Source organism: Bradyrhizobium sp. INPA03-11B, assembly GCF_040446015.1.
Lineage (GTDB): Bacteria > Pseudomonadota > Alphaproteobacteria > Rhizobiales > Xanthobacteraceae > Bradyrhizobium > Bradyrhizobium macuxiense_A.
In genome coordinates this window covers 1-56,375 of sequence record NZ_JASGSR010000048.1, presented here as the reverse complement: position 1 = coordinate 56,375, position 56,375 = coordinate 1, and the positions used below count along the sequence as shown (strand labels likewise).

Here is a 56,375-nt window from a genome sequence, read left to right as displayed (position 1 = left end):
ATCAGGCCGGCATAGACCACCGTACGTGCACGAACGGGCTTGAAGATTTCTTCCTTGCCCGCGGCGCGGTGCTGGACATTGATGTTGTTGTCGTAACCAATCAGACCGGTCTTGCGGCTGATCTTGGTCATGACAGCGTTGCAGGCATCTATGCACAGGCCGCACTGGATGCAGCCGAGCTGTGCGCCATCGCGGATGTCGATCCCGGTCGGACAAACGGCGACGCACTGGTTGCAATCGATGCAGTCGCCGGCCCTCTCGCCGAGCGCACGGATGTCAAACCCCTTCTTCACCGAGCAGCGCGGCTCGCCGCGATCATATTTGTAGGTGACGTTCAGCGCCCATTCGTCGGTCAGCGCCGCCTGGATCCGCGGCCACGGGCACATGTAGACGCAGACCTGCTCGCGCATGTAGCCAGCCAGCAAATAGGTCGACGCGGTCAGGATCCCGATCCAGACATAGGCGATCGCTGGCGCCTGAGAGGTCGCGAGGTCGCGCACCAACGTTGGCGCATCGTCGAAATAGAGCACCCAGGCGCCGCCGGTCCACCAAGCGATCATCAGCCAGATCACGTGCTTCAACACCCGGCGACCGGCAAGCTTTGCCGTCAGCGGTCCGGCATCAGCTTTCATCTGAGCGCGGCGGTCGCCTTCAACCAGGCGCTCGACCGCGTAGAACAGATCGGTCCAGACCGTCTGGGGGCAGAGATAGCCGCACCAGATCCGGCCACCAAGCGCATTCATCAGGAACAAGGAAAGCGCCGCAAGCACCAGAAGGCCAGTGAAGTAGTAGATCTCCTGCGGCCACAGCTCGATGAAGAAGAAGTAGAAGCGACTGTTGGGAAAATCGATCAGGACGGCCTGATCCGGCGCGCCAAGGCCGCGATTCCAGCGCACGAAAGGCAGCAAGTAGTAGACGCCGAGGCACAGGACCATCAGCCGCCATTTGATCGAGCGGAACCGGCCGGAGATGCTCTGCGGGTATAACTTCCTGCGGGGCGCATAGAGCGGCCCGTCTTCGTCGGTTATGAGGTCATCAGGTGACACGGGCTTGTTCATGGGTTGCTCGAATGAGGCTCTTGCAAGAGCCTACAATCCCGCGCCGGGCACGGGATTGACCTTGATCAACGATCCCGGACCAGACCCGCGGCGGCAGTTACCTGCCACCGCCTAACGAGTGCACGTAGACCGCCAACGCCTTGACGGTGAGCGGGTCCAGACGGCCGACCCAGGCTGGCATGACGCCGGCGCGGCCGTTCGTGATGGTCTCGACCAGCGTCTCCTCGTCGGAGCCATAGAGCCAGATCCTGTCGGTCAGGTTCGGCGCACCGAGTTCCGGGTTGCCCTTGCCGGTGTCACCGTGGCAGCTCGTGCAGTTCTCGGTGAAGATCTTCTTTCCTGCGGCGGCGTCGAACTTCGGCGCGGTGGAGAGGCCGGAGAGCGACCGCACATAATTGGCGACGGTCACGATCTCGTCCTTCTTGAGAATCCCGTCACGACCGAACGCGAGCATCTGCCCTTCGTGCGTCTTTGCGTGTCCCGAGCGTGCGCCGAACTGGATCGTCTGCATGATCTGGTCAAGCGAGCCGCCCCACAGCCAGTCGTCGTCATTCAGGTTCGGATAGCCCTTCGCGCCGGCGCCGCCACTGCCATGGCAGGGTGCGCAATTGTCGGCGAACACGGTCTTGCCGCGCGCACGGGCCAGCGCCAGCAGGGCCGGTTCCTTTTCGATATCGGCAAGCGAAGCGCTGCCGAGCACCGCCATCTTTCCGCCGCGCAGCCTCTCCAGATCGGCGAGGTCGGTGACGACGCTCGCACGGGTCGAATAGTGCAATAGGCCGCTGGTGTAGCTCGAGACCAGCGGCCAGGTCGGGTAGACGACCCAGTAGCCGATCGCCCAGATAATCGTGGCATAGAACGTGAGGATCCACCACCTCGGCAGCGGCGTGTTCAGCTCCTTGATGCCGTCCCACTCATGACCGGTCGTGCTGCGGCCGGATACACCGTCAATCTCGTTGTGCTCCCTCATGTTGGTCAGTCCTCACGCAGCGGCATTCGGGCTGCGGCATCAAACAGGGATTTATTGCGGGGCCAGAGCGCGTAGACGACGATGGCGATGAATATCCCGACGAACACTGGGGTCCAGAACGTGCTGACCAGGCTCGACGCCAGGCTCTCGATTTGAATGATCGCTTTCATCCGCATAACCTCAGCGCAGATTGGCTTTTTCGTTGTAGAGCTTGAAGTCGACGAGCGTGCCGAGCATCTGCAGATAGGCGATCAGCGCGTCGAGCTCGGTCGGATTGCCAGCCTTGCCGTCGAAGTTGCGGACCAAGGCCTTCGGGTAGCGCTTCTGGAACGCATCGGAGCCGGGGTTGTCGGGATCGGTCTGCGCCTTCAGATCGGCGGCCGCGTTGGCGATCTGTTCGTCCGTATAGGGCACGCCGACCGCGCGGCTGGTCCGCAGATGAGCCGCGATGTCGGACGGGTCGATCTCGGTTTTCGCGAGTTCCGGATATCCGGGCATCACCGATTGCGGGACAATCGAGCGCGGATTGATCAGGTGGGTGACGTGCCAGTCATCAGAATACTTGCCGCCGACACGCGCGAGATCGGGTCCGGTGCGTTTGGAGCCCCACTGGAACGGATGGTCATACATGCTCTCCGCAGCGAGCGAATAATGACCGTACCGTTCAACCTCGTCGCGAAGCGGCCGGATCATCTGCGAGTGGCAGAGATAGCAGCCCTCGCGGACATAGATGTTGCGGCCGGCAAGTTCGAGCGGCGTATAGGGCCGCACGCCATCGACCGCCTCGATCGTGCTCTTCAGATAGAACAGCGGCATGATCTCGACGAGCCCGCCAATCGCAATGACGACGAGAATGCCTGCGATCAGGATGATCGAATTCTTCTCAAAGATCTTGTGTCGGTTCCAGAGAGACATTGCGCGACCTATTCGGCAGGCTGGACGGCGCCGGCGCCCTTGGTTTCGCTGGCTTTGCCGGCATTGACCGTCATCCAGAGATTGACGGCCATGATCAGGGCGCCGATCAGGAACAATGCGCCACCGGCCGCACGGATGATGTAGAAAGGGTGCATGGCCTCGACAGACTCGATGAAGGCGTATTCGAGGAAGCCGAGCGAGGTGTAGGCCCGCCACATCAGGCCTTGCAGGATTCCCGACACCCACATCGCGGAAATGTACAGCACGATGCCGATGGTCGAGATCCAGAAGTGCCAGTTGACGAGCTTCAGACTGTAAAGCTGACAATTCCACAGCCAGGGGATCAGGCAGTAGAGCGCGCCGAAGGAGACGAAGCCGACCCAGCCCAGCGCTCCGGAATGCACATGGCCGATGGTCCAGTCAGTGTAGTGGCTCAGCGAATTGACCACCTTGATCGCCATCAACGGGCCTTCGAAGGTTGACATGCCGTAGAAGGCGACCGACACCACCATCATGCGCAGCACAGGGTCGGTACGCAGCTTGTCCCAGGCTCCCGACAGCGTCATCAGGCCGTTGATCATGCCGCCCCAGGACGGCATCCAGAGCATGATCGAGAACGTCATACCGAGCGTCTGCGCCCAATCCGGCAGTGCCGTGTAGTGCAGATGATGCGGGCCGGCCCAAATGTAGAGGAAGATCAGCGCCCAGAAATGGATGATCGAAAGCCGGTAGGAATATACCGGGCGCTCCGCCCGCTTCGGGATGAAGTAGTACATGATCGCCAGGAAGCCTGCGGTCAGGAAGAAGCCGACCGCATTATGCCCGTACCACCACTGGAACATCGCGTCCTGCACGCCGCCCCAGGCGATGTAAGACTTCGAGCCGAGGAAGGAGACCGGCAGCGCGGGGTTGTTGCCGAGATGGAGCACCGCGATCGTGATGATGAACGCCAGATAGAACCAGTTGGCGACGAAGATGTGCGGCTCCTTGCGCTTCACCAGCGTCATCAGGAACACGAGCAGATACGTCACCCAGACGATCGTTAGCCAAAGGTCGGCGTACCACTCCGGTTCGGCGTATTCCTTCGATTGGGTGACGCCCAGCAGATAGCCGGTGCCCGCAATCAGAATGAAGAAGTTGTAACCAACCACCACGAACCAGGGCGCGAGGTCTCCGGCTAGGCGCGTGCGGCAGGTCTTCTGCACGACGTAGAACGAACTTGCGATCAGGACATTGCCGCCGAACGCGAAGATCACGGCAGACGTATGCAGCGGCCGCAACCGGCCGAATGTCGTCCAGGGCAGATCGAAGTTAAGCGCCGGCCACGCCAGCTGCATCGCGATGATCAGACCCACGGTGAAGCCCGCAATACCCCAGAACATCGCCATGGCGGAAGCGAACTTGATCGGTCCAAGATAGTAATTGGGGCGACCACCAATTTCCGCTGCTGGCAATGCGGCCGGGCGGTCCAGGTAACGATTGCCAATCATGACCACGGCACTCAGGCTCGCAGAGCATGCAAGCGCCGCGTGAAACGAGAACGCCGAATCGTGCCCCATCGCCACGCCAAGAAAGCAAACGAAGGCAAGGACCGCGAAAGCCGACATTAAGCCGGCTTCGCCCATCGTCATTGACTTTGAAACGGCAGATGGACTTGTCATGTGGAGGCCTTCTTTGGCTGCGTTGACGTTATGAAAACCACAATTTCGCGGTCAGCCGCTTGATCGGCATCAATTCCTGCGCCATGCCGCTTGGCACCGGCGCCGTGGCCCAGCGCGGTCAGGGTCAATTCGTTCGGACAGTACCTGGCCGGACTGGCTCGCCTTTCCCGCGCCCGGTCAGCGGCACAGCGCCTCTTCTCGCGACAGAGGCGATACACCCTCTGCAGATCGCGCGGCACATCGCTATTGGACGAAGCGAGCGCTTTTTCTGACAAGCTTGCATGCTCAAGGCGCTTGTTCAGCAATTCAGGCGAGCCCCGCCCGCGGGCCAGCGCTCGAAGATCCGACGTGGGAAGATTGAGCTCGTCAGCGATCGTATCGACTTCCCGAGCGGTCAGTAGATCGAATTCGTCTCGGCGAGCGAGAAATGCTCGCAAGCGTGCGACGAGACTCACGAATTGCGCTGAGCTATTGCTATCTTATCGATTTGTCATTTCGCATCCCTTGGGTTTTTCGTAAACCGTGTCGCGGATGCCGTTTGATCTTCGTGAAGGCATGTTGGCGACCACGCCAGGGGGAGCGACACCTAGCACGCCAAGGCTCTATAGCGGGACTTGCGAGCCAGCTTGCAAAATGCCGGTCCGCAACCAGCGACGTAAGCCCTCCGGCTTCGGAGATGGTCGTCCATCCGGGTACGTTCAGCCCGCGCGGCGGCGAGCAGTGCTGCTCACGATACCTGCCTAGCCGCCCCAGGCCGGCGGCAGAGCTGGAGGCATCCGAAGCTCCATCGAATCGGCAAAGATCGTCCAGTCCCGCACGCCTTTTTGCCTGCAGAAGTCGGCCTCCGCCAGTTGCGCGGCCGTTGTGAGCGAGCTGGCATCGACCTTGAACGCCGCCTGACAAGCGCGATGTTCGTGGCCGGTATCGTCGCAAACCGTCTTGATGAAACGGACGTCAAATGATGGCATGGCACCCTCTGGTGGGCTAGTTCGTTGCTTGCGCATATTGTCCAATCCTGGGGCGCCCACTTTGATCTGACGCAACATAGCGCGGTAAATGAGTTACGCTCACGCGGTGTCGCGGCCGATGGTCCAGCCCGCCACCGCGACAGCAAAGCCGACAATCACACAGATTGTGACCAGCGTTGCGATCAAACCAATGTCCGGAGCTTCTGTGGTGATCGCGGCTGCCGCAATGAGCAACGACAGACCGAGCAGCAGCTGCCCGACGCGCGCGATCATTCTGCCCTCTGCTTCGTAGCTTCGGCGGAGGCCAATTTCTCATCTTCGGCAGATTGGATATAGAAGCCGGAATACGTATCGACATAGCAAAGATGGTCGTGCACGCCCTTGACGCCGAAGACGTTCTCCGCGGCGGCGATGGCCGCCTGTCTTGCACGCTCGTCGGTGATGATACCCCGCAAATGTACGATGCCGTTGCGCACCGATACCTGCAGGCCGAGCGGACGCCAGTCCGGAGCCTCGAGCGAACGCACAATACGATCATGGATATGCTGATCGTCCGCCGTAGGATCCGGGATTTCGTGAGCGATTGCAGCGACCGCGCGCAATAGATCCGCATGCGTGACGATACCAACAAGGTGGCCGTCGCGCATCACCGGCACGCGCTTGATCCGCTTCTTTTCCATCAACTCCACCAGGTCCTGCAATGGCGTTTGTTCCGTCACTGTGACCGGGTCGACCGACATGACAGCGCCGACCCTGCGGCCTCTTTCGTGCAGGAACTCTTCAGCCGCCCAGCCCGGACCCATAAGGAATTGCAGCCAACGGGGACGCCGACGTTGGGTGCCGATCTCGGTTCGCCGTAGAAAATCGCTTTCCGAGACAATGCCAAGCAGCTTGCCGCGGCTATCGACCACCGGAAGCCCGCTGATATGATGGTTCATCATGAGCGTCGCTGCGTCGAGAATCGAGGTATCAGTCCCCACGGTGATGACATTTCTCGTCATGATCTGATGCGCGCGCATTTGCCATTTCTCCCTTCGGCTTTTGCAGATTCGCACCACACGACGTCAGCTACCTTGATTTGCCTCAACCTCGGAACCACGTATCGGTTTGACCTGCATCAAGGTACTGCAACCGATTGCAGGCGAGACCGAGACCGATACTTAAGCGCAACGAGATCGGATCGGACATCATTGCGCTCTGCACCTAGCGCCTGCTTCCGCCACGAATCGAGGCCGACGATACTTGGGAGCGGATTGAGCCCGCCCCTTTGATCGCGGCCTGGAGTTGGCCGTCTTCGAGGGTAACGCCATCCACAAACCCCTGCCGTCGTGTTGTCGGCGGCTGGGCGAAGGCGGGAGACCCCAGAGCGCATCCGCGATGCAGCCGACCCATTGGCACGTCTGGGTCAGGTAACGCGGCCTGGCATGCCTTCGCTGAAGTGAGCCGGCACATGCGCAGCGACCGGTGGCTCGGTGCGCCCGAACGGTGTACTGTCGGAGAAATGTGAGGCTCGCCCCGGGGAAGAATGTCCGACCGTATCTGGTACCGCTATGGCACTGCAGCGGCCGCAGCCGCACTTGTCTTTATGTTGCACGCGGCACTGGACCGTTACCTCGAAGACCGAACATTCACGATTATCTACGTTCCGGTCGTGCTCTTTGCCACTTTCGCCGGCGGCCGCGGCCCTGCGCTTCTTGCCACCCTGCTCTGCCTCGGCATCAGCGCCGAATCCCGAGGAAGGGACCTTGTTACCAATCCCGCGAACATGATCGATATCGCATGCTTCGCGATACTTGGCCCCATCCTTGGTTTCATGGGCGACCGGCTGTTGCGGGACTCGAAGCAGGCCGGTGACCGTCAGGCCCATCTGCAGTCGATCCTGGATACAGTGCCCGACGCCATGATTGTGATAGACGATCGCGGCATCATTCGCTCGTTCAGCGCTGCAGCCGAGCGCCTGTTCGGCTGGTCGCCCGACCAGATTGTCGGAAAGAACGTATCGAGCCTGATGCCACAGCCCTATCGCGACGAGCACGACCGGTATCTCGAACGTTATCTGACCACCGGGGAACGTCGCATCATCGGCATCGGCCGAATCGTGGTCGGTGAGCGGAGCGATGGCTCGACCTTCCCGATGGAGCTCGCCGTCGGCGAGGCCAAGGCGCGCGGCGAGCGCTTCTTCACCGGCTTTGTGCGCGATCTCACCGAGCGGCGCGCTCAGGAACGCAGGCTGCAGGAATTGCAATCCGAGCTGGTGCATGTATCGCGATTGACCGCGATGGGCGAGATGGCGTCGTCCATAGCGCATGAGATCAACCAGCCGCTCTCGGCCATCACAAACTACATGCGCGGCGCAAGAACGCTCATGGCGGCAGAGACGCTCGATATCACAAGAATGCGCGACGCCCTTGATCGCGCTGCGGAGCAGGCGCTAAGGGCCGGAGACATCATCAAGCGTCTCCGCCAATTCGTCGCCAAAGGCGAAACACAACCTTCGCTGGAAAGTCCGGTCACGCTGCTCGAAGAAGCGGTCGCGCTCGCGTTGCTCGGTGCCAAGGAGCAAGGTATCCGGGTCGCCATCCGCAGCGACCGGGACATACGTTCGATCATCGTCGACAAGATCCAGATCCAGCAGGTCGTACTGAATCTGGTCCGCAATGCGATCGAGGCAATGGCCAGCACCGCGCGTCGCGAATTGACTGTCGGCGTCACCAAGACCGACAGCGCCGCGATATTTACCATCGCTGACACCGGCCCCGGGATTAGTCCCGCCATCGTCGAGCGCCTGTTCCAACCTTTTGTCACGACAAAGGAACATGGTATGGGCGTCGGTCTGTCGATCTGCCGGACCATCGTCGAATCCCACGGTGGTCACATCAATGCCTTGCCAAATGCGGGCGGCGGCACGATCTTTCAGTTCACCCTTCCCTTTGCGGAGGCCGGAGAAGAGGCATGACTGCGCGACGCACAATCCTCGTGATTGACGATGACCCAGCGATGCGGGATTCGCTCGCCTTCCTGCTCGACGTTAACGGTTTCTGCGTTGCGACGTATGAGACGGCAGCCGATTTCCTTCATCATTTCGCTGAATATAAAGTCGACTGCGTCATATCCGACATCCGCATGCCTGGCATGAGCGGCCTTGAGCTGGTCCGCGAGCTCAAGGCCGACGGCACAGCCTGCCCCGTCATCCTGATGACCGGCCACGGCGACGTCGCGCTTGCGGTGGAAGCGATGAAGGCGGGTGCGGTCGACTTCATCGAAAAGCCCTTCGAGGACGAGGCGCTGCTGCGTGCAATTCGAGGAGCCTTGCAAGCACAGTTAGAAACGCCGGCCGATGGTGCGGCCAGACGCGACGCCGAAGGCCGCCTGGCAGACCTCTCACCACGTGAACGTGACGTTCTGCGGGGGCTGGTGGCCGGCAAGATCAACAAGGTGATTGCCCACGAGCTTGGCATCAGCCCGCGCACGGTCGAGGTCTACCGCGCAAACCTGATGGCCAAGACCAATGTGCGCAGCATGTCGGAGCTGATGCGGATCGCGATCGCTGCCGGGCTCTAGAACTGGCTGAGATCGATTCATTCAGGGTTTCGCGGCAAAATCGCCGGCTCCGGATCCAGATGAGGTGGATCAAAACGGCCGTCGCCGCATGCTGAGTTGATGGAGGAGATCCAGCGGGCTTGCCGGTCCTGGATGAAAACGGCGCACTTGAGGGTATCGCCTCCGAGGGCGACTTTCTACACCACAGCGAGATCGGCACCGGAGGCAGGTGGTCGCCTGGCTTGAGTTCTTCGCCGCATCCGCGGCGCCGCCACGGATGTTGCCCACGAACGCGGCCGTAAGGGTTTGCGTATGCTAAATGATCTCGAAGTACCGTTGGCGCTCAAAGTCGGTGACTCGATGTTGAACGGATTCCCACTCCCAACGGCGGGAGCACGAGAAGGCTTCGACAAACCTATCTCCAAAAAGATCGATGGCCTTTTGAGATCGCGCAAACCGACTTGTCGCCTCTAATAAATGTTGGGGAAGCCGCCCGAAGGAAGGCGCATTTTCCTCGCTTGCATCACCAACAAACGGAGCTGCTAAGTCAGCATCCTCTTCAATTCCCAGAATGCCGGAGCCGAGGGCACACGCGAGGGCGAGATATGGATTCACATCTGCGCCACTCAGTCTGTACTCAAGGTGGTGCGCATCCGGGCCTCCCGGGATGACCCGCACTGCACAGGAGCGATTGTCGATCCCCCAGCTTGGGCAGATTGGAGCCCAATAGCCGGCCACCAGTCTTTTGTAACTATTCACGTTAGGCGCAGCCAGCACACAAAAGTCCGTCATGTGCTTCAGCTGTCCGCCAATGAATTGGCCCATCGTTTCTGAGATATTCCACCTCGTCTCGCTGTCGTAGAACGCATTCTTGCCATCAGACGACATTGAGATGTGAATATGTCCCGACTGACCCGGCCAATTCTCAGACACTTTGGCCATAAACGTGGCCGTCATCCCTCTGGTCTGCGCCCACGATTTTATCATCGACTTAAATATGACGGCTCGATCAGCAGCATCCAGAGCATCACAATGATGCAGCGAAGCCTCAATCACGCCGGGCCCGGTTTCAAGATGGAGCCCACTCAGCGGCATTCTAGCCTTTTCGCACAACGCTAGGATCTCGTCGAACAGCTCTTCGTTCGCAATGATCCGCGTCAGTGAGTAGCCGAATGGCCCAAGCGTCAAAGGGGCCCATTGATCAAAGGGCTTATTATTGACGGTCTCGGCGCTCTCCTTGAAAAGCATAAACTCGAACTCGAACGCAGCAGTACAGCTGTATCCATGGTCAGTTGCTCTTCTTAGGACCTTACGCAGAACACCACGCGGGCAGATGTTCTCATGGGCCCCCGCAAACTCAGCCAGGTAGAGATCCCGCCGATTAGACACGGGACGACCGGTGCGCGATAGAATGCGCAGGTCTGCATCTCCGAACGCTGATGGCGGCTTCTTGGTAAAACTCGCTGGTATCACCCGGTCCGAACAATCCCAGGCAAGCACGGCTTCAGAGAATCTGACGATTTTGTCTCCATTCGAAAGATCCTCAGCCACGACATGCTTCCCTCGAAGGACGCCGTCAAAGTCGCACACTCCAGCCACCGCCACGCGAGCCGCATTCACGCCAGTCATCCCGATTTCGCTTGGCATTTAGGTCTGACCCAGGCTCGCCAGATCGAATACCTGGTCCATCCGCATTGCGCGCAACTTGCGATAGTCACTCTCAAGCTGGGTCAAGTCGTTGTTCACGAGGTACACGATCCCCGGTGTGGACGCCAAATCGGTCGTCGGAACCAGGTTTTGACCCACTGGAACGAATGCAATTGCATCCGCGAAACTTGACAGCTTACGGATTGTTTCGAGCCCCGGATAACCGCCGACAAGACCGCCTACGTCAGAGATCAGCGAGACGCACAGCGCGTGAGCCCGCCGGCTGTACGGGCCGCGCTGCCTCATATATGCAAGAAAGCCAGCGGGATCTGCGTAGCGCCAAGCCGTTAGGGTCATGTGATTGTGACCCAACGCCATCGTCCGGGCTTTTCGAGACATTGTTCCTTGAAGCCTCGCTCCGAAATCCACCAGCACTGGCCCCGCGTGGTCGACGATGATCTCGGCATGAGCGGGTCCATTGACAATTTCCAGCGCCTGCAACGAACGCATCAAATAGTCGGACAGTTGTTCCACGACGGGGTCCTTGCCATCGAGCAAGCGCTCGAGTGAGCAGACCGATGCCGCGCCCTTTATGGGAACGGTGTCATAGGTCCAAACCTCCGTGATGAACGTTTCCCCGTCGACCGAGACAGCATTCACCGTGTATTGTTGACCGCTTATCTTCTCCTGCCCAAGAGCAAAACGATTCAACGCGCCGACACGATTTGTCTTTCCGACAATGGCACTCGTAGCCCGCTGCACATCAGCATCAGTCGAGCAGAAGAACACATCCTCCGTACCGGTGCTGTTCAGCGGCTTGATTACGATTTCGTCGAAGCTTGATTGACGCATCCAGCTTGTGACGTCTTCCGCACAATTCGATACCACCTGCCTGATCGATCGCACCCCTGCGGAGGACAACGCTTCAGATAAACGCGATTTGTCACGTCTTGCAGCTGACCGGGTGGTTCCATTCGAAGGTAAGCCGAGCCGCTCAGACAAGGAATCCGCTAGCTCAACTCCGGTCTCGCATCCGGCTATAATGAACTCCACTTCTCGGCATCGAAGCGCCTCCAGGTGATATTCGACGAGCTCCTCCTCAGTCATGCGCTCGTTCGGACGAATGACTTCATCATATAAGGTAGCGTCGAAATGCGAGCAAAAGACCGGCGGCACCTCCGCAGCCGACATCAAATGTACCGTTCCAATTCCGTAGCAACTGAACTCCTCCGGCAGGTAGCGGCCTGTCGAGTACGCATCGACTATTGCACAATGTCGTTTGTTCATCTGGACCTCCGATACTGGACGAAAATGGCGCAAAGGGCGACAGCCGTAATGAGGACATTTCCAATGAACGTATATAAAGAAGGCACGATACGAGCATCGCAATACTGAAACAGAAACGAAACGATCGGAGCCGTGGACAAGACCATGTTCACCGTCATTGGTTCTACGCGGCGGATGCCCTCCTGAATCAGAAGCAAAGGTACAATGATCGTCGACAATGCAACGATCGCGATCGCACACCAACGCTGCGAGATCTCAAGGACGATGGAGGAGCGATCGACAAAAAGCAGCAGCAACAAGATCGTCCCGTAGAACCGATGAGCCAGCACTTGTCGACCCGACAATCCACGGTCGAACAGCAATTTCACGAGGACATTGGTAAGGGCAAGCGATAGACCGGCCACGATGGCTACAAAGATACCGAAGGATGATCGATGCCCCCATTCGACGCCGGCGTTGCCGCTTGCCGAGATCCAGATCATGTACCCCCCGATGAGCGCAACCAAACCGCTTACGGCAATATCCGATTTCGGGGGAAGGCCCTGTTTTCTGATTAGTGTGTTCAGCCACACTGTCGCACACGGTCCTAATGCCACCATGAAAGTGACGACGATTGCGGGTTCGGCGTATTTCAGTCCGATGAATAACCCAACCCAGCTAATTGTGGTAACGACATTGAGCGACGCGAGGACTATGAGCGACGACTTCGTGATCCTTGTTCGACCGCTTTCGCGCCAAGCCAAAAGGTTGAACGTCAGGCATACCAGGGCAAAGGACAGCAGGAGAGTGCTGTAAATATCGGCCTGCTGAAAGTACGATGCCGCATAGACGTCACCTGCTGCGCTAACGATGACATAGAGGACGACAAAGAGAACTCCCACGGCGAAGCGATGCGTCACTGTCTGTTCTGCCTGTACGCACGTGGAATAGGGAGAAACGAGAGCCGTTCTCGAACCGGGTTCGAGAGACTCCTTTTCGACTTGCAAGGAGGACATTTCACTTGGAGTTTCACAATACCCCTACCGCTTATTTCTCTGGCAGTACGCGACACAAGCCTCTCCGAATGCTTTGAAGAGTCGCTTGCTCAAAAGATCGGTAGCCACGTGCCACTCCGGATGCCATTGCACACCGATCTGCAGGGTCGGCGCGCCAACTACGGAAGCTGCTTCGACCAGGCCGTCGGACGTCCATGCCTCCGGCATGAGCGGAGCGGCAAGTTTTTCTATGCCTTGGTTATGCAACGAGTTGACTTGCGCTTCGGTCGCACCCGCTATCGGGAAGAGCACGCCATCGGACCGTATTGTTACGCTGTGCGTCACATCGTACTGACGATCCCTTGGGAGACATGGCTTCTCAGCATGCATCGCTCCACTTTCCAGCCTCCATTCCGACAGCGACGCATGAAGCGTGCCGCCGAAATAGACGTTAAGCTCCTGGAGGCCCCGGCAAATGCCCAATATGGGCATCCCGAATGCGACGGCCGTCCCAATGGCTGTCGCGGACAACCTGTCCCTTGGACGGTCGCGGATGCCAGCTTCAACATCCTGCTGGCTCGTCCGTGTAGAGGAAGCAGCCGACCTTAAGATGGCCGGATCAATATTCGATTCATCTCCTGTCAGCACCAGACCGTCCAGCCTGGGCATGATTGGCAGAACGCTATCGTCCCCCGCATCATCAGCATCGATGGTCGGAAGTATCACGCTCGTTACCCCGGCGTAACGAACGAGGGCTTGCACGTATTTGCGCCGCAACCAATCGCGGTGCACGCCATCAGCCAATAGACGGTTTGAGGTGATGCCGACCACGGCCCGGACCGATCCTGCCTGTTGCGAAATCAAGCCAGTTTCTCCCGCGCATTTGCGCCGGCGATAGACTGCTCATACAAGCGTCTATTTCGCTCCTTCAACTGGGTGATTACGCTGGGTTGTCCTTGAGGCCCTTTGACGAAGAGGCCTCCCCAAGTCGAGGCAACACTTGCGTACTGAGGATCCTGCATTCGAATTTTCTGAGCTTTGCGCAAGAGCCAGAAAGGGATGCCGGGCGACAGATGATGCTCAAGGTGGTACTCATCCAAGTTCTGCCCAAAGATCGCTCTCTCCAGAACATTCCCCTTTCTGTTGCGGGTTAGATAGACGTTCTTGGTTTCGGTCTCGCACATAGGTGAGTGTTCGGCGAGCTCGATAAACCAGCCGAGGACCTGAAACGTGGTGAGATAGGGCACAATCCAGAACAGGATGACGAGGTGCAGGATACCAAGAAAATATGATCCACCCAGTATGACGAACCAGAAGAGGTAGAAGCCATACCTGTCGACAAGTATGCCCGCCCGATCCTGGTCCTCGCTGGCTGTTATCGAAAACCGATTCGTCCAAAGATACTTCAGATAGGCGACCGTCGCGCCACCCAGTATCGGCTTCCAGATTATATTGAAGGCGTACCGCCCCGGAGGCTGGACGTCGTAAACACCGCTGGCCAAAAAGAACTTTAGATCAGGATCCTTCTCCGGGTCGCCGAGAAACGGATGATGCAGATAGACGTGTGAGATCCGGTATGCCCAATGGCGCTGGAACAGGGGATAGGCCGCGAACAGAATCCCCAGGGCGTAATTCCAGGTGGTGTTTCTCGCCAGGGTGCGATGGGCCGAATCGTGGGAGATTGTCGTCAATCCTCGTTGATAGGCGCCGATCAGTAGAACAGCGAGCGGATAGAGCCACCACGAGACAGAGATCGTCGCGACCACGCAGATTGCGATTACGGCGTAATCTTTTGCGATATAAGCAGCTCCCGTTATGTTATCCGGCCTCAGTTCGGAGAGCTGCTTGTTGATCTCACGACTGAATTGAACCGCTTCACAACGTGACGACCTCAGCTTCCAAGCATCTGCCTGTTTCATGAGAACCCCTTCCTGACGGCTTTCAGGTTGTCAGATTGCGGAAAGTGCCTTGTCCAAATCCTTGATGATGTCGTTGACATCTTCGATGCCGACACAAAGCCGGATCGAGCCACCAAATATACCGGCGGCTTCGCGCTTTTCCCGTGGGACGGTGGTGTGGGTCGTCGAAACAGGGTGTGTCACGAGCGTGCGGGCATCCCCCACGTTTGAAACGTGATACATCAAGTCGACGTTCTGGATGAACTTGCGTCCGGCCTGTTCGTTCTCTACCTCGAACATGACCATCGCCCCGTGCCCGTACTCGGCGTTGAGTGTCTGATCGATGGTTTCTCGATCAGCCCCTTCAAATAGGCCTGGGTAGAAGACACGGCGCACTTTTGGATGTTCGTTAAGAACGCTCGCTACGATCTTTGCGTTTGCGCAATGCTGCTTCATGCGAAGATGCAGTGTTTCAAGCCCTTGGATCAGTTGAAAGCTTGCAAAGGGGGCGATGGCCGCACCGGTATCCCGCAGCCAAGTCATCCGAGCTTTTAAGAGAAACTCGCTCTGAGCAAGATCGTCGATATCCTGCAACGCGTTGCGCCAGATGATGCCACCGTGGGCATCGTCCGGGTTGTTGAACAGTGGAAAGCGTGAGCTTCCCGTATAATTGAATGCGCCGTTGTCAACGATTAGTCCGCCTAGGGTCGTGCCATGGCCACAGATGTATTTGGTCGCGGAGTACGTCGTGATCGCGGCACCGAGCGCTGACGGACGGCAAACGAGCGGGGTTGTCGTATTGTCTACGACCAGGGGCACGCCGTGCTTTCTGCCGATTTCCGCCAGCTGCTTGACGGGAAGCGGAATCAGACAAGGATTCGAGACCACCTCTCCGAACAGGCATATTGTGCGATCATCAATGGCTTGCTCGAAGGTCTCTGGGCGTCGAGGGTCTGCGGTCCTAACAGTGATACCGAGACGCCTCAGTGTATTGTGGAGCAGGTTCCACGTATTGCCATATAGATACGGAGAAGCGACGACATTGTCGCCAACTTCGCCGCTCGATAAGTTGACGATCGCAAGGAACGTCGCCGCTTGGCCCGATGCAACAGCGAGCGAGTCGCTTCCCATGTCGACAGCAGCATACCTTCTTTCCAGCGCGCGGGTCGTCGGATTGATAATCCGAGTATAGGTGAAACCATCGGCCTTTACGTTGTAGACGTCAGCAATATGGTTGAGATCACCGTCGAGTTCGTAAGCCGTGTTCTGGTAGATCGGCACCGCCACAGCCTTCGTTGTGGGGTCGCGCCGATATCCCGCGTGCAGAACAGCAGTTTCGGTGGAAAATGGGAGCCGCGAGGCGGTCGCGATTGGCTGCGACGGGGCGGCACGACCTTCGCAAGTCTCTCGGGTTGACGTCCGTCCCGCAATCCCGGTCCGGCCAGACCGAAAATATGTGCGAAAGGCGCACCCCAACTGCTCGATCCAACTGGATTGAATTTCTCCAATACAGCCAATCCGAAAACTCCGGGTCGGAAGATGGAGCTTCGAGTAGACGTAAAGATTATGGGCTGCCAAGTGACAATATAGCCGATCGAAGGCGACTTGATCCGAAATCCCGGCCGGTGCAGCAAACGCCACGCATATTGGAGACTGCAAGTTCGCTGGGAGAAGCGGGGCCGTCACACCCTCGAGTTCCTTGATGACGCGGTCTTTTATCTTTTCATACCTACGGCGCCTAACGTCGATGCCTTCGTCTCCCAAAATCTCGAGCGCCTTTGTGGCTGCCTGAACGATATGTGTGGGAGGAGTCGATCGCCATTCACCTGTGCGCTCGAGCGAGCGCCATTGATCTCTAACATCGAGCACAAATGATCTTGGTTCTTGAACCGCATTCTCCAGCAGTTCGTGCGACGCAAGGACATAAGCGAGCCCTGGGGGGCCTTCTATGCACTTGTTGCTCGACGTGACCAAGACGTCTGGTCCGCCACGACTTAGGTCGATGTGGATGGCACCGAACGAACTCATTCCGTCGACGATGGTCTTTACCCCTCGCTGCCTTGCGCCGTCCACGATTGGCGCGAGCGGATTGACGATTCCTGTCGTGGTCTCGCAATGGACAAAGCATAAGTGAGTGATGCATGGATCTTGGCTCAGACACTCGGAAATTTCCTGAGGGTCCAAGGCCTCGGTGGCCCGCTTGACGAGCTGAACCGCTTGAACACCCCATAGCCGGAGAATCTTGAGTATGCGCTCACCATAGATTCCGTTTATGCAAACGAGCGGCCGGTCGCCCTGAGACACAAATGACGAGAGAGCGGCTTCCATTGCAAAGGAGCCACCTCCCTGGATAGGAACAACCGAGTAGCCTTTTGGATTTCCCGACAGATTGAGCATCAACCGCCTCATACGGGCGGTCACTTCCTTGAACTCCAAATCACGCGATGCGAGATCAAACTGCATCTGCGTTTTAACCGCCGACGTGAGTGCAATTGGACCAGGCGTCAACAAAGAACGCTGCCTTGTCACCCCATTCTCCCCTATAGTAGCATCCATTCGCGAATCTGGTGCATGGCCGCGCGAGGCGTCTGGCTCCTCCTGGCACTTGACGTCGAGATCCTTGAGGCGATCTGCGCCTCGGAGATCATGACGGATGCACAGGTTAAGACGGCGCCACCATCTCGCCTCGCAAGCGAGACAAGTCAGCCAATCTGCATAGGTCTGGCCGCTGCCATTCAGTCAAATGTGGAAGTTCGCCAACGGTCTCCGCCGGACCATCGCGTGAGGATACTGAGCCAGCTAGCGAACCGACAACGGCCGCTGCCGACTGCGCTCATCTTACAAGAGCCTAAGAGTTGGGACATTCGCACTCTTTTGTCACTCGTTGACCGGCTATATTTGAGATCGTACAACTTGACGCCACGTGCGATTCAACCCCTTTCAGAGCTCGTCGGGCGAATATTTCCGAATTTGCATTGTGACGTGCAGGCGTGCGCTGCCTTCGTCCACGCCTGTCCTTGCCAAAGTCGACCAGCATGACATCGTTGCGCTTAAACGAAGCGGCGTTGGCATGTTTGTCCAGTCGGGTTTGAAGGCAATCTGCGGCAATCTGCGGCACTCTGCGATTGCTGGGCCGTTTTGTGGCGATCATTTCAGGGCGGTAGCGCTGGCGGAGCACGGAAGACGTGCAGCTGTTTTTCTTCGCGATGCAAGGCGCAGGGCACGCGCCGATGGAAAAACAATGGTCGCGACCTATGCCATGCCGGGCCGCCGCGGACTTGCCCTCCGATGTCCTCTAAAGGCCAGAGGTTCAACCCCAGGGACCAGTCAGGAGGGCATCCGAACCGCCTGAATTCACCCGGGCTCGGCTCCAGCCACCGATGGTTGGCGGAAAGCGTTGCAGCCATTGGCAGCCTTGGAGCTGCGCAGCGGATCGAGAGCACGCTCTCGATGCCCTCGCCCGGCGCCGGCACCTCGCCGATCGTGCCGAATCGAGCCGCTTCATCGAGAAGGCCACTCGGACGTCGCGGTGTGCCGACTCGCCTCTTGCCGGGACGCACGGGATCGAAACCGTTAGCGATGCACCCCGGCGATGGGCTCCGCCCCATCCATTACACAAGCGATCGATGCCAGCCAGATATCAGTCGGTATGTCGTCATCGGGACGGCAGCAGCAACGCGGGTGGAAACGCAGCGTATCTTCGCGCAAAATAGAAATGCCACGATTGCACAAATGGCGCTCGGCGAGTGTCCGGGCAAACGGCCGCGACATCGTGAAGAGCCGCCTGGCGGTCTCCGGCCAAGTGTCTGTCTTTCAACCTTGGGCGATGGCTCGAGACGCGCGCCAGGCAGCCCGCGAAAGCGCGGTGCCTCGTCTGCCACATCACACAATCAATAAGTCCACGGCCTTCGCGGATGGCGTCGAGCAAGTCGCCTACTCGCGAGTTGCGGCATCAATCCACTTCCTGGCCGATCCTTTGGGCGCCCCTTTAATCGGAGAAACATCGAGCGACCCAGTGCGTTGCGCACGAGACCGTGCGCCAGCTCGGCAGTCTCGCGTGGCATCACGCGACCTCTCGTTTACTGGCGTTCTCCACCGGATAACCCCGCGGCACCATGGCGGGGCGCTTTTGCTTCACGCTCGATAGCCCTCCGCGCTGCGGCAGTCGCCTGGTGGAGTTCGCTCCGATGCTCGCTGCGAGTTGCTGGATCGAGAAGCGCGCCATGTGACGGACCTTGCACTGGCTCAGCACCAGTTGCTGGAGAGTATAGTAGCCAACGGCGGCAAGTTGATCTTCTGGTCGGCCTTTGTAATTTCGCTCTCCACGACGGGCGACCAGGAGCCTCTCTCAGCCTAGGCGCGCTCCTCGCTGACGACGATTCCTGCGCCTCGATCGGATGTTTCGATAGTGCAGGTCTCGTCGATGTGTGCCCAATGGCCGCCGCGGCGCTCCATGCAGCTCCGCATGTCACGCATCCCCGCGCATAGAGCGCGTCTAGATTTCCCGTCGCTGCACCTAGGGTGGCCCGTTCGTCCGAAGCGTACCAAGTATTCGACCGCTTTCCTCGGATGCGATTGTCCACATTCTTGATTCGCGCTAAGGGGAAACACCAAGGATGGAAACCCTGACACGCGATGCCGCCAGATTTGTCCAGTCCAGCAAGAGCGGTGGGTAGTAGTTTTGCCGACGGGCAGGAGATGGTCTGCCGTTTCACCTGGGAGATCAGATCCATCAATGCGCGTTTGGAGGAACTTCGCCAATTCCGGGCCAATATGCTTGGCATTACTGGGCCACAATGGATGATCTTGACGGCCTTGGCGGATTTAAACAGGGAAGACGGAGCTCCGGTCAATGTGGTGTCAAAGTTGATGCAGGTCGACGCTTCATTCGTGACGACCCAATCAAAGCTGCTGGAGAAAAAGGGATTGCTGCGGCGCAGATCCTCCACAAGCGATGCTCGGGTCGTACAATTGTCGCTAACGGACAAGACTTACAAGCTTCTCACGACCGTCGCTACAAAACTGGAAGCATTGGATGAGTTCGTTTTTGGCGAGTTCGGTATTCCGGAATCCCTCGAGCTAGTTAGCAAGCTAGCTGCAGTCAGGCATCGCCTGGAGAGCGCTTGCTTGAAAGTCGCTCTGGAATTCTGAGGATCAAGGCACGATCCTCGGAAATGACGCTGGGCTGCGGCGATGTCTGATCTGCCAATCTTCGAAGTTTTATTGAAGCAGCGTGGGCGAAGGTGGTTGTGGTCGGTATGCGCGACCGACGGCACCGTGGTTATGACGGGCTCAGGAAGTAGCCGATCTGCCGCCAGCTATGGAGCCAACAGGGCGCTTTTTCTGTTGCTGCTGAGTGCGCCATATCGCTCGGGACTTTCGACTGGAACGAGCCTGAGCTAACCGGCAGGCTCGTTTCAGCGCTCGCTTTCACCCAAGCTCTAAAGCTATCACGATCTGCGGCGAATGACCTGCTCGTAAGTCCTTCCCGTCTGGAGGACCGCGGGATGGCCAGCGTTCGGCACTTGTCAGAGGGTCACCACGCCCAGCACGTCGGCCGGGTCCCTTCGAACAGGGCAAGCAGATCGGCTCATTGTAAGATAAGAGCCGACGCCAAATCTGCATCGACATTCCCATAACACGGCCTGTTCACGATAGAGGGCTGTTTCGTCGATAGAGAACGTCGACGCGTCGCGACGCTTCGGGCCTCAAGAACGTGTACAGCGGGTTCGGCATACGCACCGTTGAGCGACCGGCGAGACAGACGATTCTCGGCGCGACTGAAGGGGCGGTACGATAACCGCGCCATACCGCTCCATATCCGAGCGGATCAGAGTCGCTGGTCGTGGACCATTTCACCGGCAATCGGCAAAGCTGAACGCAGCGATCAAGGGCGGCCTGTCAGCCGCCCTACTCTGCCAGCTTCGGTGCCGCTTTAGTAAGCTATCGCTGATGACCGAGTCCGATCCCGAGATGTAAGGCCTTCTGACGCAGCGCACCGATAGTGCGTTTGGTCATTTTTGATATTTTTATGACCGGAGTCCGGGATTTCGAATGGGCCTTGAGCTCTTTGATATCTTCTTTGGTCCACTCGCGCCGCTTGATGCGTTTCTTCGTTACTTTCTTCACCCTGAATGCTCCTTGTGAGAGGCGGCTTGTAACACAGTTTTTTCGCAGCGACGACCGTTAAAAGTGCCACTCACAGGAACTCGCACAGACGTACAAGTTCGGTGACGTGTTCAGAAACAGACTCCAACTACTCATCGCGGCTGTGCACTTGAGTAAGTGACTCTGGCCGGCCGCGCTATAAGTTCTCGAACGTAATAATTGAGCGTACTATCGACAATCATACGTGAGTACGGCGAGGCTTGCCGTTGAGCGAGGGCCGCTTTCGGCGAGCCTGTGTGACGCTTGAAAAATTGATCCGAACGTCGTGACTCATATTCGTTCTAACCCTATCCAAAGGATATTTGCTCGACCCTAAACCCACCGCCGAGATTGGCGTAATTGGAAGAGACGATAGCAAATCACGGTAGAATCAGATGAGACCGGTCCAACCGCACTACCGTTTCGTACCGGGGCGGCTGCGCCATGAGCGATAGACTCGGCCTATGTATCCAGGAAGCGGCACATGTTTCTAGACTTTGCAGATGATTGGATTGCAAATATATATCAGATAATCAATGCATCTTTGTTTGACATATTTTCCGTATGGCGGACTGACCACGTCCACCATGCAAAAGCTGGCGAAATACGACACATCACTGCCATGGCAGCTCGCATTTGAGCAACGATTGGAAAGAGAACACTCGCGCCAACGTAAATCGGGCGAAACCGTAAGCGAGAAGTTGCAGTATCGACGATAATCTGCTCAACGGTCTACGATGGAGCGGATCTCTGCGAGGTTACGAGTAGAGCTTACGCGCTTCTTGACGGAGCCATTGCATCGCGAATTATGCAGGCGCCTCGTTGAGTGACGTCAATCGCGCTCAGCGATGCGACGTGCAATGCTTAGCCTCACCGATCCCACGTGACTTGCCACATCGTCGAACATTCACCTCCTTATTTCGCCAGCTACTGCTTTGGACGGTGAGATTCTTTTGTGTCCCCTTCGACTGCGCGATCTGACTTGCGGTGATCAATAACGAGCGGAATTGTGTCGGCTTTTCCTCCGCCATGGCGACGTGTTGCTCGATGCCGTGACTATGGAGCCGGTTGTGCTGTCATAACGCGCTGACGCTACGGACAACCTGAACGAGCTCCAGATGAACCGTTGGCGACCGGGCGACCGTAGCGGCTTGCTACCATCAAGACAGGCCGATCATTCGTCGGACCCGTCCCGCGTCGCCTAAACCGCAGCGGCGCGCCGACCGGACGTTCGCGTTGGCGCTCGCCGGGGAAGCGATGACGATCGGGTCCGCGGTCGCACTGGTTTATTTTCAAAATTTGGATCGAAATTGACCGTGTCCGGGCTCGTCGGCGGCGACGGCACGGCACGGCCGCGATCGTCATCTTGGCCGCTCTTCAGTGACCATAGAATGCCGGGTAGCCCGATGAATCCAGCGCAATTTCAAGCGGAGGCAAGATGGACTAGGACTTCTATCGGACTGCCTCGCTTCTTGGCGCTCGCAGCCCATTGAACATGAAAGCGCGCCGAACTGGACCGTCTGTAGGATCTGGCCGAGCGGGCCGATCGAGGCGAATCTGCCCCAATCGAGGTCGCAATTCGGTCGGTCCGTTGATCTACGCCTTCGAGTGGCGTGGTAGCGGTTGAGGATCACGGAGGCCGCGGGCTGCGCCGTTGCCAGCGACGCGTGAATGAGCGGCATCAATCGAGGAGGCGCTGTGCGTGGCTGGCGGCTTCACGGTTGAGCGCACGCAGCGTTTGTTCGTTCGGACACCATTTTGGAGGGCTTGCATGCTTCTCTTGTTTGAGCTCAGCGGCACAGCGGAGTTTGGACTGACACAGGCCGCACACCCGCTGCAGATCGTGTAATACGTCGCCATGGTGAGCGGCGAAAGCTTGCTCCGAGAGCCCCGCAAGTGCGAGGCGCTTACTTAAAAGCTCGGGGACTCCAGGACGTTGCGCCAATGCTCGAAACTCGGACGTGGAGAGCCTGAGCTCACGCGCGATTGCGTCGATATCCTGACGGCTCAAACAAGCCAGCTCGGACTGTCGAGACAGAATCGTCCGTAACCGGCTGATCAGATTTCCGAAGAGCCAAAAACTACCACTGTGTTCGGGTCGAGTATCCATGTATCATATCCATCTGGCCACCCTTAGCTCAGAGAGACAGGTCGGCTTTTGACGTACATCAAATAGGACCGGCGCTGCGATGAGCCTGAAGGCCACGGCTTCAGCGCCAAGACTGGTTGCTGCGGCCAGCGCCGGCGACAATCCGAGACAGCCAGCCGCCCCCGCGCCGCGCAACGATCGCAACGCAACAGGCCGTTTTAGACGCGCGTCGGCTTTTTTGACCAGCATCAATACGTCGGTTGCGGCCTGCCGATAGAGATCACCTTCCCAGTCAAGGTCAGGTACATGGCAGACAGAAAAACTTGGCGCCCCATCATCTTTTCGTGCCCAAATACGGGCAATCGGGTCCAAGGCCTTCTGCCGGACGAAACCCCCGAGCTTGGAACCGACGACCTGCACCCTGTAACGTGCGCCGCCTGCGACGGAGTCCACTTCATCAACCTGCGGACAGGCGCGATGATCGGGGAGCGCCGTTAGGCCCGATTGACGTGTGGCCGCCGCCCCTTCTGGAACTCGCTTCGGTAATGCGAAGCTCTGGAACGCGCTCAGTGGAGGCAAATCAGTCAACCAATAAGCGCCTCACGATAATAGCGTTAAGAAGACTCCAACCAACGGAGGATGTTCGACATGACAGCAATAGCCAGCGCGAGCGCCGGGGCGGAAACTGCAGTCAAGGCAGCGTCGGAGAAGATAACCGACAGGGACTTAAGCTGGTCGGGATCGATCTGACTGAAGCTTGGCAGTTATTCCGCAGCCATGATCTGGGCTGCAGAGTAGATCCTGCCCCCGCACAGCAATGGCGTCACGGCGGGCGGCAACCGGCAGACCACTTGCGCGATCGAGACCGCGGGCAGATTGGACGCCGAACCTGCTCGCGCGGCAGACCGGCGATCTCGTCAGGCCTGTTCAAAGGGATGCGTGAACTTGTCAATCTGCAACTATGAACAGCATTCCGGAGCTAACGATCGGATTACCTGGGAACGGATCGAAACCGCCCCCTTTAATCGCGACGTGGAAATTGCCGTGATCGAGGGCAGCACCATTCACCGGTTGGTCTTCCCCTGCCGCCGCATCTTCGGCGGCTGGATCAGGGCGAAGACCGGAGAACGCGTTGCCGTACGGCCCACCCATTGGCGCGTCTGGCCCAGATAGTACCGGCTCTCCTGTATTGTGTTGCCATCGATACTGCTTGGTACCAGCCCTGACATCATCGATCTCTTCTTTCAGCCCTTTGCCACGACGAAAGAGCGCGGCATGAGTGTCGGGCTATCGATCTGCCGGACGATCGTCGAATCGCATGGCGGTCACATCGTCGCGCTGAAAAATCCGTGGCGGCACGCTCACACTGCCGTTTGCAGAGGTTGGAGAAGAGGTCTGACTGAAAGACGCATCTTTCTTGTGATCGATGACGGCATCCCATGAGATATTCGCATGCCAGGAATGAGCGGGCAGGAAACGGTCCGCAAACTAAGGCCGTTGCTATCGCCTGTCCGGTCATCCTGATGACCAAGCTATGGCCACCTAGCACTCGCGGTTGAAGCGATGAAGGCGGGCGCAGCCGACTTCATCGAAAAGCCTATTCGAGGACCAGGTGCAGCTGCGCAATCGATGGCGCCTTGGAAGGCGGCCGCCGAAGCCCGCCGATGACGCGGCGAAGTTCCAGGCTGAAGCCCGCCTCCCTAACCTCTCGCCGCGCGAGCGCGACGTCCTGCGGGGGTTACCGGCGGGCAAGATCACAACGTGATAGGCAACGACCTTGGCATCAGCCCCCGCAAGGTCGAGGTGCACGAGGGAGGCTCATAGCCAGCCCGACTCCGCAGCATGACCGAGTTGATGAGGAGCGCGATCGCCGCTCAGCTTAAGCGTATCGCGAGCCGGCGAATAACTGGCTTATCCCGGCTGCGCTGTCTAGACGAAGATACTTGCCTGTGAGCGCGCCACTCTGGTCGAAAGCGGTATTCTACGAGGGGCTTTTGACTCACATCAACGACGAGGTGGAGCGCACAGCTAGCATTGACGCCGCCCAGCCGGAAAACACTAGGTTAAAGCGCTCAGGAGTTTTCGATGAACCGCGCTGCTTTCAAGCCGCTCCAAAACACGTCGTTGCCGCACTCGTTCAGGTACATCCGGCTCGAACGCGCGCGCGATCCCGATCATCCCGAGGGCTCCTCGGCTATCGCCTATGTCATGGTCGCCCCGCTGGACACCGTGTCTCGGATCGACGTCCAAGTCTGGAAGACCAATCGGGATGCCTGCCGCATCGTCCGTCAACGCCCCGATCAAGCGGATCAGCTTGGTCATCTGGTGCGAGGTCCGGGCGGCGGCTGGCATTTTCACTACGACGTGACAGGCATCACGGAAGACGAAGCAGGATATCACCTTGGCGATGAACGCTTCCGGCTCGGCGAATATGTTTCCGTCCGCGAGGCGGATGGCACGCATCCTTATCGTGTCGTCGCCGTCGCGCCGCTTTGATTCGGCCCGGGCCGGGTCACGATGTACGCTGCACTGGGACGCCCAGCGACGACGGGCGTGAATTGCTACCAATAGCGCGATGCTTCGAGGCGAAAATACCCGATCTAGGCCAGACTCAGACATTGCATGGTCTCGCAGGAGGGCGACGGAGGCGCCTGCTGCTTTGTGTAGCGCGCCAGGGCCCGTAAGATGTGTTTGCGACCGACACTACCAGCAAGTGGTAACACAAGACCAAATTCGAGAAGCGTCTATCACGCCAACGACAAATGCCCGAGGGCAACAACATCGAACGGCAATATCTCGCCTCCGGCACTGACGGGCGACCGCGCTGCGACACTGCAGCCGCCTAGCCCAACTCACCGGCCGCCGTGTGGTGCGGAAAATTACCTCCCACCAGGGCCCTTCTAGCTGGCCATCAAGGACACCGTAAAGCGGCGGCCTTCTTAAATGGAAACCGGGGTCGATTGCCTCGCCGCACTCAGGCAACCTGCTTAGTCTTGTCTTGGTTGGTCAATCGAGGTGGAAGCGCTTTCGCCCCAGCGCTACAATTTCTCGCTCGGTAGGATGGTCGCTCGATTCGACGTGTAGAGCGAGGGTCGGCCTGTTCGTCTTCAGAAAGTGCATCAGCTTGGTTTTCTCGATGCCCGGCCCGATGATGAGCAGATCGGTGCAGCTACCCAGGGCCTGACCTACCCTGGCGAGGAACGTCGAATCGCCCTCGCCACTCGTACTCGCTTTGTGATGAGGGGATGACGAATGCGCGCGCACGGCCGAGGCGCTCACGCCCGTTAGCCCTACCGAGAAGATTTTGGCAACGCGGTGGTCGATCCAAATAACGGCGTGCGCTTGCGTTTGAACTGTCCTCTCGGTCATGAATGGGCTCTGCCTTTCCTCGCCGTTTCCTCTCTCAACCATAGCGCCACCGCCGCAGGCAATTCCCTGCGACCGACGATGCCAATCAGGCTCCGGCACTGACGATCGGGATATGAGATGTTGTAAGCACCTGTCTGCGCGACAACTTCGTATGCGTGCGTTCACGCTCAGGGTGGTTCTGGTCAAGTTCTTAGAACGCTTCAGCCAGTTTCCATGTACAGTCGCTCCTGGTGTAAGGAAAGCACCCTTCGAAGCCATATGACGAGCACCCCGGTCGTCGATCACCGGCAAGCCCAGCTGATCGGTTTCCGTAACAGCTAGAGGGCTTCCAACATTGGCCATTCGGCTTGATCGTAGCGAACGAGCGGCACATAATCCCTCTGATCTGGCCCGTTAGAAATGCGAGGCGCGTCATACGGCTTCCTTTCCACCTGGCACTAGACCATTGCGCCAAGTGTGCCCCGGCCGGGTTGATCTCGCTCAACCAACAATCAACAAAGGCGTATTAGGCAGATCACGTTGTACCACGTAGCCCGTGCTCCGATAGGCAGAGGGTTTTCACGCTCGCGGAACTGCAATGTTTGGGAACATATTGGTCCACATTCCTACAGAGCTATCGGCGCGTTCTGCGGTAAATGGATCGATCTCGCTCGCAGTCAGCACGAAGGCGCAACTCGACGCGATGGCGATCGGCTACGAGAGGACCATCATTCCGCTCATTGCGAGCGCCGGCACGGCAGTCACTTCGATCTTCGAGGTCGAGCATGCGCGGGCACTCGAACGAGCCGAAGCGGCCCTGCGTGTCTTTGAGCTGGAGTCAAGGAACTCGGACATTCGCTACACGACACGCGCCTTGAGTGCGATCCCGACTGATGGGCGCGGGATCATCTGCGCGAGCGCGCGGCTGCACGATCTGACTATCGTCACGCAGCCGCAGCGCGATCATGATAGCTACGATAACGTCATTCCCCAAGAGATCCTTTTCCAGGCCGCCGGCCCGGTCCTGTTCATGCCCCATACTTTCTACGGCGCGTTTTCTGCTAAGCGAATCGGGATTCGCTGGGACGGCAGCCGGCTTGCAGCGCGCGCTCTGCGCGACGCAATGCCGCTGCTGCGCGAAGCCGACGCTCTCACTATCATCACGATCACCGGACCGGATGCAATGCCGGCCGAGAGCTCCACCGAGCACGTGCTACGGTACCTTGCAAGGTCAGGCCTTCCCGCGAAGGTCGCGTCGGTCGCGGCATCGGAGGTCCAACCGGCCCTCCAGTCGATCGCAGCGGACGAAGGCCTCGATCTAATGGTGATGAGTGGATATCACTACTCTTGGCCGCAAGAAAAGCTCCTCGGCCACGCGACGCGCAAGACGCTTCAGGCGATGACGATCCCGGTCCTAACGTCGCATTGAGCGCGAGATTACCCGTGCGACTTTCCGCCACGTCCGCTGCGTGCCGTCGCCTGCAGCTTTGATCGCCGTCATCACGATCGGCGCTATGCTGACGCCTGCCGCCGCTAATACTGCCTCGCGCGCAAGCTTGAGCGCGAAGGTCTCCGGGGCTCATCGAACGTCGACGACCAGCGTCGGAGCTTGGTCTGCTTCGTACCAGCGTGTTGTGCTTTAGACAACGTGTCGGGAATCGGACGACGCGAGATCATCGCTCTCAGACGGAATGGCTAGACTTCTTGAAATCAGTCGCTCTCGCGGCCAGAGCTAAGTGTCCAAGGACTGGTACGGCGCTTGCTTAAAGAGAAGTGCAATTACGTCTCCTTGGCGTGGCGGAACAATACATTCGCCGGTAGTGGACCCGGGACATCGGTCATTCAACAAAGGGGGGAGTGATAGCATGTCCGGCGTCGGTGGGACAAAAGCCGTACATTGGGTGATCGGTTCGCCGCCTACAGTGGCCCCGAACTACTATCGGATGGGTATAGACACACTAGACGAGTTGGCATTGTGGCAGATCTGGAAACGATTGCCATCCGAACAGCGCACGAAAAGTCTTCGCTTTCACGACGTCGAGCCACCAATTCTCAAGACCATCGAAAGTAATATTGCTGCATCCATCAACGCAGCCACGATCACGTATCTGCCCCGTCCACGTCTCATATCGTCGCTGCCCTGCAGGCAAGACGGCTTCGATTTATCGCCATTCACACTCGAGATGCTCCCTGCGGGGCAGAAACGCGCAAAACACCTGCGCGAATTAGTGGCTCATCTTCCCTATTCGGAATCAATCCCTGCTTAAGGTCAGATCATGAAACCCGCTCTCGTCTTTGATTGGAATGGCACCCTGCTCGATGATTCGTACGCACTGCTTCAAACGACCAATGACATGCTAACTCGCTTTGGTCATGCGACGATCGACATAAATACCTTTCGGGAACATTGCGACGTTCCACTATCTCTTCTTTATCGCAGTCTCGGAATGTCGCACGACGAAGTTGCGGTGGTGGATCGCGATGGAAGCGCACTCTTTCACGACACCTACGAGCCACTTGCGGGCAACGCCGATCTGCGCGAGGGCGCGCGCCGCGTCTTGGAGTTGGCGCGCCGAGAAGCAGCTTCGTCCATCATCGTTAGTAACCATATAGTTGCCCCGCTGCGTTCCCAATTGAGAAGACTTGGAATCAATGAATACATAAACGATGTGCTCGCCTTTGAAAGCCGCACCACTCAGTTCAAGTCGATGAGCAAAGGAGAGCGGCTTCGTCTATACATGGAGGAAAACGACCTGAAGCCGGCGTCAACCTTCATCATCGGCGATATGCCGGTCGAAACAGATATTGCGCGCAATCTGGGACTCATAAGCATATCCATCACCGGAGGATTTGTTTCTGAGTCGCGCTTGCGGGCAGCGAATCCAGACTACACGATCAACAACCATCATGAATTGTTGCCGATTTTGCAAAGGCACGGCTTTTTTCAGAATGCATAAAATGATGATTGCCGAAGAACCATCACTCGACGCCGTTCCGAACACTGCGAAGCAGAGAATAGGCCTTATTGGCCTTGGGCGCATGGGAACCGGTATCGGCATCAGCCTGGTGCGTCACCAAATCGAGCTGCATATCAAGGCCAACAAAGATCGTTTCGGTGCGGATCGCTTGACCGCCGCAGGGCCCATGAATATTCGTCATTCGCGATATACAGGGCAGCGTTCGCATTGTTGGTCTCTCTTATCGGCCTCGGTTCCTGGCTCAAGCCCGGTGACGAGGGCACCAAAAAGTACAGCCTGTCCCTATCAAGGCTTCTCCGACCGAGGCCTACGTACAAATACCTACTGGCTTCTACTTAGGGGAAACATCCAAATGTCGCGCTTCGTCCGTAGCAGCCAATCTCCGTCCATCGATTTTCTCACGATGGGGTGCCGACATGCAGATTCAGGCTGCCGTTTCTGTCCAGACGAGGCGGCATCCGACCAGCGCCTTGCGAGGCCCAGCTCGGACTGAGGGACCGTTCGGCATGATTGGGACGCCGATGCGATTCGCACGCAATACCGAGATCTACGGCGAGGAAGAGACAGCAGAACACCTTTATCAAGTGACCTCCGGTGCCGTGCGAACCTACAAGATCCTGGAGGACGGACGTCGCCAGATCGGCGCGTTTTACCTGCCCGGAGATATCTTCGGCTTCGAGGCCGGCGATACCCACATCTCTTCGGCCGAGGCGATCTGTGAATCACAGGTATTGATGGTCAGGCGTAGCGCGCTCATGATCCGAGCAATCCATGAAAAAGATCTGGCGCGACAGCTGTGGGACGCGACCGCGCTGGAGCTACGCCGCTTTCAAGACCATGTGATGCTGCTGATTAGCAGCGCTGAACAGAGGGTCATTGGCTTCCTGCGCGATATGGCTCGCCGCGCCACGAAGAACGCAGCCATCGAACTTCCCATGTCACGACAGGATATCGCCGACTACCTCGGCCTGACGATCGAGACAATATCGCGAACCTTTACTCAACTCGAGCAGAAGGGCGTCATCTCGCTGCTCACCTCACGCCGAGTCGAGCTGCGCGACCACGTATTGTTCCATGGCTTCGCACGGAACTTGGACTGAGTTGATGCGCGCAAACTCAAGCAACTTGGCGCGATCGGCTTGCGCCCGCAGAAGCGCATCGCCGCTATTTCACGCGCGCAATGATGGGGCGCCGAGCTCTGTTCAGCTTGGTTCGACCTAATGCAATGACGCAACCTCTTTCACCGGTCCTCTATGGAGCAGTGCAAATGATCGTCGATCTTCTGCGTCGAGAGCATCGCAATATGGAACTGCTTCTCGCCGTACTTCAGCGTGAGCTGGAGATTTTTGAGCGTGGTGATCGTCCTGATTACGAGGTAATTCGCGCGATTATCAGCTATTTCCAGGTTTACCCAGAGGTGTACCATCATCCTCAGGAAGACTTGATCTTCTCCAAGCTAGGGATTCGCAATCCGGATGCAGCTGCAACCCTCGGAGACCTCACGCGTGAGCACAACGAAGGCGCCGATCGTTTGCGTCACTTCGCTCGAGCGATCGATGCCGTCCTCGCGGATCGCGATATGCTCCGGCAAGAGGTTGGCAGCATCGTGCGCAACTTTATAGTGCGCGAACGGGATCACATGACGTGGGAAGAACATGAGTTCTTCCCCACGGCGTTGAAGGCTCTGTCTCCTCAGGATTGGAAGGAAATCGGTTCGGCGCTCACCGATCGTAAGGATCCTCTTTTCAGCGAGGCAGGCGAAGCGACTTCCGACGCGCTGAGAGCGCACATTCTGCAATTGGCACAAGAGGCTGAAGCCGAACGGCACTCGGTCGCGTTTTCATCTGCGATGGCGGCCACCCAGCCAAGCGGCGCCAAGACGGACGGCCCGCAGTTTTGACCGCGAGCCTGCCTCAAGACAACCAGACGTCATACCCATTCTGACTCGCTCGATGATAAATGCGCCGGATCTCTAGCAAGAATTGCGGGTTTCTGCGTCGTGGACGGCGCCCCACTGCCCGTACATGACCATTCATCTGCGATTCCAATCCCCGATATATGCGTCGTCGGCATCCCCTACCAATTTCGGCTTCAGAGTCGTCGTTTAGCAGCCCCCACATCGGACATTTTGAGGCAGCGCAAAGCTTGTCCGCCGCGAATCCAATAGTCGCTTAAGAGAGTGGGGAGGATTCCGCATGCGATCGGACTTGGCAAAATCCTACGGGCAGGATCGGCTGCCCCGCTATACCAGCTATCCGACCGCGCCGCATTTCTCATCGTCAGTGCGCGAAACGGACTACCGAACATGGCTCAACTCGTTGCGGGTCCAGCAGCGCGCCTCGATCTACCTTCACGTGCCGTTTTGTCGGTCCCTGTGTTGGCACTGCGGCTGCCACACGTCTGTCACGAAGCGCAACGAACCGATCGCGATCTACGCCGCAGGACTGCGTACTGAGGCTTACCTCGTCGGAGAGACCATCGGTCAACGACTATCGATTTCTCATATCCACTTCGGCGGCGGCACTCCTACGGTCATGACACCCGAAACGTTCGCTGATCTCGTCGGCACGTTACGCTATTCGTTCCTGGTGCGGCCTGATGCCGAGATTGCCGTCGAGATCGATCCACGCACGTTGACCGAGCCGATGGCGGAGGCGCTGGGCTATTGCGGGGTCAACCGAGTGAGCCTTGGCGTCCAGAGTTTCGATCCAGCTGTTCAACGCGCCATCAATCGTCCGCAGAGCTTCGAACAGACGGCGACTTCGGTCGAGCGGCTGCGACGTGCAGGAATCGGGAGGATCAATTTCGACCTGATTTACGGGCTGCCCCTGCAGACCGCCGCTTCGGGCCTGGATACCGTCGCCAAGTGCGTCCAGCTCCGTCCGGACCGTTTTTCGGTGTTCGGCTACGCCCATATTCCTTCATTCAAGAAGCATCAGCGCAAGATCGACGAAGCCTCCCTGCCCAACAGCGTCGAGCGATATCTCCAATCCGAAACGATCGCCGAGGCCTTGATTGATGCGGGATACGTGCGTATTGGCCTCGATCACTTCGCCCTCCCGGACGACGCCCTGGCCTTTGCAAGTCAGGAAGGTACGCTGAGGCGCAACTTCCAAGGCTATACGAACGATTCCGCAGATGCCCTCGTTGGTCTCGGCGCCAGCGCCATTGGCCGCATGCCCCAAGGATTCGTCCAGAACGCTGCCGCGACAAAGGACTACCTCGCACGCATCACCGATGAGCGGTTCGCCACCGTCAAGGGTTACTCGCTCACAGAGGAAGATCGTTTCCGAGCCGAAATCATCGAGCGTCTCATGTGCGACATGGCCGTCGATCTTGCCGATATATCCCGCCGTCACGGCAGGGATCCGACACTGGCCATCGTCGATCGGTCTCGGATCGACAGCCTTATCGCGGATGGCGTCGTGACCATGGACGATGACCGGCTTTACGTAAGTAGCGACGCTCAGTTTCTGGTCCGGAGCGTCGCGTCGGCGTTCGACGCTCATCTTGCGCGGTCCGAGGCTACACACAGTCGGGCGGTTTGAACCGATTCAGTAAAATGGAGGAAGTTGCGTATCCAGCAGTAAGGCGATGACGAATGGAGTTGTTGTATCCCGAAGATCTGGCTCTTCGGTATCAGCAAACAAATCAACGGACGGACCTATGCTCGCGTGGCACACTCGCGTCCATTAAGCCGCAAGCCGATTGGCATCTCGTTCCGATCCGCCAAGGGTCGCCACGCCCATTTATCGAGTTCCCGCGCAGATATTTCGAACAGAGATTCCGAAGGAACGCGTGTTCGTCGGACCAGCTCAAATTCGTCGAACAAACGCGCTCCAGCGCAGTATTTAATCATCAGCAAGGCGCACATTGCATCAATCAGGACGAAAACATCGGTACAGTAACCAATCTCGGTGAAGCAGTCTGACCGACGACACTTCGCCGAGGAAGCGCACATAAGAATCAAGTTCTGCGCCCCGTGCCCTTACATGCCGCGATTGAGCAGCGTCGACGCCGCACTTCACGCGCGTGTGTGGTTCGGCGCCAAGAAAAACGCAAGGGGGCTGCCACCTAATGCCGACAGGAGGCGAGAAATGCGCAACAGCGACCATCGATCCAACCACGGTTCAGTAAGGTGCTGCGCGGTATGCGGAGGACGGTTCGGGCTGATCCGTTATTACTATTGGCGAACGGCCTTTTGCTCCAAGAAATGCGTCGAGCGCTTCAAGACGCGGCGAGAGGCCGACCATAAATGGCTTCGATGGTTGCGAGCGGCTTAAGATGCGAGCGATTAGCACAGAGAGTCTGAACGGAGTGCACCAAGCCAACAAGGAGCGATTAATCAAGGCTCCCGGACTCGCATGTTTACAGGTATCCATACTTTAGATGCTCTCCATCAAGACAATCGATTATACCAACCTGCGGAGCGTCAGATAAGAAGTATATCCGTTTTCAGAGTTTGCGGCGCATGCCCTCGCCGCAATCGAACCGTTGGCAGCCTCTCCTTCTGCCAATGGAGGTCGGTGCGATGCCTAATAGCGTCGCTCCTCCCGGACTGAGACTTCCGCCCGGCCGCCGAAAGGAGGCCGGGCTTCTTTTTGTGCTGATTGCATCAACGACGGATCCCGTTAGGACGCACTTTCGTGCACCATTGCCGTGCCATCTCGGTAGGTAAGCAGGGAAACACGCACCGATGCCGCTTCCTCGTGCATTGGGAATTCGAAGTGCCGTCGTGGTTGGCGAACTCGGCCTGCGAAGTTGCATGCAGGAGAGGATAACGGCCGTCAGGAGAGGCTCGTCCCTTCGCAGGTCTTGAGCCGTCTCGTCATGGAGGCACGTGCCCCTTCCAAAACGCCGGCCCAGCTGCCCGCTCCTCAGTCCCGCCCATCGGAAGGCATCGGGCTGCTTCTTCGCTTGTTCGGCGAGTCCGAGCATGGAATGAATTTTCCTCGCTCGAAGCACACATCGCAACAGCCAGTTGGCAAAAAAAGTCGCTTGAATCGTCACGCTGCGAATAGCTCAATCCTGATGAGAGCACCCGCGCACCTTTCTGGTAGCCGATTAGGGCTGAAACTCCGACTTCTGGTAGGGCCGCGCGGATTCGAGGCTCATATCCCGCGCTCATCCGGCTCAGGCGCAAGGCACGTCCCTTAACCAGTCACCGCCATACCCACTGAACCGCGCATTCTCCCCGGAGCGCTTCCCGAGTGGCAAGCCGTTGCCAGCCAATTTGCTGGCTGTGCGAGGCGAAGGTTGGGACGCCGAAGGTGCCAGATGCAAGTCAGCAAGAGACTGGCGCCACGCGACCAAAACCGAGCCTCCAGTCGCAACGGTCCAAGCGCCAGATCGGGTCCTTTGCTAGCGCCAATCTGAGCCGCACTTCCAATTTTTTTGATAGCGACAGTCAAGGAATCTTACTGCGGATTGGCGCAGCAACTCACTATTCTTTTCCTGCACGACTGGCCGCGCTTTCGCTTGGTTTGGCGTGTCAGAGAAGGAAGGGAAAACGTGATGACGAAGAAGATCGCTGAGATCAAGACCACCATCCGCACCACCACTCCGTACACGGGTACGCTCTAGGTTGGTTCGATGAGTGCCTTGTATGCATCTACCTGATGAAAGCATAGCGGCATCGGAGGGTGGTCGTTTCGACCACCCTCCTTTGGACAGTTGCGGAGAGTAGAATGGTTGATTTGATCCAGCAGCGCATTGCCCCGGTCATATCATCTTCCGTCAAGATCAGTCCGATCAGCATCTTGAAGGCAGAAGGGGGCATGGCACCGGTTCCGACGATCAAATCGGCACTCGCGAGCTCCGGCTGGGACCTCTCAATCGCTGACGGCGACTGGCGGACCGGCGGCTACCTTGCGGGGCTGCAAGCGTTCATCGACGCCGAACTGACGTGGGCGGCTGAAAATAGCCCACAACTGGTTGAGGCGGCACAACAATCCTTGAAGCGGCTATTCCCTCTCCTGGTCAGCGATGCCTTTAGCGTGCCGAAGGATCTCACCAATACCTCGAGCAAGGAGGAGCGCACACGCTTCTATCATCATGAATATCAAAATAAGCTCTTGGTCGGATTAGCCGAATTCCTGATCACGTGTGCCCGAGAGCGCAACGAACGTCACATCCTCGTCATCGACCGGGCGGCTACCCTGTCCGCCCCGGCGAAGAACCTGATCAAGCTGCTCGTCAGGCTGGACGACGATACGCGTCTGTTTCGGTTTCTCCTGATCGATTACGAACAATGCCTCTTTTTCCAGGACGCCAGCGAAGTTCATTTCGGCAGATATAGCATGCAGGAACTGGGGCCGGTCCTGGATCGGAATCTCGCTTCGGAGAAACAGCGGCAGATCTATGAGGCAAGTGGTGGGAATCCGCTGATCGCCGAGGCCTTAAGCAAATGCGCGGCAGCCGGATTGCCCGTCATCGGCTATCTCGAGCCGATCGCGATCGTGGATCTCCATCTGGCCAGCCTCAACACCGGGGAACGGCACAGCCTTCTCAAATCGTACATTGAATCCGATTGCACGACGCCTGATCTCATCGCGCAACGAAACTATGCGACCTTCGAGCAGGCGACCGCAGATCATCTGCACGAGCAGATGCACCGCGCTTCCCTCGACCGCTATCTGACGGGCGAGGCGCCGCTCGTCATGCTTCATGCGCTATCAATAAGGGACAAATACAAGCGTCTGGAACTGGTTGCAGAACCGAGTCGGATCCTCCAAAGCATCGGCCTGTATGACCTCTGGTTTGGCTACTTCGGGGAACTTTTCGCCGATCCTGCGCTTCGCACCTACGGCTCGGGAGATGCTCCGGCAAACGCCGCCTTCATCAACGCGGCTTTTGTGCTGTATTCGCTCGGCTGCGGGCGGGTGTCCGTTCCCTATCTGAATGAATTCTACAAGACATTCCCGAAGAGCCGATACACGCCAACGGTTCTCTATGCCCAATCAATGACGTATGGACGCTATCAGCAGCCGGTCAACCTCACGGTGGCCGAAGAGTACGCCGTCCGAAATCTGGAGACCATCGAACGGGATTTCAAGGATCACGACAAGTATGATTATATCAAGGTGTTTGCAGAGAATGCCTATGCATACATCAAGGCCAAGCAGGAGAAATATGAGGAAGCCCTCAGCCTTTGCGCGGAAGGCCATGGTAAGATGCTTAAGGCGTATGGCGACGAGCGCTTCAAGCTTCACCAGTCGATTCTTATCTACAACACCAGTCAGGTCTATGAACTCGTCGACGATCTTCCTCGGGCTGAGAAGCAATTGCGTAATGCCATTGCCTACGATCCCTACTATGGAGAGTATCAGAATGACCTGGGGAACCTGCTTTCTAAAGTACCCGAAAGGGAAGCTGAGGCTCTAGAGGCATATGCGCGCGCCATTGAGCTCTGTCCCCCCTATTACGAAGCTCATCTGAACAGGGCCGCACTTCGCAACAGAATGGGAGACGCCGCAGGCGCTCTAGCCGATCTCGACAGAACACTTGTCATCAAGCCAAACGAATGGCGAGCTCACTTCGAGAAGGGCAACATCTTGATGTGGCAAGATAGGCCGAAAGCTGCTCTGGAGTCCTATCTGGCAGCAGCCGATATCAATTCCAAGAATCCCGATTTGCAGAGCAACCTCGGTCTCGCCTATTCCGAGCTTGGTAAGGCGAACGAGAGCATCGCGCACTATCTTCGAGCTCTTGAACTTAACCCTCGGCATGCGCCCACGCACAACAATCTTGCCATCGAGTACTTCAACCAGGGCCGGCCAGATACATCACTGAACCACGCCACGGTCGCTGTCGAGATTGGAGGAGATCCAGATTACCTGCTTACTCGTGAGCACATCCGGACAAGTCTGCAAGCTGACTTGGCTTCGCGGCGGGATCGAGCGTCTGCGTCTTCCGCCAAGCCTTCATGAGCTGGCGGCTCGTGGCATTCCTTGCCGTCGAAGCCGCGCGGCCTGCGGCAGGATCGCCAGTGGTAGCTGCACCTCAAAGCTTAAGGGCAAGGTCTAGCGGATCCTGTCGCGCGACAAGCGCCGCAAATTCAGGGACTGACCAGGCAACGGGACCCGGGTTGTCCGTCACCTTGTCCCGAACGACCGCACGCCACAGGCGGGGAGGTAGAAATGATGCCTTCTGACCAGTCGTCCTGTTGCGAGAGCGTTCGTCATGCCCTTGCGGGCTCATCACACCGATGTGGCGGCACAAGACCAGCGTCATCTTCGCTTCGGCATCAAGCGAACCCGATGACAGGTTCGATGAGCTAGAAATGAGCGGGTCGAGCACACGGCAAGTCGTCTATCTATCGCATTTGATCGTTCAGATCGGCGGCTGGGCGTTCCGAATTGGCATCCTGATCGGCCTCCTCCAATCCGGCATGAGCGCCGCGGGTCTCGGCGTTGCCGTCACTTTTGCGCCTATCCTGCTTGGGAGCCTTTTCTTGTCGCCGCTGGTCGACAGACGTGACCCGATCTCCGCCATGATGATCGTCAATGCGGTTCGCATATGCGCGCTGCTCGCCATCTTCGGCACCGACGGAGCCGATTCCTTTCTGAGCTATGCCTCAATGGCCATCCTAAGTCTGGTCCAGCCCGTTTACTTGTCTGCAGAAGTTTCTTTCTTCCGTCGTATCACATCGAACGACGGCATGATCTCGGTGCTACGCAACATTGCCAATATCGACTTGCTAACCTATCTGATCGGAATGTTTGCAGGTGCCATGCTCTCCGACCAGTTGCATTTACGTGGCGTTTTGGCGTTCAACTTATCGGCGATCATCCTGTCCTTGATCGTGCTTCTTGGTATTAAGCTGCGATTCAGAAGGACACCGGCAATCCTTGAGAAGCAGCCTTCCGGAACTGTCTTGGATTTGGCACCGCTCTATCCCGTATTCCTTGCAGTCTTTCTGCTCAATCTCGGCGCGGGCATCATCAATGTCTATCCCGCAATACGTGCCACAACTGGGGGCGTTCTCGACAAAGGCCTTCTATTGACCATCGTCATGACCAACGGCGTTTTGGCCCTGCTGGGGGCGCTAGCCGTCAAGCCGATTTTCAACCTGTTGGGAGCCTTGCCGACGGTCGCCGGGGCCGCAATGCTGCTTGCGGCATGCCTTGCGATCATGTCGCTCGATGCCGGCCTGACTGTGGTCATCGCGTCGAGCAGCGCGATGCTCGGCTTTGGCCAAATATTTGCGGCTGCCGCCCACACGCACATGGTCTCTGCACTTGCTCCGGATCGCGCCGGCCGCCTTTCCGGGTTATTTCAATGTTGTACCTATAGCGGGGTTGCGGGAAGCGGTATTGCTGTCTCGCTTTTAGGTGACCGGCTCCCTTTCGGCACGATCGTGCTTCTATGCGCGGCAAGCGCATTTGTTGCTTTCGCTGTAGCGACCTTTGCAGTCGTGAGATCAAGGCACTCTCAAGGGTCATGTCCGGTCGATCGGTAATTCAGGGATCCACACGATGCCATGGGATCAGTTGTTCCTTTTGGAACGCTCGTTTGCAGATCCGTCCTTGCCAGGACGAGAATTCTATTGCTGGCAATGCTTGCTATTGGACGGGGTGCTGTCCGCGTTTCCAAGCCGCGCTGCGATGCTCGACATTCGTCGGATTGCCTGGGCCAAGCCACGAACCGCACTCATCGAGAGGCTTGGGCAGGATCATCAGTCCGTGCCCGTTCTCATTCTCGAGAAAGGAGGCCCTGCACCGGAGAAGGCGAAGTACGCGAACGGGCTCGCCTATGTCGACGATCCATTTGCAATCCTTCATTGTTTAGCTGTGCGTCACGGATTTCCGGCGCCTTATCCCGGAAGAGTGGCGCCTTGGCCATGATGGGCATCACCGGGTTGACGTCAGCATTGGCCTAAGGGGAAGCGTCGATTGAGCGGTCTGCTTGATCTTGCGAGTTGCGGCCTGGGACAGGCGATGGTTGATGACTCCGGCCTAGTATTTCTGACAGTACCCAGCGTTCAAACTCGCTAACAGCCGCAATATTTCGCCTGTGCCCATTGACAAACATGTAGATTGAGCGATTGACCGGCACAAAGCCAAACGGAGCCACGAGCTCTCCCTTCTCAAGGTTGCTTCGGACCAGAATTTGCGAGGAAATGGCGGCTCCAAGCCCACTTTTTGCCGCCTCCACAGCCAAGGTAAATGTGTCGAACACGACGCGGCGCGGCCCCTGCACGCATATTGCAGCCGCGCTGGCCCATTCGCTCCAGGCGTCCAATCCGTTGGCCTCGTGCAGCAGAGGAATAGACAAAATGTCTTGCGGACTTTTGATCGCCTTGAGCGTAGCAGGCGCACAGACAGGGCCAATCATCTCGTTCGCGACGTGCACCTCACGGACGGGAAGCGGCTGCTTCAACAGGCCGGAAACGAACAATACATCCAACGCACCAACAGCCAGCGCATCTAGATCGGCCTCGGTCTCAAAGACAAAATCAATGTCCTGATAGCGTTGGCGGAACGCACCAAGACGAGGCAACAGGCCGTGCGACAAAAATGTGGTTGAGCACCCCACCACCACGGAACGTCCTGCATCGTTCCTTCGTAGCTCATAGCATTCTTTCTCGAGCATTGTGAACGCGCTCGCACAGCTGCTCTTTAGCTGTTCGCCGTCGGATGTCAGCCGCACGCCCGAATTATGGCGAACGAATAGCCTCCTGCCGAACCAATTCTCGAGAAGGCGCATCTGGTAGCTTACCGCGCCGGAAGTCATGTTTAGCCGCTCGGCCGCCTTTGAGAAGCTTGGAAACTCGCTGACCGCCTCAAACAAATGAAGGCTTTTCAGAATAGGTAGCTTGCGCATCCGACTTACCTAATGGGCGCCGTTAACTGCGATGAGTTACTATTGAGCTCTCATGCGTCTGGTTCTTCCCAGCACCAACGACGGCTATTGCTGACTGGATGGTCACAGCTGACGACTGAGACCTCTTCGGTGCCAGGCCTATCAATGCGAATTCACCGATCAAGTTCGCTGCCCAGTTCGGTCGAGACACACGGACGCTTCCCATCTTGTCGTCCTTGAGGCACGGTTGTGTGAGAATCCTGCTCGGTGCAGCGTTCGTTGCTGTGCGATCTCCTCGAGAAGGATGCAACGGAATGTGAGGTTTGGAATAACAAGTCCTGGACCAGTCAGGCTCTGCAACACTTTGCCCGTCGACGGAGAGACCGCCGGGGCTAGCCACGCTACAAGACTAGCAGCCAGTTGACGGGCTTGCGTTCGAACGCTTCTCGCGCAAATGGAATTCCTCCAATCAATCTCAAGATCCGGCATAGCATCTTGCCCGTCGATTGGGTGGTTCGCAGCTATTGCCTCGCGTCCGCCTCGATCAATTCAGCCAGGCGACGTGGTGACGTTGAGATAAGCAATGGTCCTGGATGTATCTGCTTCGATAAGTCTCTCCGCCGAATTTACTCCGAACAAAGCCGTTTCGATGCATAGGTGTATTCGAGCGCTAGTCGACGTGCGTATTCGATGAGATTGGCCGCGGCGGCGTGTCCCCCATCGGTGTTCTCATAGTAGAAGTAAGGCTGGCCCAGCGCGGCGAGTTTCGCGGCAGCTTTGCGCCCGTGCGATGGATGCACGCGGTCATCCTTGGTTGAGGTGAGAATTAAGGGAGCGGGGTAGGTCTTGCCCGGAGCCAGCTTCTGATAAGGCGAGTAGGCTTCAATCCACGAGCGCTGCTCGGCGATGGCGGGATCACCGTATTCGGCAATCCAGGAAGCGCCCGCGCCCAGGCCGGTGTATCGAAGCATGTCAAACAGCGGCACCTGCATGATCGCCGCATTGAAGAGCTCGGGACGTTGGGTGATTGCGGCGCCAACGAGTAGGCCACCCTGGCTGCCGCCAATTACTCCTAGCCGGCGCGGACTTGTGACCTTGCGGCGGATCAGGTCTTCGGCAACGGCAATGAAATCATCCCATGTCGTTTGCTTCATGGCTCCTTGGGCTGCTTGATGCCATTGTGGACCAAACTCGCCGCCCCCGCGCAGGTTCGCAACGACATAGGCATTGCCCTGTTCGAGCCAGAGCCGTCCCACGGGTCCGAGATAGGAGGGCAGAAGCGAAACCTGGAACCCGCCATAGCCATAAAGAAGTGTTGGGATGGCGCCGTCAAACCTCGCATTCTTCGCCCGTACCAGAAAATAGGGAATTGACGTGCCATCACACGAAGTCGCTTCGCACTGGTCTACGACGTGATTGGACGCATCAAAGGCGGTAGGTGTCGTCTTCAATTCCTCAAGGTTTTGGGTTTCGGCATCAAAATACCAGATTGATGTTGGCCTGAGGTAGTCCGAGACCGTGAACATCGCCTGGTCCGCTTGTCCGGACGCGGCTGATACGTTGACATTTGTATGTTGCGGCAGCGGGATCGGCGTCGACGACCAAGCTTTCTTATCGTACTTATAAAGGAACGCTTTGCTCTGAACGTTCTCAAGGATCGTCAGGATCAAGAAATTCTTTGTGCTACTGAGCCCGCTCAGGGCCTGGCGGGACCCAGGCTGGAAGACAAGCGAGGCTTTAGCGCGCAGCGGGTCCTGTTTCCATTCGGCTAAGTCATACGAAATCAGCGAGCCGGTCCCAAATCTGACGTCATCAGGCTCCCATTCTTCGTCAAGGTTCACAAGCAGGCGACCGCTCGCGAGCCCGACTATCGCGGCCTTCTTCGGCAGATTGAGCTTGATGGGCCCATCGGGGCGGAAGACCACGTACTCACACTCGACAGAGCTGATGACACGGATGGCGCCGGTCGCATGTATACGTCCTTCACTGTCTCGAAGCACCAACGGCAGCGCCTGAACGTCGGTAGGCTCGCCGCGAAAGATCTCGCGAGCCTCACCGAGTGGCTGAGCGCGTTTGAGCTCCTTTACCACAAAGGGGTAGCCGGCCTGCGTCAAAGACCCCCCGCCCCAGTCCCGTGCAACAAGGAGTGTGTCACCATCGACCCAGCTGACGTCCTGCTTGCCCTCCGGAAGATAAAAGCCGTCCGCAACAAAGGACTTGGTCTCGCTGTCGAACTCGCGTATAGACGCGGCATCCTTGCCGCCATCGGAAAGACTAATCAGGCAGAGGCGCTCTTCAGGTGGAAGGCCACTGCCACCTTGAAAGACCCAATTCTTGTTCTCGGCATTCGCCAATGCGTCCACGTCGAGGATGGTTTCCCACTGTGGATCTTGGCTACGATAGCGTTCCAGCGTGGTGCGTCGCCAGACGCCGCGCACATGGTCCTCATCTTTCCAAAAATTTTCTAAGCCGCGCCGTCCCAACGAAACGTATGCAATCCGATCCTTGGACTGCAGGATGGTGAGCGCCTGTTCGTAGAAGGGCCGATAGCGCGGATCTGCCTGGAGGACCCCGAGTGTCTTCTCATTTTCGACGCGAGCCCAAGCCAATTGGCCTCGTCCTTCGATGTCCTCGAGCCAGAGGAATGGATCATCAGCTTCCACCGACGTCGCTCGCTCTTGCGCAAGCGCGGTGGCGCGGGCAATCGATGGCGGCGCGGCGGAGAGGAGTGATTTGTTCATGGACTTTCTCCCGATGAGACCGACGGGCCACGAACACGCCTGGCGCGTCAAGCGGAAGCGGCAGAAAGCACGCAACGCATGGAATAGCGCAGCTTGCGGACCATTCATTGCAAACTGCGTGCCGGCTAAAGAGCCGGACGTTTCAGCCACTCATGGCAGCACCGATCATGTCCGATTCCCGACATTGGTTGCCAAGCAAACACGGGCGGCGTGCCGGCGAGATCGCCTGTCAAACATCGCCAGTATTTTCGATCTTCAGTGGTCAAGAAGGGACACAATGATGCACACCGCCCGCCGGCACAATTCCTATCCCCATATGTGTAGGTTCCTCGCAGCTTCGACGCCATCGGGCAGATTTGTCGGCGGCGCTCACTATGACAAAGAACAGCGCGTTGATCAGCAGCCAGATCGCGATCAGCTTAAGGGTGGTGTACATGACGATCTTCCAAGTCATCCGAAGAGGTGCTCCAAATAGTCATCGGACGGCTCGGCTTCTCCTGGCCAGGAAAAAGAGCTTGTATTTCCTCTCCGCCTCTCGGCGCGGTAAGATCTGCGAGCGCCCACAAGCCCTAATCCACCAGCCACCGAATGCCGCAGCGCCCTCGTCAACTAGCATGTCTAGTAGTTGATCGAGATGGAGGGCTCCTAACAAGCTAGATGCGATAGCAGAGCTCAAATGGGGCTAATAGTTCCAATGCACCGACCTTCATGCACGATCGTTTCGGCAAACGGAATGACGCGATGAAAAAAGCGGTTGATGATCGCGTATTGGCCGCAATTGATCGGCTAGCAAATTCCTCCAGCGAGGTCGCCAATGCTTTGTTGACAATGCTTAACAAGCAGGACGTTGCAAATGAACACCTGCGCAAGCTTGTAACCGCTGCGGAAATGTACGGCCTACCCAGAACAAACCATAGCTTGTTTCGCACTTTGTCTGCGATTGCGCAGGAACAAGCCATTGAGATAATCCGCACAGAAATGGCGGACGCTGTGTTTTTTGCCGATCATGATGAGTTCAGGTTTGATGCCTTGTCAAAAGCGGGTACGGGTGTTGCCCTCGAGTTCGGCGTCTGTAGCGGTTACACTATCGGCACCATGGCCGAGCGATTTCCAGAGCGGAAGTTTTATGGCTTCGATAGCTTTAATGGCCTCCCGGAGCGCTGGAACGGATACCTTCCAGTGGACTTTGATCGTGGAGGCAAGGCGCCTGACGTTCCGGAGAACGTAGAGCTAATTGTTGGTCTGTTTGATGAGACGATTCCAGTGTTTGCTCGGCGCGAGCTACCCGTTGCATTCATCCACGTCGATTGCGACATATATTCAAGTACGAGAAGCATCTTTACGGGGCTCAAGTCTCAGATTCGTCCGGGATGCGTTATCGTGTTTGACGAATATTTCAACTACGTAGGGTTCGAGAAGCATGAAAGATTAGCTTTCGACGAATTCATCCGCGAGACCAACTATGGTGTCAATTGGATATCTTACTCGGGGCAACAAGCCGCTTGTCTACTGACGAGAGGGGCCGAGGGGCACTTCCGTCGCACTGACTGAAGAGCTGGTTGTCATCGAATGCGTTTCGGGCCAAGAGCGCAACTAGCAAAAGTTGTGTTATGGATTTCATGAAGCGCTCTGGCGGAACGACCGGATGCTCTTGGAAGCGTAAATCAGGCGCCGTTCGGAGGAACAGTCAGATCCGGCGCTTCAGTCAGAGGGGTGTCACGGGACCCCAGGGGGTGCGGGTCAGTGCATTGGAGGTAAGGGCATTGCACCGGAGCGTACCGAAGGCACGCGGTGAGCGCATGCCAAATCGGATCGATCCAATCAGCTGTCCTGGTTAGCTGGGGCTAAAGATCAGATATAGCAGGATCACGGCTGCGACGGCCGTCCAGCCGACTACCGTTGCGTAAGCTGTTACGCGCGTCGGCATTGGGCGGCATCTCCTGTATGAAGCAATCGAACGGCCACGCCAAGAGCGGCTTCGTACATCACTCAATATGAAACCCTGTGTCGTGGGTCCGCCATAACCCGGGATGCCTTCCCCTGTGAAGTCAGAAACAGTTCGCAAGCCAATAGAATAATCATGACGTTGCGATAGCGACACATCCAGGTGTCCCTTGCCTGCCGGGGGCCACCGTCGTGATTGCAAGCGGCTTTCAGCAACCGCTAACTGGGTGTACCTCCGCGATGGCTAAGCGCAGCGCTACTTGTGGCCGGAGCTCTGGCTAGATCGATCGTGTCTCGTCCAGCCCTCTGACATACCCAGCACCGGAAATTCGGTGCCGGTTAGAGGAGACCTATTTGTGCGTGCCGTACTGATTTCCCGTGCGTGGGTTCCGATATGTGCCTCCTCTGTGAGACGATCCCATTCCGCCCAAGTAAGAACCGCCGTGGCTGGAGGTGTGGTGCCCCCCTCCGTAAGAGACGCGCCCGCCGTGGCCGCCGCCTCTCGCCTGCGCAAAGGATGTCGAGCACACCAGGACCAATACGAGGATTGCTATTCGCTTCAAGGTAACTCTCCCTCAACGTCTCACCTTCGAGACCACGAACACGTCTTCTGAAATTCTCTGCGCCTGTGCAACCCGCAATCGCGCTATTCACACCCTAACGTTTACATTGCTGGCGTACTCGCACGAAGAACGGACCTGGAGCTACCGGGCAATCTGGCTCGAGGCAATTCCTACAAGGTTTTCGGGCAGCCCGCACAGGAAACGACAACCTTTGTACGGTGCGGACAGACGTATTGCTGTTAGGAGCCCGCAATTCGTCTAGTGTTCAGAGCGGGCAACCATGTGCGTTAGCTTGCGGGGATCGATCGTGCTCAACAAGGGAGAGACAAGTCGAGCGCATTGTAAGCTACGCCCCGTTGCGCGGGTGACTTTCTCCCCTGCGCATGCATCCCGATTCGGTGTCTTGCTGGCGCGACGCGGCGGAGGCCAGACTGCTCTCGCGTCGACCCAAAGCAGGGCCCAATCTGCGGCACATCGAGTGTGGTTTGATGGGCCATCGTGACCTTATCTCCAATAGCTTTTTGGCACTGATCGCGGCGGGGCTCGTGCTGCTCTGCTCGAGCCTGCTCGCCTTTGCCTTTACTTTGTGAGGACCATCCCATGAAATCATTCAAGCTGATCGGCCTGGCGCTCGGCGCATCTTTCGTGCTCTCCACAGCGGCATTCGCGGACGACCTCACCATCGCCGTTGCCGGACCAATCACCGGCGGCGAATCCGCATTCGGCCGGCAGATGAAGAACGGCGCCGAGATGGCGGTGGACCAGATCAATGCTTCCGGCGGCGTGCTCGGCAAGAAGCTCGCGCTCGACGTCGAGGACGATGCCTGCGACCCCAAGCAGGCGCGCTCGGTCGCGGAAAAGATTGCCAGCGCCAAAATCCCGTTCGTCGCCGGGCACTTTTGCTCCTCATCGTCGATCCCGGCATCAGAAGCCTATGCCGACGGCGGCGTGCTGCAGATCACACCGGCTTCGACCAACCCGCTGTTCACTGACCGGAAGCTGTGGAACGTGGCGCGCGTTTGCGGCCGCGACGACCAGCAGGGCTTGGTCGCCGCCCAGTACATCACGAAGAACTTTAAGGGCAAGAACATCGCGATCCTCAACGACAAGACTACCTACGGCAAAGGCCTTGCCGACGAGACAAAGAAGGGCCTCAATAAGGCCGGCATCATCGAAAAGATGTACGAGTCTTATAATAAGGGCGACAAGGACTTTAACGCGATCGTCTCGCGTCTCAAGCGTGACAATATCGAGCTTGTCTATGTCGGCGGCTATCATCAAGAAGCGGGCCTGATCCTGCGGCAGATGCGCGATCAGGGCCTGAAGACCGTGCTGATGTCAGGCGACGCGTTAGCTGACAAGGAATATGCCTCGATCACGGGCGCCGCCGGCGCGGGCACGCTCTTCACATTCGGACCCGACCCCCGCAAGAAGCCAACGGCGGCTGCGATCGTCGAAAAATTCAGGGCCAAGAACATCGACCCAGAAGGCTACACACTCTACACCTACGCTGCGATACAGGTGTGGACGCAGGCGGCGGCCAAGGCTGGCACCACCGATCCGAAAAAGGTGATGGATGCGGTCAAGGCAGGTTCCTGGGACACTGTGATCGGCAAGCTGGAGTATGACGCCAAGGGCGACATCAAGCAGCTCGACTATGTCATTTATAAATGGGACGATAAGGGCGGCTACGCTGAGGTGAACCCAAAGGGTTCTTGACGCGTCCCAACCCGACACAAGACGTTGGTGTGTGACGGCGGAGTTGGTGCGGTGATCAAATGCCGATCAGTCGATTTCTCCAGGGCAGCAAGCTAAACCCGGAAGAAATTGAGCGTCTGAACTCGGCCTACGTACAGACGCTGCGCTCGCTTGGCTTGGTTGATCGTAACGACCCTATCGCCGAACTCGTCGCAAGGAAGATTCTCAAGATCGGAGCCGCGGGGGTTCGCGACCCGGCAGAGATTTCCAAGCTCGCCGTCAAGCAGCTTGGTATCGTTAGACCGCCATCGATCTAAAGCCAGCGCGGCGGGCTCGCACGTATGGTTGGTTTTCCCCGGGACGCTCTATGAATTCAACTCGGCGCGCACAACCTACAGGCGTCGAGCCCCTAGGATCGGCGGAGCGTGCTGCAGCTGTGTGACACTCTGGAGGCAATAAAATCGAACCTGGCGTGATGTGCGATTGAGTCGGGTCCTTAGGATCGCTCCGTTTCGGATCCACGATCGTGGCTCACGTCAGATTGACAAAATGACGACTCGGGTGCGGACCGCGGGTGGCGCCGCTGCCGCGATTTTCCTTGAGCTCGCCGACGCGCGTTCGGCGTAATCGGTGGGACTTCGCGAACGGCGCTTGCAAACTCCGGAGCATCTGAATCGACGGCTGGCGACGGCTCGGCCACACGGGCCTGGCTCTCCATGTATTCCAGCACGGCACGTCCCTTCTCCGTGAGGTGCCAGCCGAACGCGTCGCGCTCGACAAGCCTCATCGCAAAGATGTTCAGATCAGGCACCCGGGCGGCAAGTCGCCTGGTGCGCTCGGACCAATCCTTGCCGCTCTTGGCCAAAATGGCCATGTCGCGCTTGAGAGCGTCGAGGCTGGCTACGCCATTCGGATAGCTAACGAGAAGCTTCAAGATAGTGACCTGAAGATTCATGGCCACTGCGTGCGAACTAAAAGTAGGCGAGCTTCTGGAGAAGGCCAACGCATGCAACATCACACAAAAAATATGACGAATAATGTGCCTCAAGCGCTCGCACGGAACAAGTCCGTCCGTGAAACGCGGACGGAACGGGGCGTACGCCTCAGACGTTTGCGCACAGATTGCTTAGCTGCTTCTGTGAGGCTGGAGTTTCGACATACGTCCGCATAGAGGGATTGAATCGTAAGCAGAGCCACAGCCGATGATCTCGAAGTAGGTCGCGAGTGAGCCGCCGGGGTGCGCCTTACTTTCGCGCAGCTGGATACGGCTGGACGGCTTGGCGGCCTGCGATGCAGGGTGATTCGCCCGATCGGACGTATTGGCGCGTCATTGAGGGGAGAATACTGTTTGGTCGTACCTGCCGGTGGTCACGTCGACGCGTTGCTGATGGCCACGAACGACGTTGCGCTCACAAGGAACAAACTAGACCTGCGCCTGAAGCGATCGTCGCCGGCGAGCAGAATGGTAGATCGGGCTAATCGGGCTGCCGTTCGTGTTGGGACGCCAACGACGCCGCTCATCGTCTTGCCATCGCCGCTACTCGCTAGCTTCTCCCATTTTGTCGCTCCGTCGCGTCCGACAGTGAGCCCAGCAGAAGATGAAGCGGCGCAAGATGGAGCGGACGCGCTTCTAACGGACTACGCGAAGGCGCGTAAGCTGCGCCCTTTTTCGATGATTCAATAGCGCATCCCACTTCGTGCATCTCGAAATCGTCGATACTTTTGCTGGCTAATCCTGCGAACCAGTTTAGCCACGCTTCTCCCCGTAGAGACGATGCAGCGGGCGTCTCGTGGTGCGTTAGCCTGTAGCCTCGTGTCTTTCGTTCAGCGCGGTCCATCAGTTTTCGGAACTGCTCGTATGGGCCAGGCTCGGGGCGGGCCGGCCTATTTGCTGATCCGAACCGCCGCGATCCAGGCAGAAATGCAGGATGACACGATGGTTCGGGCACGTCCGCCCTGTACGTCTCGAGCTCTAAGCCCGCAGACGGCTTGCTGCGCATGGCGCGATAAAAGCAAACAGGATGAGAGCGCTATTCCATCGCTAAAGCCCAACTGCCTCGATCTTCAGCCACGTCGAGGATGATGGATAAGATAGACGACGCAGCTTTGATCAGAGCTCAACAGCCAGTTCGGATTGCTCGACCGTATGTTCAACTCAGCCGTGTAGCGCTCACCATTGATTAAGAATTCTGTCCTCCAACGGCGCCGCAGGGTCGGCAACTGCCCCCAGCCGTCCAGTAAGTCCATCAGCTCCTTCGATACCTCTTGGCCGCCGTTACCCCATTGGCGGTGGTCCCAGGCCCGGCCGACGAACCTTCCGAAATCCTGCAGCCCGCTGCCGTCGATGACGGACGATACCCCGACCGCCCTGGCAACAGACGAGGGGCCGGCTTCTTGGTCGTCCCCGCCCCGAGCCCCACGGGAATCATACGGCATGGAGGATTCCCCAGCCTCAATGGACGATGAGGGAGGGATTTGATCCCACGGGATAAGTGGCGACGCCGGCTCGGTACCACCACCGTTCCATGGTGAGGCCGGCTCGATACCAAATGGTGGAAGCTCGTCGGAAGCCCCGTCCTGCGGCGCGCTCTGTTGGGACGACGGCGCCGCAGAGGACGATATCTCGGCCGCGCGCGATGGATACTGAGGCTCGTCACGCAACCTGTCAAAATTCAGACCGCTATCGTGGTCCGGCAATGATTTCAGATCGCCAGAAGTCGCATATGGCTGCGCAGCCCCGGCCGGCGACGATGTCCCTTCAACCACCCCGGAGGAACCGTCGATGCGCCCTTCCGCTAGCCCGTGGGGTGCCATCCCGAACGCGTTGGGCCCAGGGACGAGATCAATGTTAATGCCTTGCGGATTGTATGGGGTCCGCTCCCTTATTCCTGCCGCCAACTGCGCTGTGTAGGGCCGACCATGGATGCTCACATCGCTCGGTTGGAACTGCACCGGCAGTTTGCCGCTTCTGCGCAGTTCACCGATCAGAACGTCCGGCACCGGCTCCCGACCCGGTTGCCAGCACGAGCCGAGGATATATCCGAAATCCTCCGCTCGCAGGTCTCGACCGAAACTCGAGGACGGCTCCGCAGCCCTGGCAGATGACGATGGTCCGGCGGCTTGATCCCTCGGCGGAAACGCACCATCGAGGCGTCCCCCGGATGGGGGAAATACCCGCAATGCGCCGTGCTGTGGAGCGCCTTCCCGGGCTGCCATATTTTCCAAAAATGGCCTCACCAGTTCATAGTCCTGCTCGCTCAAGGCCAAGGCCTCTGGCGATCCCGCAGCCCCCGGCGACGCGCTGGGCGCCGCCCAAGCGCCGTACACGGATGACCGCTCCCCAAGCCTGTCCGGCGGCAATGGCCCAGGGACATCCGCCGTCGGTGGAGCTTGAGCATCGTCACGTGACCCGTACGCCGGACGTGCATCCGGCACCGTAACAACATGGTGCTCTGCACCGGCCCCCGCGGTCGGCTCCGCATGCTCGCGGCATGCCCCTCGAAGGCGCCTCAGCGCGGCAGTGATCTTGGGATCATAAGCCTTGTAGTCATTAGCATGCTGCGTCAGCGTATCGTCGTGCAGCCGGCCAGCCATCGGCTTCTGGTTTTGCTCTTGGAGCCAATCGCTGAAATTGCGAAGAACTCCGGCGTAGTCGCTGACAGTGTTCGGTTGCAGAGGCGAGGGCGCCCCCCTGAAGGAGGAAATAAGCCTCTCGTCCTCAGCACACCTCGCCTTCAGATGGTCGCCGGGCTTGGCGGTACGGCGCTCCACCGGAGCTCCGGCAACGACGTCCCGAAGGCGGGCCAACGCCCTTTCGAACGAAAGAACCTCCTGCGCATAAAGCCCCAGCTCGTTTGTATGGGCATGCACATCGGTATCCAGATGATTAAGCCGACCGGCCATTGGCGGTCTCTCAGCCTTGCGAAGCCAAGCGCTAAACCTTCGCAGCGAGTTTGCCATCCGTCGAACGTAGTCATCGGCGAGGTCACCCTTGTTGGCTTCCTTTTCGAAGTACGAAATAAGTGCCGCATCAATTTCGAAGTGAAGCGCCTCCTCCTGGTCAGAGGGCCTATCGGGCGAGTTATGCTTTGGCTTCTTATGCGGCGGACTGCCTGTCATGGTCCATCTCCGATTCAGGCGAGTCTGTGTTTCAGTAACTCGACAGCAAGAGGCATGCCAACAACCCCGTGCTAAGCCTTGAAACGATTCGCACGCGAAGCCTTGCACCACTTCGAGTGCCATGTTGCAGCTGTTTTCCTTCCGAACAGCAAACGTCGAGAGGCAAGCGGCGGCGGCCTGCGTGATCACGGATATTCTCCCACTGACGGATCCTGGATGACGGAAGCCGCGGCCGTCGATCTAGGCTATCACGACATCGCGCTCATCTGCGCAAACAACATTGCAGCTTCGGATGGCCCAAGCCCAATGATGCCTACAAAACTCGGCGGCGGCATCGGAATGTCTCGATGAGTTGGCTTCCAGAGATGCAGGCAATACCGGCTGTTGTTCACATACCGCGAATGAGGCGGATGCAGCTGCATCGCGCATTCCTCTTCATCCCAGAATAGGTCTTTGACGAAGGACATCTCTTCCCAGTTTGGGCACCGCCGCGGGGTCGAGACGGACACTTGCTCCCAGCCTGGACGCACAAGTCCACTGATCTTGAGCTCACAGCCGCAGGGCCCTTGTACAAAGAATACGCCACAAGGACCTGATCCAGGAGCGCTAGCGAACCGGCCATATCGCACTCGGCCTGCCTCCAGTTTTTCTAAGATCTGCGAACGCACTTCCCCTCCTTTGCCTCGCGAATAGCCGTGAAATCGACGTAAATGACGTTGTTTCGGGACTCACTAAGCGGCGCCAGCTGAGTCTTCGACACCACGTTCCGGTACCATTCTCCAGCTTGCACTAACTGCTGCATTTCGAACAATCTGCTGAGCAAGCCGCAGATGTCGATCATCTCTTGTCCTCCACTGCACCCCTTCGAACCATCATGCCCCGACCATCCGCCGAAGCGGTGTCAGCGGCACGCCTGAGCAGCGCATGCCCAATCCATCATCGCCGGATCGCGCGCATCAGCTCCCGCTCGCATCAGCTCGAGCTCGTCGCGAGAGCCCTGTCGGCCTGCTCTTTTTGGTTTCAGCATCCAGATTCTCCTCTCTTTCGCCCCGCGCGACTTCGTCCAGCCTGCCGCAAGACGCATGACTTGGTCCTCGCGATTGGCAGGGATTGCATCAATTGCCTCGAGGAACAGCTCGCCAAAGAGGGCCTTTGCGTCCCCTCTGCCAGCCCGTTCGGATGAACGTCTCGGTTATGAGCTAGCCTCATGCGAATAGCTCGGAGCAATTGATTATTGCTCATCGATGGCGGCTAAGCTGGCGTGAAAGCGAGCCTCCGCCCGGACGCGGGCAGCGGACGAGCGCGGCGGTCACCTGCGCCACTTACTAGCCGTCGCTTATTGCTGCACGCGTTCAGCGCTCGTGGAAACGCTTCAGCGCATGACGTAGCTGCGTCATCAGATTTGTCGATCGCTGATGCGTCGACAATCAGTATGCTCAATATGATTGTATCGACGATTCTTCGTCAGTGTGTTCTCCATTGTAGCCGGCGAACCACCTAGCGCCTTCAGCGATTGAGGACTCCCAAAGGCGACGCTGTCCGATACTAGCTCTCTACTTAACATTTTAGTCCATCAGCCCTCGCTGCTCGCCGCAGCCTGTAACAACGCCAATGAGTCATCTATGTGGCCACATGAACCAAGTTTGCGCCAAGAGCAGGATCGAACTCGCATTCGCCGCCGCAACGGGTCTGTGGTTAACAGCCACACTCGGCTCGCGCTGCCCGCGCACCGGTACGTCAGAGTCGCCGGCCATCTGGCCTAATGAAAACCGTATGTCCGGTCGGGTCGTAAGCGTTTGACAGTTCCCCGTCGCTACGTCTTCAAGTGGGGGAACGATTCAATGAACGCGATTGTTAAAAAGAGTCTGCGAACGTCGTGAGGCAGCCGCCGTAAGCTAGCTCACGGAACTTCGTTCGCCGGCCACTCAGGATACGTTGTCGTGGTTGAGGTGCCGCTTTCGAACATTGTAACTCACTATCCAGATCACGCCGATCGCGATTGGCACGAAGATTGCGGTTAAAAAAGAGGGGTCTACACGCAGTCCGACGTCTTGCGCCCCCTTGGCGAGGTAGCCGAACAGGCTGACTACATAGTATCCGATCGCCGCGACCGATAATCCCTCGACCGTGCACTGCAGCCGAAGTTGCTGTCTCGTACGCTCGCTAATTGCGTGCAGAAGGTCACGATTCTGCTGCTCGATCTCGACATCGACGCGGGTTCGCAACAGATCGGCCGCGCGTACCAGCTTGACCGACAGACTCGCCTGACGATCCTCCACGGTCGCGCAGGTCCGCATGGCTGGCGCCATGCGACGCGCCAGAAAGGACGACCAAGTCGGATAGCCCGCGACATCGCTGCCTTCAATGATGGACAGTCGCGATTGGACCAGCTCATTGTAGGCCCTGCTGGCGCCAAAGCGAAACAGGCTGCCCGTCGCGCCTCTTTCGAATGAGGCGGCCAGCGCCGTCAGTTCGGCAAGCAGGCGGTTGTTGAATTGCAGCCCCTCTGAGCCCTGCATTTCCTCCAGCGCCTCAACAAGACGGCGATCGATGCGGTCGACGGACGGGGCAAGCTCAAGAGCCGCCGACAGGCCAAGCAGCGCCAAGGGACGATAGGTCTCGATTTCTAGGACCCGCTGGACCAACGCACCGAGATCATACGGCGTCAACCCGAGGTCGCAGACAAGGATCCTGGAGAATCCCCTTGCGTCCACGCGAAAGTCTGAGGCCACAACGCCCGTGGCCCCCTTTGTGGCAACCATAGCGAGGCTGCTCTTGTCAAAAAGCTGTTCAGCACGTTTGGTCGGCGAGGTGCCCTGCTCCACTTCCAACTTGTTTGCCACCAGTAGTGGTCCGGCTTGCCGCAACGCGCGGATCAGCGATTGAACGGTATCATCGAAATCGTCGAATTGGCGAGCCTCAGGACCATTTGCGGCACTCCAGATCCAGGTGAATGTCGCAAATTCCGAATGCTGCTCCCAGCGTAGCATAGCAGGTCCGATTACGATCTGATGATGTTTCGCCGACGGCTCGGGCGGTGGAAGGTTGTGCTGATGGCAGAAATCGACAAAGCGCTGGCGATCGCTGGCGGCCGCTTCGCCCTGCGCGAGAAAGGCGAAGTGAATCACGCTGAATGGCGAGACAAGGCGCGTGAAAGGGCGCGCGTGCACTTCATTGAGCACAGCGTCGCGTTGCGGATGCAGCTTGAAGGTTCGCAAGTCCAATTCATCGAGCATGTACTGACGCCTCACTTCAGAAATGAGCAAGCAACAGCGAGCCTCGACACGAGCGGCTTTGGCGATACGGGAAACGGGTGCACCCGCGAGCCACAGATCGAAATGACGTCAATGATCAATGCAGAGGCCACCTTCAGCTCGTGAAAGTGGCCTTACGAGAGCGCGATCAAGGCTAGCAAATTAAGCCCGAACCGCATACTGCATTGCCGATTGACACGTCGAAGCTCAAGTACGGCTCCCATCCTGTTGCAGCGCCGTCTTGCTGGCGCGCGAACGCGGTGCAGGATTTGGGCCAGTGCGGAAGCAGCGAACACTCGTTTTCTCTGCTATTCGAAGATGTCGGCAGCGGGTTTCCGGCATGACGGCGCGCTCCTTTTGACCGCAGCGCGCCTGGCTGTGTACAGCATCCGGTGCTGCCTACTTGAGCAAGCGAACCGCGTCCCGCCGTCGCCAAAGCCTCGGAAAATCCGACAAGGTCGAGGAGGCTTGCAACAGGATGCGGAAATATCTGACGAAAGAAAAATTGACGTGAGGTTAGAGCCAGGCCGCGCGTTGCGATGCCCGCCGCTGTCCGTGGCGCCAGGCCGGCAAAAGTCGCAGCATCTGTTGACTGCAAACCAATGGAGCAGACTGCTCGATGACTGACGGGGTGATATGGCAGACGGGCTGTCCCGGACGCCTCCTCAATGTTTGGGGACCCTCGCGCGGTATAGGCCGCGAAACAGCGTAACCGCAGATAAGCGAATTTCAAGAAACGTCGGCGTATGGCTGCTTGGGACCGGCTGCCTTGCACCAGCCATGACCGGTTAAAGACGTCGATGTAGGGAACCCGACGCCTCGCTAAACCGTTCCCGCGCGCGCCGGCAAACATGGTTTTCTCATCTTAGGCGATGCGCAGCAGCGCTCGCCGGTGGCACGCCGATTGCTCAGATGGAAAACGTTCGAGCCGAGAGGCGGTATGCTGCTGTCCTTAGCCATGATCGCCGGCATCGAGCAGATGTTCGTCCGGCTTGGTGACTTCATTTGCAGTGACCCTAGCCATGGCTCTGCCGACTAGCGCAGTGCAAGAAGGTGTATGGATGACACATTGGCGCACTTCAAAACAAGCCATGTTCGAGAATGACAAATCCGCTCGCACGCCAGGTCCTGGGGCTCCACAGACGCAGAGAGCCTGGAACTTCTGGCCGCTCGCGGCGCTTCTTCTTAATGCGCTCCTTTGGGCCGGGATCTGCTGGCTCGTCGCGATATTATCGTGATCGAGATGGCGTCGTCGAAGAGGCAAGCCCGCGCACAGACAGGCGCGATAGAAGGTCCCGCAGGAACGACGAATCCGACGTACGTCACTGGATAAGGTGCCGCTGGACCGCTCCAGGGCGGGACGACTTATGACGCCCTATCGAGTTTGGCGACGTCCAAGGCGGACCAGACTCGGCATTGTTACGCAAGCAGAAGCAGTCAGCGGCAGCCTGATTGGGTGGCTGGCAGAACACCGAGCATCGAGCTGAAGAGTTCGATCAACGGACTTGCTCTCGCGTGAGTCCGCCCACGAGACACCTGCATGGCAGCGTGCCTACGTTCAAATGGTGCACCCACGTTTGCCCTGATCACGACGACGACAATCCGCGATTCACGCTCGATTTTCCCCATGACCAACTGTTGCGCGAGAACAGGCATCATCCCGCGGCGGCGTTGTTAGGTCCTCTCTCGTTCGCTTGCATACACCCAGCTCAAATTGACAACCGGAAGAATAATTCCGAACGGATGCAAGCTTGGTTGGTCCTATTCGGACGA

The 56,375-nt window shown here is 58.0% G+C and carries 45 protein-coding genes; 18 read left to right on the top strand and 27 right to left on the bottom strand.

Annotated elements, in window-relative coordinates; all coding sequences use genetic code 11:
* The 9 genes from ccoG to QMZ05_RS20980 all read right to left on the bottom strand — a co-directional run.
* A partial coding sequence (gene ccoG / locus QMZ05_RS21020) for a cytochrome c oxidase accessory protein CcoG (RefSeq protein ID WP_353702472.1) occupies positions 1–1,058 on the bottom strand: 1,058 nt, incomplete at its 3' end.
* 97 nt (positions 1,059–1,155) lie between these two features.
* Positions 1,156–2,028, bottom strand: a complete 873-nt coding sequence (ccoP, locus tag QMZ05_RS21015) for a cytochrome-c oxidase, cbb3-type subunit III (RefSeq protein WP_353702471.1) — start codon at positions 2,026–2,028, stop codon at positions 1,156–1,158.
* A gap of 5 nt (positions 2,029–2,033) precedes the next feature.
* A complete protein-coding gene (locus QMZ05_RS21010; RefSeq protein WP_353702470.1) occupies positions 2,034–2,198 on the bottom strand; it encodes a cbb3-type cytochrome c oxidase subunit 3 in 165 nt (54 codons plus the stop codon).
* A 10-nt stretch (positions 2,199–2,208) separates the two neighbouring features.
* Entirely contained in the window at positions 2,209–2,943 is a 735-nt protein-coding gene (gene ccoO, locus QMZ05_RS21005; RefSeq protein WP_353702469.1) for a cytochrome-c oxidase, cbb3-type subunit II, read from the bottom strand.
* A gap of 8 nt (positions 2,944–2,951) precedes the next feature.
* Complete coding sequence (ccoN, locus tag QMZ05_RS21000) at positions 2,952–4,604, bottom strand: cytochrome-c oxidase, cbb3-type subunit I (protein WP_353702468.1); 1,653 nt, start codon at positions 4,602–4,604, stop codon at positions 2,952–2,954.
* On the bottom strand, positions 4,601–5,059 hold the full coding sequence (locus tag QMZ05_RS20995; RefSeq protein WP_353702467.1) for a hypothetical protein: 459 nt from the start codon (positions 5,057–5,059) through the stop codon (positions 4,601–4,603). The genes ccoN and QMZ05_RS20995 overlap by 4 nt, the downstream gene beginning before the upstream one ends.
* A 285-nt stretch (positions 5,060–5,344) precedes the next feature.
* Complete coding sequence (locus tag QMZ05_RS20990) at positions 5,345–5,572, bottom strand: hypothetical protein (protein WP_146990280.1); 228 nt, start codon at positions 5,570–5,572, stop codon at positions 5,345–5,347.
* A gap of 99 nt (positions 5,573–5,671) precedes the next feature.
* A complete protein-coding gene (locus QMZ05_RS20985; RefSeq protein ID WP_167529243.1) occupies positions 5,672–5,845 on the bottom strand; it encodes a hypothetical protein in 174 nt (57 codons plus the stop codon).
* The gene (locus tag QMZ05_RS20980) at positions 5,842–6,591 is read right to left on the bottom strand and encodes a CBS domain-containing protein (protein WP_353702466.1); all 750 of its coding nucleotides are present in this window, start codon (positions 6,589–6,591) and stop codon (positions 5,842–5,844) included. Before QMZ05_RS20980 ends, QMZ05_RS20985 begins: the two co-directional genes overlap by 4 nt.
* 506 nt (positions 6,592–7,097) lie before the next feature.
* On the opposite strand from QMZ05_RS20980, the gene QMZ05_RS20975 reads away from it, so the two are divergent.
* Complete coding sequence (locus tag QMZ05_RS20975; protein WP_353702465.1) at positions 7,098–8,528, top strand: PAS domain S-box protein; 1,431 nt, start codon at positions 7,098–7,100, stop codon at positions 8,526–8,528.
* The gene (gene fixJ, locus QMZ05_RS20970) at positions 8,525–9,133 is read left to right on the top strand and encodes a response regulator FixJ (protein ID WP_353702464.1); all 609 of its coding nucleotides are present in this window, start codon (positions 8,525–8,527) and stop codon (positions 9,131–9,133) included. Before QMZ05_RS20975 ends, fixJ begins: the two co-directional genes overlap by 4 nt.
* A 294-nt stretch (positions 9,134–9,427) precedes the next feature.
* On the opposite strand, the gene QMZ05_RS20965 is transcribed toward fixJ, so the two are convergent.
* The 6 genes from QMZ05_RS20965 to QMZ05_RS20940 form a co-directional block, all read right to left on the bottom strand.
* Entirely contained in the window at positions 9,428–10,663 is a 1,236-nt protein-coding gene (locus tag QMZ05_RS20965) for a glutamine synthetase (RefSeq protein WP_353702463.1), read from the bottom strand.
* A 96-nt stretch (positions 10,664–10,759) separates the two neighbouring features.
* Entirely contained in the window at positions 10,760–12,046 is a 1,287-nt protein-coding gene (locus QMZ05_RS20960) for an ATP-grasp domain-containing protein (RefSeq protein WP_353702462.1), read from the bottom strand.
* On the bottom strand, positions 12,043–12,945 hold the full coding sequence (locus QMZ05_RS20955; RefSeq protein WP_353702461.1) for an EamA family transporter: 903 nt from the start codon (positions 12,943–12,945) through the stop codon (positions 12,043–12,045). Before QMZ05_RS20955 ends, QMZ05_RS20960 begins: the two co-directional genes overlap by 4 nt.
* A gap of 120 nt (positions 12,946–13,065) precedes the next feature.
* Entirely contained in the window at positions 13,066–13,884 is an 819-nt protein-coding gene (locus tag QMZ05_RS20950) for a gamma-glutamyl-gamma-aminobutyrate hydrolase family protein (RefSeq protein ID WP_353702460.1), read from the bottom strand.
* On the bottom strand, positions 13,881–14,939 hold the full coding sequence (gene rtxC / locus QMZ05_RS20945; RefSeq protein ID WP_353702459.1) for a dhydrorhizobitoxine desaturase: 1,059 nt from the start codon (positions 14,937–14,939) through the stop codon (positions 13,881–13,883). The genes QMZ05_RS20950 and rtxC overlap by 4 nt, the downstream gene beginning before the upstream one ends.
* A 30-nt stretch (positions 14,940–14,969) precedes the next feature.
* Positions 14,970–17,447: a 2-aminoethylphosphonate--pyruvate transaminase gene (locus QMZ05_RS20940; RefSeq protein WP_353702458.1), complete on the bottom strand. Its 2,478-nt coding sequence runs from the start codon at positions 17,445–17,447 to the stop codon at positions 14,970–14,972.
* A gap of 2,106 nt (positions 17,448–19,553) precedes the next feature.
* Between QMZ05_RS20940 and QMZ05_RS20935 the strand changes: the two genes are divergently transcribed.
* A complete protein-coding gene (locus QMZ05_RS20935) occupies positions 19,554–20,069 on the top strand; it encodes a MarR family transcriptional regulator (protein ID WP_353702457.1) in 516 nt (171 codons plus the stop codon).
* A gap of 792 nt (positions 20,070–20,861) precedes the next feature.
* Here QMZ05_RS20935 and QMZ05_RS20930 read toward each other — a convergent pair.
* From QMZ05_RS20930 to QMZ05_RS20915, 4 genes are all read right to left on the bottom strand, one after another.
* Positions 20,862–21,047 (bottom strand): hypothetical protein, encoded by a 186-nt coding sequence (locus tag QMZ05_RS20930; protein ID WP_146990267.1) that lies wholly within the window; start codon positions 21,045–21,047, stop codon positions 20,862–20,864.
* A gap of 1,699 nt (positions 21,048–22,746) precedes the next feature.
* Complete coding sequence (locus QMZ05_RS20925; RefSeq protein WP_353702456.1) at positions 22,747–23,175, bottom strand: hypothetical protein; 429 nt, start codon at positions 23,173–23,175, stop codon at positions 22,747–22,749.
* Between the two features lie 3 nt (positions 23,176–23,178).
* A complete protein-coding gene (locus QMZ05_RS20920; protein ID WP_353702455.1) occupies positions 23,179–23,742 on the bottom strand; it encodes a hypothetical protein in 564 nt (187 codons plus the stop codon).
* 360 nt (positions 23,743–24,102) lie between these two features.
* A complete protein-coding gene (locus QMZ05_RS20915) occupies positions 24,103–24,306 on the bottom strand; it encodes a hypothetical protein (protein WP_353702454.1) in 204 nt (67 codons plus the stop codon).
* 39 nt (positions 24,307–24,345) lie between these two features.
* Here QMZ05_RS20915 and QMZ05_RS20910 point away from each other — a divergent pair, with 39 nt between their 5' ends.
* Together QMZ05_RS20910 and QMZ05_RS20905 are read left to right on the top strand one after the other, a co-directional pair.
* Positions 24,346–24,597: an ATP-binding protein gene (locus QMZ05_RS20910; RefSeq protein WP_353702453.1), complete on the top strand. Its 252-nt coding sequence runs from the start codon at positions 24,346–24,348 to the stop codon at positions 24,595–24,597.
* A gap of 642 nt (positions 24,598–25,239) precedes the next feature.
* Positions 25,240–25,650 carry a hypothetical protein gene (locus tag QMZ05_RS20905; protein WP_353702452.1) on the top strand — a complete coding sequence of 137 codons (411 nt, stop codon included), beginning with the start codon at positions 25,240–25,242 and terminating at the stop codon, positions 25,648–25,650.
* 510 nt (positions 25,651–26,160) lie between these two features.
* On the opposite strand, the gene QMZ05_RS20900 is transcribed toward QMZ05_RS20905, so the two are convergent.
* Positions 26,161–26,523 (bottom strand): hypothetical protein, encoded by a 363-nt coding sequence (locus tag QMZ05_RS20900; protein ID WP_353702451.1) that lies wholly within the window; start codon positions 26,521–26,523, stop codon positions 26,161–26,163.
* Between the two features lie 577 nt (positions 26,524–27,100).
* Here QMZ05_RS20900 and QMZ05_RS20895 point away from each other — a divergent pair.
* The 3 genes from QMZ05_RS20895 (at position 27,101) to QMZ05_RS20885 (ending at position 29,459) form a co-directional block, all read left to right on the top strand.
* Entirely contained in the window at positions 27,101–27,931 is an 831-nt protein-coding gene (locus QMZ05_RS20895) for a universal stress protein (RefSeq protein ID WP_353702450.1), read from the top strand.
* Positions 27,932–28,367: 436 nt separating this feature from the next.
* A complete protein-coding gene (locus tag QMZ05_RS20890) occupies positions 28,368–28,769 on the top strand; it encodes a hypothetical protein (protein ID WP_353702449.1) in 402 nt (133 codons plus the stop codon).
* Between the two features lie 9 nt (positions 28,770–28,778).
* Complete coding sequence (locus tag QMZ05_RS20885; protein ID WP_353702448.1) at positions 28,779–29,459, top strand: HAD hydrolase-like protein; 681 nt, start codon at positions 28,779–28,781, stop codon at positions 29,457–29,459.
* 22 nt (positions 29,460–29,481) lie between these two features.
* On the opposite strand, the gene QMZ05_RS20880 is transcribed toward QMZ05_RS20885, so the two are convergent.
* Entirely contained in the window at positions 29,482–29,661 is a 180-nt protein-coding gene (locus QMZ05_RS20880) for a hypothetical protein (protein WP_353702447.1), read from the bottom strand.
* Positions 29,662–29,986: 325 nt separating this feature from the next.
* Here QMZ05_RS20880 and QMZ05_RS20875 point away from each other — a divergent pair, with 325 nt between their 5' ends.
* The 7 genes from QMZ05_RS20875 to QMZ05_RS20845 all read left to right on the top strand — a co-directional run bounded on the left by QMZ05_RS20875 (position 29,987) and on the right by QMZ05_RS20845 (position 39,325).
* On the top strand, positions 29,987–30,580 hold the full coding sequence (locus QMZ05_RS20875) for a helix-turn-helix domain-containing protein (RefSeq protein WP_353702446.1): 594 nt from the start codon (positions 29,987–29,989) through the stop codon (positions 30,578–30,580).
* Between the two features lie 167 nt (positions 30,581–30,747).
* On the top strand, positions 30,748–31,380 hold the full coding sequence (locus QMZ05_RS20870; protein WP_353702445.1) for a hemerythrin domain-containing protein: 633 nt from the start codon (positions 30,748–30,750) through the stop codon (positions 31,378–31,380).
* Between the two features lie 295 nt (positions 31,381–31,675).
* On the top strand, positions 31,676–33,028 hold the full coding sequence (hemN, locus tag QMZ05_RS20865; RefSeq protein WP_353702444.1) for an oxygen-independent coproporphyrinogen III oxidase: 1,353 nt from the start codon (positions 31,676–31,678) through the stop codon (positions 33,026–33,028).
* Positions 33,029–34,907: 1,879 nt separating this feature from the next.
* Complete coding sequence (locus tag QMZ05_RS20860) at positions 34,908–35,063, top strand: hypothetical protein (RefSeq protein WP_353702443.1); 156 nt, start codon at positions 34,908–34,910, stop codon at positions 35,061–35,063.
* 104 nt (positions 35,064–35,167) lie between these two features.
* Positions 35,168–37,408: a tetratricopeptide repeat protein gene (locus QMZ05_RS20855; RefSeq protein WP_353702442.1), complete on the top strand. Its 2,241-nt coding sequence runs from the start codon at positions 35,168–35,170 to the stop codon at positions 37,406–37,408.
* 353 nt (positions 37,409–37,761) lie between these two features.
* Positions 37,762–38,940, top strand: a complete 1,179-nt coding sequence (locus QMZ05_RS20850; protein ID WP_353702441.1) for an MFS transporter — start codon at positions 37,762–37,764, stop codon at positions 38,938–38,940.
* A 16-nt stretch (positions 38,941–38,956) separates the two neighbouring features.
* Positions 38,957–39,325 (top strand): DUF3088 domain-containing protein, encoded by a 369-nt coding sequence (locus QMZ05_RS20845; protein ID WP_353702440.1) that lies wholly within the window; start codon positions 38,957–38,959, stop codon positions 39,323–39,325.
* A 31-nt stretch (positions 39,326–39,356) separates the two neighbouring features.
* On the opposite strand, the gene QMZ05_RS20840 is transcribed toward QMZ05_RS20845, so the two are convergent.
* The 3 genes from QMZ05_RS20840 to QMZ05_RS20830 form a co-directional block, all read right to left on the bottom strand.
* On the bottom strand, positions 39,357–40,304 hold the full coding sequence (locus QMZ05_RS20840) for a LysR substrate-binding domain-containing protein (protein WP_353702439.1): 948 nt from the start codon (positions 40,302–40,304) through the stop codon (positions 39,357–39,359).
* Positions 40,305–40,909: 605 nt separating this feature from the next.
* Positions 40,910–43,024, bottom strand: coding sequence for a prolyl oligopeptidase family serine peptidase (locus tag QMZ05_RS20835; protein ID WP_353702438.1), 2,115 nt, complete (start codon positions 43,022–43,024; stop codon positions 40,910–40,912).
* Positions 43,025–43,286: 262 nt separating this feature from the next.
* Complete coding sequence (locus QMZ05_RS20830; protein WP_353702437.1) at positions 43,287–43,478, bottom strand: hypothetical protein; 192 nt, start codon at positions 43,476–43,478, stop codon at positions 43,287–43,289.
* A gap of 287 nt (positions 43,479–43,765) precedes the next feature.
* Between QMZ05_RS20830 and QMZ05_RS20825 the strand changes: the two genes are divergently transcribed.
* From QMZ05_RS20825 to QMZ05_RS20815, 3 genes are all read left to right on the top strand, one after another.
* Positions 43,766–44,575 carry a class I SAM-dependent methyltransferase gene (locus QMZ05_RS20825; RefSeq protein WP_353702436.1) on the top strand — a complete coding sequence of 270 codons (810 nt, stop codon included), beginning with the start codon at positions 43,766–43,768 and terminating at the stop codon, positions 44,573–44,575.
* Between the two features lie 1,556 nt (positions 44,576–46,131).
* Entirely contained in the window at positions 46,132–47,250 is a 1,119-nt protein-coding gene (locus tag QMZ05_RS20820; RefSeq protein WP_353702435.1) for a branched-chain amino acid ABC transporter substrate-binding protein, read from the top strand.
* A gap of 59 nt (positions 47,251–47,309) precedes the next feature.
* Complete coding sequence (locus QMZ05_RS20815; RefSeq protein WP_353702434.1) at positions 47,310–47,546, top strand: hypothetical protein; 237 nt, start codon at positions 47,310–47,312, stop codon at positions 47,544–47,546.
* Positions 47,547–47,725: 179 nt separating this feature from the next.
* Here QMZ05_RS20815 and QMZ05_RS20810 read toward each other — a convergent pair whose 3' ends face one another.
* From QMZ05_RS20810 to QMZ05_RS20800, 3 genes are all read right to left on the bottom strand, one after another.
* Positions 47,726–48,184 carry a hypothetical protein gene (locus QMZ05_RS20810; protein ID WP_353702433.1) on the bottom strand — a complete coding sequence of 153 codons (459 nt, stop codon included), beginning with the start codon at positions 48,182–48,184 and terminating at the stop codon, positions 47,726–47,728.
* Positions 48,185–49,293: 1,109 nt separating this feature from the next.
* Entirely contained in the window at positions 49,294–51,348 is a 2,055-nt protein-coding gene (locus tag QMZ05_RS20805; protein WP_353702432.1) for a hypothetical protein, read from the bottom strand.
* A 1,925-nt stretch (positions 51,349–53,273) separates the two neighbouring features.
* Positions 53,274–54,584 (bottom strand): DUF3422 domain-containing protein, encoded by a 1,311-nt coding sequence (locus tag QMZ05_RS20800; RefSeq protein ID WP_353702431.1) that lies wholly within the window; start codon positions 54,582–54,584, stop codon positions 53,274–53,276.
* Positions 54,585–56,375: the final 1,791 nt, after the last annotated feature.

Bases quoted from the DNA above. Each gene is read 5' to 3' on its own strand.
- ccoP (WP_353702471.1), bottom strand. From the start codon at position 2,028: ATGAGGGAGCACAACGAGATTGACGGTGTATCCGGCCGCAGCACGACC.
- QMZ05_RS21010 (WP_353702470.1), bottom strand. From the start codon at position 2,198: ATGAAAGCGATCATTCAAATCGAGAGCCTGGCGTCGAGCCTGGTCAGC.
- ccoO (WP_353702469.1), bottom strand. From the start codon at position 2,943: ATGTCTCTCTGGAACCGACACAAGATCTTTGAGAAGAATTCGATCATC.
- ccoN (WP_353702468.1), bottom strand. From the start codon at position 4,604: ATGACAAGTCCATCTGCCGTTTCAAAGTCAATGACGATGGGCGAAGCC.
- QMZ05_RS20990 (WP_146990280.1), bottom strand. From the start codon at position 5,572: ATGCCATCATTTGACGTCCGTTTCATCAAGACGGTTTGCGACGATACC.
- QMZ05_RS20985 (WP_167529243.1), bottom strand. From the start codon at position 5,845: ATGATCGCGCGCGTCGGGCAGCTGCTGCTCGGTCTGTCGTTGCTCATT.
- QMZ05_RS20980 (WP_353702466.1), bottom strand. From the start codon at position 6,591: ATGCGCGCGCATCAGATCATGACGAGAAATGTCATCACCGTGGGGACT.
- QMZ05_RS20975 (WP_353702465.1), top strand. From the start codon at position 7,098: ATGTCCGACCGTATCTGGTACCGCTATGGCACTGCAGCGGCCGCAGCC.
- fixJ (WP_353702464.1), top strand. From the start codon at position 8,525: ATGACTGCGCGACGCACAATCCTCGTGATTGACGATGACCCAGCGATG.
- QMZ05_RS20960 (WP_353702462.1), bottom strand. From the start codon at position 12,046: ATGAACAAACGACATTGTGCAATAGTCGATGCGTACTCGACAGGCCGC.
- rtxC (WP_353702459.1), bottom strand. From the start codon at position 14,939: ATGAAACAGGCAGATGCTTGGAAGCTGAGGTCGTCACGTTGTGAAGCG.
- QMZ05_RS20935 (WP_353702457.1), top strand. From the start codon at position 19,554: ATGCCGCCAGATTTGTCCAGTCCAGCAAGAGCGGTGGGTAGTAGTTTT.
- QMZ05_RS20925 (WP_353702456.1), bottom strand. From the start codon at position 23,175: ATGGATACTCGACCCGAACACAGTGGTAGTTTTTGGCTCTTCGGAAAT.
- QMZ05_RS20915 (WP_353702454.1), bottom strand. From the start codon at position 24,306: ATGGGTGGGCCGTACGGCAACGCGTTCTCCGGTCTTCGCCCTGATCCA.
- QMZ05_RS20905 (WP_353702452.1), top strand. From the start codon at position 25,240: ATGAACCGCGCTGCTTTCAAGCCGCTCCAAAACACGTCGTTGCCGCAC.
- QMZ05_RS20900 (WP_353702451.1), bottom strand. From the start codon at position 26,523: ATGACCGAGAGGACAGTTCAAACGCAAGCGCACGCCGTTATTTGGATC.
- QMZ05_RS20895 (WP_353702450.1), top strand. From the start codon at position 27,101: ATGTTTGGGAACATATTGGTCCACATTCCTACAGAGCTATCGGCGCGT.
- QMZ05_RS20890 (WP_353702449.1), top strand. From the start codon at position 28,368: ATGTCCGGCGTCGGTGGGACAAAAGCCGTACATTGGGTGATCGGTTCG.
- QMZ05_RS20885 (WP_353702448.1), top strand. From the start codon at position 28,779: ATGAAACCCGCTCTCGTCTTTGATTGGAATGGCACCCTGCTCGATGAT.
- QMZ05_RS20880 (WP_353702447.1), bottom strand. From the start codon at position 29,661: ATGACGAATATTCATGGGCCCTGCGGCGGTCAAGCGATCCGCACCGAA.
- QMZ05_RS20875 (WP_353702446.1), top strand. From the start codon at position 29,987: ATGATTGGGACGCCGATGCGATTCGCACGCAATACCGAGATCTACGGC.
- QMZ05_RS20870 (WP_353702445.1), top strand. From the start codon at position 30,748: ATGATCGTCGATCTTCTGCGTCGAGAGCATCGCAATATGGAACTGCTT.
- hemN (WP_353702444.1), top strand. From the start codon at position 31,676: ATGCGATCGGACTTGGCAAAATCCTACGGGCAGGATCGGCTGCCCCGC.
- QMZ05_RS20855 (WP_353702442.1), top strand. From the start codon at position 35,168: ATGGTTGATTTGATCCAGCAGCGCATTGCCCCGGTCATATCATCTTCC.
- QMZ05_RS20850 (WP_353702441.1), top strand. From the start codon at position 37,762: ATGAGCGGGTCGAGCACACGGCAAGTCGTCTATCTATCGCATTTGATC.
- QMZ05_RS20845 (WP_353702440.1), top strand. From the start codon at position 38,957: ATGCCATGGGATCAGTTGTTCCTTTTGGAACGCTCGTTTGCAGATCCG.
- QMZ05_RS20840 (WP_353702439.1), bottom strand. From the start codon at position 40,304: ATGCGCAAGCTACCTATTCTGAAAAGCCTTCATTTGTTTGAGGCGGTC.
- QMZ05_RS20835 (WP_353702438.1), bottom strand. From the start codon at position 43,024: ATGAACAAATCACTCCTCTCCGCCGCGCCGCCATCGATTGCCCGCGCC.
- QMZ05_RS20830 (WP_353702437.1), bottom strand. From the start codon at position 43,478: ATGACTTGGAAGATCGTCATGTACACCACCCTTAAGCTGATCGCGATC.
- QMZ05_RS20825 (WP_353702436.1), top strand. From the start codon at position 43,766: ATGAAAAAAGCGGTTGATGATCGCGTATTGGCCGCAATTGATCGGCTA.
- QMZ05_RS20820 (WP_353702435.1), top strand. From the start codon at position 46,132: ATGAAATCATTCAAGCTGATCGGCCTGGCGCTCGGCGCATCTTTCGTG.
- QMZ05_RS20815 (WP_353702434.1), top strand. From the start codon at position 47,310: ATGCCGATCAGTCGATTTCTCCAGGGCAGCAAGCTAAACCCGGAAGAA.
- QMZ05_RS20810 (WP_353702433.1), bottom strand. From the start codon at position 48,184: ATGAATCTTCAGGTCACTATCTTGAAGCTTCTCGTTAGCTATCCGAAT.
- QMZ05_RS20805 (WP_353702432.1), bottom strand. From the start codon at position 51,348: ATGACAGGCAGTCCGCCGCATAAGAAGCCAAAGCATAACTCGCCCGAT.
- QMZ05_RS20800 (WP_353702431.1), bottom strand. From the start codon at position 54,584: ATGCTCGATGAATTGGACTTGCGAACCTTCAAGCTGCATCCGCAACGC.